Source organism: Streptomyces sp. NPDC002602 (assembly GCF_042889445.1).
Classification (GTDB): Bacteria; Actinomycetota; Actinomycetes; order Streptomycetales; family Streptomycetaceae; genus Streptomyces.
Genome location: NZ_JBIAQX010000007.1, coordinates 287,367 through 344,842, shown reverse-complemented (window position 1 = coordinate 344,842; position 57,476 = coordinate 287,367). Strand labels below are relative to the sequence as shown.

Sequence of the window (57,476 nt, the reverse complement as noted above, 5' to 3'; positions counted from 1 at the left end):
TGGTAGCCCAGGTCCTCGGCGTGCTGGACGGCCTTCCCGCGCTCCTTCTTCAGCCGCTCCATCTCGGCTTCGAAGCGCGAGAGATGGTCGACCTCGGCCTGGTGGCTCTCCTGGCTTTCGTAGCCCCGCACAGCGCGGTCCCATCCGTCCCCTGGTTGCAAGCTCACTCCCAATTGAGCATCGCTCGCCCGCTGAACGACGCCCCCGGGGAATGGTGTCAGATACCGGGGCAGGGGTCACAGGCCCCGACCCCGTCTCCGCACCGAACCCCGGCCGAGCCATGGCCACTCTACCGGCCGGAGAAACGGGACATCAGTGCGCTTGGGTGCGCATCGCCTGGTTGGGAGCCCGAAGAACGCCTGTCAGCAGGGGTGGAGCGGGGTGTACCCGTGGGTACGAACAGATCTTCAGACAAGCCGACCGGCGATGGTCGGAGTCGATCACGGGCGGCGACGGGAGCCGGTCCGCCGCCCGTCAGGACGGGGCCGCGTTCGCGCACGCGCACGGACCCCGGGCCGGTGTCCGAACCCGCCGGCACCCCTCACCGGCCCCTCCGGCAGCGGAAACAGCCGTTCCGGAACCAAGGCGCGCGCCGGCCGGCGTGACGCAACGCAAACTCCCGCGCGGGGCGTCACGACCGGTCGTTCGACGACACGCGCCACGCGCCTCAGTGCCCTTCCGCCGCCTCCGGGGCGGAGGTGACCAGTTCGGTCAGGACGCCGTGGCAGTCCTTGGGGTGCAGGAAGGTGATCCGGGACCCCATGGAGCCGATGCGCGGCTGGTCGTACAGGACGCGGACGCCCTTGCCGCGGATGGCCTCGGCGTCACCGTCGACGTCCTCGGTCCCGAAGGCGATGTGATGGACGCCCTCCCCGTTCTTGGCGAGCCACTTGCCGACCGCGGAATCCTCCCTGGTGGGCTCCAGGAGCTGGAGGTAGGAGGCACCCCCGTCGGAGGTCTCGTTGATCTTGAGCATGGCCTCGCGGACGCCCTGCTCCTCGTTGACCTCGGAGTGGAACACCTCGAATCCGTACGTGGCACGGTAGAACTCGACAGTCTTGTCGAGGTCGAAGCAGGCGATCCCGATGTGGTCGATTCTTGTCAGCATGGGACCAGTGCACAGCTCGGGAGGGGCGTCACGCAACGTGCCAGCGATCACACCGACTGGCCGGTGACGGCGCGGGTACTGCTCAGTACATTCAGGTAAACCCTCGTTCACTCCTCAGCTTCCCCGCTGAAAGGGGATCCGCCATCATGTCCGGAACGAACAACACCACTTCGGTGATCGTCGCTGGGGCCCGCACGCCCATGGGGCGTCTGCTGGGCTCGCTGAAGTCCTTCTCGGGTGCCGACCTCGGCGGCTTCGCGATCAAGTCCGCGCTGGAGCGGGCCGGGATCTCCGCCGACCAGGTCCAGTACGTGATCATGGGCCAGGTGCTCCAGGCCGGCGCGGGTCAGATTCCCGCCCGACAGGCCGCCGTCAAGGGCGGGATCCCCATGAACGTTCCCGCGCTCACCATCAACAAGGTGTGTCTGTCGGGCCTCGACGCCATCGCGCTCGCGGACCAGTTGATCCGCGCCGGGGAGTTCGACATCGTGGTCGCGGGCGGCCAGGAGTCGATGACCAACGCCCCGCACCTGCTGCCGAAGTCCCGCGAGGGCTTCAAGTACGGCGCCATCGAGATGCTCGACGCGATGGCCTACGACGGCCTCACCGACGCCTTCGAGAACATCGCGATGGGCGAGTCCACGGAGAAGCACAACACCCGCCTGGGCATCGAGCGCGCCCCGCAGGACGCGTTCGCCGCCTCCTCGCACCAGCGGGCCGCCGCCGCGCAGAAGAACGGCGTCTTCGAGGCCGAGATCACCCCGGTCGAGATCCCGCAGCGCAAGGGCGACCCGGTGGTCTTCTCGCAGGACGAGGGCATTCGCGCCGAGACCACGGTCGAGTCCCTCGGCAAGCTGCGCCCCGCCTTCACCAAGGACGGCACCATCACCGCCGGCACCTCCTCGCAGATCAGCGACGGCGCCGCCGCCGTGGTCGTGATGAGCAAGGCCAAGGCGGAGGAGCTCGGCCTGGAGTGGATCGCCGAGATCGGCGCGCACGGCAACGTGGCGGGACCCGACAACTCGCTCCAGTCGCAGCCGTCCAACGCCATCCTGCACGCCCTGAAGAAGGAGGGCCTGGAGGTCTCCGACCTGGACCTCATCGAGATCAACGAGGCCTTCGCCGCGGTCGCCGTGCAGTCAATGCAGGACCTCGGCGTGACCCCGGAAAAGGTGAACGTCAACGGCGGCGCCATCGCCCTGGGGCACCCGATCGGCATGTCCGGCGCCCGGGTCGTGCTGCACCTGGCCCTGGAGCTGGCCCGGCGCGGCGGCGGTGTCGGAGCGGCGGCCCTGTGTGGTGGCGGCGGCCAGGGCGACGCCCTGATCGTGCGCGTGCCCGGCGCGAAGGCGTAGGTGTCACGAGGATGACGACGGTGGACGTCCCCACACTGGTGGCCCAGGCCCGAGAAGGCCGACCCCGGGCCGTGGCCCGGCTGATCTCACTGGTCGAGGGGGCGTCCCCGCACCTGCGCGAGGTGATGGCCGCCCTGGCCCCGCTCACCGGTGGGGCGTACGTGGTGGGGCTCACCGGCTCCCCGGGCGTGGGCAAGTCCACGTCCACCTCGGCGCTCGTCTCGGCCTACCGCAAGGCCGGCAAGCGCGTCGGGGTGCTCGCCGTGGACCCGTCCTCGCCCTTCAGCGGGGGCGCGCTCCTCGGCGACCGGGTGCGCATGTCGGACCACGCCTCCGACCCGGGGGTCTACATCCGCTCCATGGCCACCCGCGGCCACCTGGGCGGTCTCGCCTGGGCGGCGCCGCAGGCGATCCGCGTGCTGGACGCGGCCGGGTGCGAGGTGATCCTGGTCGAGACGGTCGGGGTCGGGCAGTCGGAGGTGGAGATCGCCTCGCAGGCCGACACCTCGGTGGTGCTGCTGGCGCCCGGGATGGGCGACGGGATCCAGGCCGCGAAGGCGGGCATCCTGGAGATCGGCGACGTGTACGTGGTCAACAAGGCCGACCGGGACGGCGCGGACGCGACCGCCCGGGAGCTGAACCACATGCTCAGCCTGGGGGAGTCCCGGGGCAAGGGCGACTGGCGGCCGCCGATCGTCAAGACGGTGGCCGCGCGGGGCCAGGGCATCGACGAGCTGGTCGAGGCGCTGGAGAAGCACCGGGCCTGGATGGACGAGCGCGGCGTACTGGCCGAGCGTCGCACGGCCCGTGCCGCCCGCGAGGTGGAGACCATCGCCGTGACGGCCCTGCGTGCCCGAATGGCGGATCTGCGCGGGGACGCGCGGCTGGACGCGCTCGCGGCCCGGGTGGCCGTGGGGGAGCTGGACCCGTACGCGGCCTCCGACGCCCTGCTGGCGACGCTGACCGATGCGGACTCCCGGGGGCGAACCTAAACTGGCAATCGCCCGGAATGGCCCGAAGGATCCCCTGTAAGGGAGTGGTGTCATGGCGAAGCGCGGAAACAAGAAGCGAGCCCGCAAGAAGAAGAAGGCGAACCACGGCAAGCGTCCCAACGCCTGACCGCACACGAGGAGGCCGCGCCCCCGAGCCGGGGCGCGGCCTTCGTCGTGTCCGGGCGAAAGCGACGACTCAGTTGTCGTCGTTGTCGTCGTTGTCGTTCGAGTCCGACGAGGAAGCGGTGGCCTTCCCCGAGGTGGGGTCGACGTGGACGTGCTTGGTCTTGCCGTCGCTCGACTTGACCTCGATGTCCCAGTAGGTGCTGCCGTTGTCGTCGTCGTCATCCCAGTCGACGGACCACACCTTGGCACCCTTGTTGGCGGCGAGGGCCGCCGCCATCGCCTTCTTGGCGTTGACCTTGGCGGCGATCAGGGGCGCGTACTCGGCGGCGTTGTCGTTGTCCGTGTCGCGGGTGGTGGCCTTGCCTGCGGAGTCGACCTCGACCTCGGTGTTCTTGCCGTTCTTGGCGACCACGTTGACGTGCCAGACGGCGCCGTCCTTGTCGAGGGAACCGACGACACCCGGGTGGTGCTTGAGGGCCGCGTCGCTCGCGCTTTCTGCGGTCACGTCGGCGCGGGCGGCGGTGGCCGTGGTCGTGGTCCCGGTCGTGTCGCCGGTGGCGGCGACGGCCGCCGCGGTCGGGCCGCCGACCGTGAGGACGGCGGCCGCGGCCGCGGAGATGATCACGTTGCGCTTCATGGGCAGTACCTCCTCGGGCCGGCCCGGGCGCCTACGGTTGCTCGGCGGGCGGACCGGCGGGCGATATCGACCATTCTCCGATCGATCGCCGGATCCGGCGCGGGGAGTGCCGTCAGCCCTTGCCGCGGTTGTCCCGCAGGTGCTCGGCCACGGGGCGCAGGGACTCGCGCAGGGCCGCCAGGGCGGCCGGCGGCAGCAGGTCGATGAAGTGCTGTCGCACGGACGCCACGTGGTGCGGGGCGACCTTGCGCATGGTCTCCATGCCCTCGTCCGTGAGTACCGCGAACAGGCCGCGGCGGTCGGACTCGCAGTTCACCCGGCGGACCAGCCCGGCCGCCTCCATTCGGGTGATCTGGTGGGAGAGCCGGCTCTTGGACTGCAGGGTCGCCGTCGCGAGGTCGCTCATTCGCATCCGGTGACCCTCCGACTCGGAGAGGTTCACGAGGATCTCGTAGTCGTTGTTGGTGAGGCCGAAGGGCTGGAGATCCTTTTCCAGCTGGTGCATCAGCAGCCTGCTGACGTCCAGGTGGGTGCGCCAGGCGCACTGTTCGGCGTCGGTCAGCCAGCGCGTGGCCGTCTCGGTCTCCATGGTCTCCATGACTGAACTCTACCTAAAAAGTTGAATTGCGTACAAAAATAGGACGATCGCAGTACGAGATCACAGCCCGAAGCGCCGCTGCAGATCACCCAGCTGTCCGGGCATCCGCGGCACGCCGATCTGACCGAGCGGCCCCTGACCGGCCCCGGGAACGCCCTGCGCGTTGCCCGTCGCCGCGCCGGCGCCGACCGCGCCGACCGCCTGCTCCGCCATCAGCATCTCCGACGACTGGAGCAGCACCGTGCCCGCTCCCACGAACTCGAACTGGTGCTCCTCGCCCGAGGAGCCCCCGATGCCCGTCAGCGAGCGCAGGCCGCCGATCACGCCCGACATGTAGCCGTGGTCGTAGTGGTGGCAGGGGGAGGGGCAGTCCGCCCAGCCCACCAGCGCCTGCGGGTCCACCCGCAGCGGAGGCTCCATGAACACCACCGGCCCGTTGGACGCGGCCACGAACTTCCCGGTGCCGATCAGCGTCAGGAACCCCGGCACGATCGACTGCTTCAGCGCCAGCGTCGGCTGGTACGCCAGCAGGTTGCCCGACCGGATCGTCAGGTTGCCCTTGTCCAGGTCGTACGAGTTCACGTCGAAGGCCCGGTCGGCCAGCAGCATCTTGCCCTGGCCCTCTGCCACCACCCAGTCGGCGGCGTGCAGGGGCGAGTGGAAGCTCGTGCGCAGCAGCCGGTCGAAGCGGCCGTTGCCGATGCCGTTGAACTCGATGCTCCCGTAGTACGAGATCATCTTGCCCTTCTGCAGGAACCACTGGCTCCCCTTGAGCTCCACGCAGAAGGTGTACGCGTTGACGTTGTCGTCGGAGGGCAGCGTGTACGGGTCGAAGACCGTCGGACCTCCCGGTCCGCCGGGCACGGGGCCGTTCGTTCCGGAGTAATGCGTCACAGCTTCTCCTCCGAGGCCTGTACGTACACCGCGCCCTGGCCCGACAGCTCCAACTGGAACGCCTCGCCCGAGCCGCGCCCCACCATGTCGCGCCAGCCGAGCGCCGTGGAGAGCTTGTTCCTGACGTCCCCGTGGTGGGCGACGTACGCCTGCGGGTCGACGTGCACCGGCCGGTTCGGGGTGATGGGCAGTTCGATGACCCCACCGTGGGCCATCACGGCGACGGAGCCGTGCCCCTTGAGGGTGGTGGTGAACAGGCCCTGGCCGGACACCTGGCCGCGGACCATGCCCATGACCCCGCCCTGCGAGCCCATGAACATCGTGCCCTGCTGGAGGGTGCCGTCGAAGGCGAGCAGCCGGTCCGCCTCCACGTACAGGGTCTCGCCCGACAGGTTGATCACCTGGATGTGGTGGCCGCCGTGGCCGAACATCACGGTGCCGCTGCCCTCGACCGACATCAGCGGCGTCTGTTCGTTCGCCACCCGGCGGCCGATCATGCCCATGACCCCGCCCTGACCACCGGTCAGGCTCGGGGTGAAGGAGACCTCGCCCCGGTAGGCGAGCATCGCGCCGCGCTGGCTGTACATCTTCTGCCCGGGGACGACCTGCGCCTCGACCATCTTGGAGTTGACCTCGCGGAACGGCATCAGATGTCGCCCCCGATGGTGTTGCGCTCGCTGGGCTGCACGTAGACCAGCCCCTCGCCCTCGAAGCGGATCTGGAACGCCTCGCCCGAGCCCTCGCCGATCAGCGTGCGGAAGTTCACGCCCGACTGGAAGGACTGCCGCAGGTCCCCGGTGTGCGCGACGTACGCGCCCGGGTCGACCGACAGCGGGTACTGGGCGCTGACGCGCAACACCACCGCCGGACCGTCCGACATGATCGCGGCCTGGCCGGAGCCCTCCACGGTCGTGGTGAACAGGCCGTTGCCCGACGTCGCCCCGCGCAGACCCGTGAAGGTGGTGCCGGTGCGCAGGCCGGCGTCGGTGCACAGCAGGTTGCCGGCCTCCACGTGCAGCTTCTCGCCGCGCAGGCTGACCAGATTGATCTCGCTCGCACGGTCGGCGAAGAAGCAGGTGCCCTGCCCCTGGACCTCCATCACCGTCATCTGTTCGCCGGTCAGCCGGCGGGTCACCATCCCGCGGAGGCCTTCGCCACCGCCGGACATCTTCTTGAAGGCCATCTGGCCGTCGTACGCGACCATGGAGCCGTTTTTCGCTTTGACGGCGTCCCCGGTCAGGTCGACGGCGAGCACCTTGCTGCCTTGGAGTCGGAACTGAGCCACGGGAAGACGTTATCCGCAGAGTGCGGGACCGAACAGGGCTTCGTGACCGATATCCGCCACACTCGGTCGTTCCGGGTACCCCGGTCAAGATCCCGCGGGGCGGCTGAGACACTGGGAAGGACCCCCGGCCTCCTCCCGCGAAGGTTCCACGTGGACATCAAGACCGCTTCCGCCCTGCACCGGCTGCGCCTCATCTCCGTACCGGAGGCACTGTCGTTCCCGGCCCTGCTGATCTTCGGCTCGCTGCTCAGCCGGGTCTCCGACATCGACTACCTGATGATGCCGTTGGGCATCCTGCACGGGATCCTCTTCGTCATCTACGCGGTCTTCCTGCTCGACGTCTGGAACAAGGCGAAGTGGCCGCTCAAGAAGGTGGCCCTGTTCTTCCTGCTGGCGCTGCTGCCGTTCGGCGGCCTGTACGGGGACCGGCTGCTCAAGCGCGACGAGGCCGACAGCGTCCTGGCCGCGCGGGCGCGCGAGGCGGCCCGCGCATGATCGTCGCGTTCTCCGTGACCCCGCTCGGGGTGGGCGAGGAGGTCGGCGAGTACGTCGCCGACGCGGTCCGTGTCGTACGGGAGTCCGGGCTGCCGAACCGCACCGACGCGATGTTCACCACGGTCGAGGGCGAGTGGGATCAGGTGATGGACGTGGTGCGGCGCGCCGTCGCCGCCGTGGAGGCGCGGGCGCCCCGGGTCTCCTTCATCCTCAAGGCCGACATCCGTCCCGGAGTCTCGGACGGCATCACCTCGAAGGTGGACACCGTCGAGCGGCATCTCGCCGCCGGCTCCGAGGGCTGACGCCCCGCACCGTTCGTGACGCGAAGCGCCCCCGGCCGACCAGGCCGGGGGCGCTCTCGCGTGCCCCGCCGGGGCCCGCGCGGACACCCGGACGGTCCCCGCGCCGAGGGCGGGGGTCCGGTCCGCGACACCGTGCGCGACCGCGCGACCCCCGTCAGGGCGGGGAGGACCCGCTCCCCGGATCGGTGCCCGCGGCCAACGCGATGGCCAGGGGGGTGCGTTCGTAGAGGATCCGGTGGCCGTGGCGGGACGACAGGAGGAGCCCCGCCGACCGGAGGGTCTTGAGGTGGGCCGAGACGGTGGACGGCGCCAGGCGAAGCCGTTCGGCCAACTCCGAGGTGGACGCGGGCTCCTCCAGGGCGCGCAGGACCTCGGCCCGGGCCCGCCCCAACAGCCGGGTGAGCGCCCGCGGGGTCGGACCGTCCGAGGCCGCCCACAGCGCGCCGATGCCCCGGGCCGGGTAGACGACCGTCGGCTGCCACGGCGGGTCGTAGCCCCCGACCACCTCGGGCCACACGAACGCGCTCGGCATCAACAGCAGCCCCTGGCCGTCGAGCGAGCGGTCGTGGTGCGTGCGCCGGTCGATGACGAGGGTGTCCCCGGACCACCGCAGATCCGGGTGGAGCCCGTCGAAGAGGGCCTCCAACCCGCCCGCCGCGAGCCTGCGGGAGTGGAAGAGGACGTCCGCCTCCAGCAGGGCCCGCAACCTCGGCCAGTGCGGGGCGACCAGACAGGTCCAGGCCCGCTCCAGCAGATCCGCCAACTCCCGCACGGACCGCTCCGGATCCGCGAGCAACCGCTGCCCGATCTCGCTCTCCACGGCCCCCGGCGTACACACCAGGGAGCGCCGCAGGTCCTCCCGGGCAGCGCCCGGATCGGCCGCGCGCACCCGGGCCAGCTCCTCCTCGAAGGTCACCGACGGGCCGGACGGCGGCGGGCTGAGGAAGTCCGGATTGTGCCCCTTGCGGGGCATCAGCAACCACAACGGACGCAGGTCCAGGCCGTCCGCCGCCTCACGGATCCCCCGCAGCCACGGCAGGTGGTAGGCCTGGCGGTTCCGGTACAGCAGGACCCGGACCGCCTCCTGAGTCTCCCAGCGCGGGGAGATCGAGAAGCGACAGCGCAGCAGGTCCACCGGACCGAACCGGTAGTGGAACGGCATCGACCCTCCCGAGGCCCCCGAGGCCATCCCGAGGCCTGCCGATTCTTCCCGAGATCCTCGCGCGGCCCTTCCGCCGGATCACGCGGTCAAGATTCGGCGGGGAACGAATCCCTGCCCCCGGGGCCCGGCCCCGAACAGGCTGCCCGCATGACAACCGTCAACCAACCGGCCGTCGATCACAAGGCGGACCCGACCGACTCCGGATACCGGGCCGTCCTCAGGGTCCGGGAGTTCCGGAGCGTCTTCGCCGCGCACCTGATGTCCGTGCTCGGCGTCGTCGTCGAGATCTCCCTGACCGTCCTCGTGTACCGGCTCACCGACTCGCCGCTGATGAGCGCGCTCACCTTCGCCCTCGGATTCCTGCCCTACGCCCTCGGCGGCACCCTGCTCGCCGGGCTCTCCGACCGGTACCCCGCCCGCCGGGTGCTCGTGGTCTGCGACCTCGTCTGCGCGGCCTGCGCGGCGGCCATGGTCCTGCCCGGGACCCCCGTCGCCGGACTCCTCGCCCTGCGCTGCGCCATGTCCTTCGTCGCACCCCTCTTCCAGGGCGCCCGCAGCGCCTCCCTCGCCGACATCCTCGGCGCCGGCGACGTCTTCGTCCTCGGCCGGTCGCTGCTGCGCATGGTCGCGCAGAGCGCCCAACTCATCGGATTCGGCCTCGGCGGGCTGCTGCTCACCGTCCTCGCACCCCGCGGGGCCCTCGCGCTCACCGCCGCCGGCTTCCTGGGCTCCGCACTCCTGCTGCGCCTCGGCACGGCGGCCCGACCCGCCCGCGCGGGCACCGGCGGCACCCCGCTCGGCGGACTGCGGGCCGTCTTCCGACACCGTCGGACGCGCGTGCTGACCCTGCTGTTCTGGCTGCCGCCGGTCTTCGTCGTGGTCCCCGAGGCGCTGCTCGCCCCGTACGTCGCCGGCCTCGGCGCCGGAACGGTCGCCCTCGGCCTGCTGATGTGCGCGTTGCCCGTCGGCACCATCGCGGGTGAACTCTGGGCGGGCTCCGTACTCACCGCCCGAACGCGTTCGCGGATCGTGGCCCCGCTCGCGGCGGCCGGCCTGTCCCCGCTCCTGCTGTACGCCGCGCGGCCGGGCGTCGTCGTCACCCTCGGGGCACTGCTGCTCGCCGGGCTGGCCCACGCGTACACCCTCGGGCTCGACCGTATGTACGTGGACGCCGTGCCCGAGGAACTGCGCGGTCGGGCGATGACCCTGCTCGGGACCGGGATGATGACCCTCCAGGGAGTCGGCATGGCCGCGGCGGGGCTCGCCGCCGAGTTCCTGCCGGTCCATGTCGTCGTCACCGCGTCGGGGGTGCTCGGCACCCTCGTCGTCCTGGCCCTGCTGACCGAATTGCGCGCCTGCGCCCCGGTCGCGGAGGTGCCGAGGGATGAGACGGGGCTGACCACCAAATGACCGCCCGGTAGGGTCTGGTGGATGCCCAAGCCGCTCAGCCTTCCCTTCGACCCCATCGCCCGCGCCGACGAACTCTGGGAGCGCCGCTGGGGTCCGGTGCCCTCGATGGCAGCCATCACCTCGATCATGCGGGCGCACCAGATCCTGCTCGGTGAGGTCGACGCCGTGGTGAAGCCGTACGGACTGACCTTCGCGCGGTACGAGGCCCTCGTGCTGCTGACGTTCTCGCAGGCCGGCGAGCTGACGATGTCGAAGATCGGCGAGCGGCTGATGGTCCACCCGACCTCGGTGACGAACACCGTGGACCGGCTGGTGCGCTCCGGGCTGGTGGCCAAGCGGCCCAACCCGAACGACGGGCGCGGCACGCTCGCGTCGATCACCGACAAGGGCCGCGAGGTCGTCGAGGCGGCGACCCGGGACCTGATGGAGATCGACTTCGGTCTCGGGGCGTACGACACCGAGGAGTGCGGGGAGATCTTCGCCCTGCTGCGCCCCCTGCGGGTGTCCGCCGGCGACTTCGACGAGAAGTAGTTCCCGTCACGGGGCCCGCGTCGATCACGGGCGTCGGGCACGACGTCGATCGCGATGTCGATCACGGGGGCCCGCGTCAAGATCGCGCAAAACGGACGGTTAGGCTCGTGGCCATGAAACGAAGCGTGCTGACCCGGTACCGGGTGATGGCCTTTGTCACTGCCGTGATGCTGCTGGTGCTGTGCACCTGCATGGTTTTCAAGTACGGCTTCGACAAGGGCGCCGACCTGACCTTCGTGGTCTCGCAGGCACACGGCGTGCTCTTCATGATCTACCTGGTCTTCGCCTTCGACCTGAGCTCCAAGGCCCGGTGGCCCTTCGGCAAGATGCTCTGGGTCATGGTCAGCGGAACGATTCCGCTCGCGGCCTTCTTCGTCGAGCGCAAGGTCCGCGCCGAGGTCGAACCGCTGGTCGAAGACGGTCTGACCACCGCCAAGGCCTAGAGCCGATGCCGGCGCGCGGCTCGCGGCACGGCTGAGCGGGGCACCCCCGGGACGACTCCCCGGGGGTTTGCCATCGACATTTACTAGGACGTCCTAGTAAATTCATGGGTATGGACGCTGACGCCATCGAGGAGGGCCGCCGTCGCTGGCAGGCCCGGTACGACAAAGCCCGCAAGCGCGAGGCCGATTTCACGACGCTCTCCGGCGACGCCGTCGATCCCGTCTACGGGCCCCGGCCCGGCGACTCGTACGAGGGATTCGAGCGCATCGGCTGGCCGGGAGAGTATCCCTACACCCGCGGCCTGCATGCCACCGGATACCGCGGGCGGACCTGGACGATCCGGCAGTTCGCCGGGTTCGGCAACGCCGAGCAGACCAACGAGCGCTACAAGATGATCCTGGCCGCCGGCGGTGGCGGGCTCTCCGTCGCCTTCGACATGCCGACCCTGATGGGACGCGACTCCGACGACCCCCGCGCCCTCGGCGAGGTGGGGCACTGCGGTGTGGCCATCGACTCCGCCGCCGACATGGAGATCCTGTTCAAGGACATCCCGCTCGGCGACGTCACCACCTCGATGACCATCAGCGGCCCCGCCGTCCCCGCCTTCTGCATGTACCTGGTCGCCGCCGAGCGTCAGGGTGTCGACCCGGCCGTGCTCAACGGCACGCTCCAGACCGACATCTTCAAGGAGTACATCGCCCAGAAGGAGTGGCTCTTCGAACCCGAGCCGCACCTGCGCCTCATCGGCGACCTCATGGAGTACTGCGCGAACGGCATCCCGGCCTACAAGCCGCTGTCCGTCTCCGGCTACCACATCCGCGAGGCCGGGGCCACGGCCGCGCAGGAACTCGCCTACACCCTCGCCGACGGCTTCGGCTACGTGGAACTCGGCCTCTCCCGCGGCCTGGACGTGGACCACTTCGCCTCCGGTCTCTCCTTCTTCTTCGACGCGCACCTCGACTTCTTCGAGGAGATCGCCAAGTTCCGCGCCGCCCGCAGGATCTGGGCCCGCTGGATGAAGGAGGTCTACGGCGCACAGTCCGACAAGACGATGTGGCTGCGCTTCCACACCCAGACCGCCGGCGTCTCCCTCACCGCCCAGCAGCCGTACAACAACGTCGTTCGGACCGCCGTGGAAGCCCTCGCGGCCGTCCTCGGCGGCACCAACTCGCTGCACACCAACGCCCTCGACGAGACCCTCGCCCTGCCGAGCGAGCAGGCGGCCGAGATCGCCCTGCGCACGCAGCAGGTGCTGATGGAGGAGACCGGCGTGGCCAACGTGGCCGACCCGCTGGGCGGTTCCTGGTACGTCGAGCAGCTCACCGACCGCATCGAGGCCGACGCCGAGAAGATCTTCGACCAGATCAAGGAGCGCGGACTGCGCGCCCATCCGGACGGACGGCACCCCATCGGGCCGATCACCTCGGGCATCCTGCGCGGCATCGAGGACGGCTGGTTCACCGGGGAGATCGCCGAATCGGCCTTCACCTACCAACGGTCCCTGGAGAAGGGCGACAAGCGGGTCGTCGGCGTCAACGTCCACCACGGATCGGTCACCGGCGACCTGGAGATCCTCCGGGTCAGCCACGAGGTGGAGCGGGTACAGGTCGAGGAACTGGCCGCGCGCAAGGGGCGTCGGGACGACGCCAAGGTCAAGGCCTCGCTCGACACCATGCTGGCCGCCGCCCGGGACGGCTCGAACATGATCCCGGCCATGCTGGACGCGGTGCGGGCCGAGGCCACCATGGGCGAGATCTGCAACGTCCTGCGGGACGAGTGGGGCACGTACACCGAGCCGCCCGGCTTCTGATCCCCGATCCCTGATCCGCGTGTGATCCACTCGTTCACGACAGCCGGTCGCGGTGCCCCCGGAAGGAGGCGCCGCGGCCGGCTTTCGCGTGGGCCGTGGCCCGGGTCCGGCTCAGGGGGTGTGGGGCCCGCGGCTCAGGCCGGTGTCGCGCCCAGGAGGCCGCGCATCAGCAGGGCCGTGAAGGTGGCCACCCAGATCTCGTCCACGGGCTCCGAGCTGACCAGGGCCCGGTGCACCACCGTGCCCGCGATCACGTCGAAGATCAGGTCCGTGGTGTGGTTCGCCAGGGACTCGTCCTCCTCGTAGGGGAGTTCGCCCCGAGCCTGCGCGCGCTCGCGCCCCAGTACGACGAGACGTTTCTGCCGGTCCACGATCGCCGACCGGATCCGGTCTCGCAGCGCCTCGTCGCGGGTGGACTCGGCGACCACCGCCATCAGGGCCGTACGGGCCTCCGGCCGTCGCAGCAACTCCGCGAAGCGCAGCACCACGTACTCGATGTCCGCTTCCAACGAGCCCCGGTCGGGCAGTTCGAGCGCGTCGAAGAGCTCCGCGACCGCGTCGACCACCAACTCGTTCTTGCTCGCCCACCGCCGGTACAGGGTGGTCTTCGCGACGCCGGCGCGGGCAGACACGTCGCCCATCGTCAGCTTCGACCAGCCCAGCTCGACCAGCGCGTCCCGCGTCGCGGCGAGGATCGCCTCGTCCGCCGCCGCACTGCGGGGACGGCCGGTGCGGCCTTGCGGGGAGCTGGTGCCGGGGCTGGGGTTGCGCATGGCGGTGACCATACCCGCCAGTAGGTGAACCGTCGGGGGCCCGTTCACTGTGGTTCAGATCACGGAGCGCCGGAGGTCCGGGGGAGTTACGCTACGGCTCGTAGCGTAAGAGCGACAACCACGCGAAGGCTACGGGCGCCGGGTGGGGACCTGGTGCCGACCTCAGGGAAGCAACGCAGTACCGACGCGACACCGGCGCCGCTCCACCGCGTCAGCGGGGGGAGCGGCGGTGGAGCGACAACACAGGCAACACCGACCACACGGGTAACACCGATCGGGTTCGCGCGGGAATTCCTCACGCGATCTTGTCCGATCTTTTTCGTCGGCGCGCGCACACGGGGGAGGATGTACGCATGCAGCCCAGAAACATGTCCATGAGCGGCGTCGTCGACCTCGCCGCGGTGAAGGCCGCCGGCGAAGCCAAGGCGAAGGCCGAGCAGGCGCGCGCCGAGGCGAACCGCCAGGGCGGCGCCGGAGCGGACGCCGCGCCCACCGGTGCCGTACCGCCGTCCGCGCTCGTCATCGACGTAGACGAGGCCGGTTTCGACCGCGATGTCATCCAGCTCTCCGACCAGGTTCCCGTCGTCCTCGACTTCTGGGCCGAGTGGTGTGAGCCGTGCAAGCAACTCAGCCCCCTCCTGGAGCGGCTGACCGTCGAGGCGAACGGTCGCCTCGTCCTGGCCAAGGTGGACGTCGACGCCAACCAGCTGCTCATGCAGCAGTTCGGCATCCAGGGCATCCCGGCCGTCTTCGCCGTGGTCGCCGGCCAGGTGCTGCCCCTGTTCCAGGGCGCGGCCCCCGAGCAGCAGATCCGCGAGACCCTGGCCCAGTTGGTCCAGGTCGCGGAGGAGCGCTTCGGTCTCATCGGCGTCCAGGTCGACCCGAGTGCCGAAGGAGCCCCGGTCGAGACCGCCGAGCCCGTCGGCCCGTACGACGCCCTTCTGGAGGCGGCCGTCGTCGCGCTCGACGCGGGCGACCTGGCCGGCGCGGTGCAGGCGTACAAGAACGTACTGGCCGACGCCCCGGCCAACACCGAGGCCAAGCTGGGCCTGGCCCAGGCGGAACTCCTCGTCCGGGTCCAGGACATGAACCCGCAGGCGGTGCGCACCGCGGCCGCCGAGAACCCCAAGGACCCGGCGGCGCAGATCGCCGCGGCCGACCTCGACCTGGTCGGCGGTCACGTGGAGGACGCCTTCGGTCGCCTGGTGGACACCGTGCGGGTGACGTTCGGTGACGATCGGGACACGGTACGCCTGAGGCTGCTGGAGCTGTTCGAAGTCATCGGTGCGGACGACCCCCGGGTGTCGGCGGCCCGCACGGCGCTCGCGCGGGTGCTCTTCTAGGCCCGGTCCGGAAGCGGTCCGTGGCCGGTCCGGGGGTGTCCCCGGAGGTCGGCGGGCCGCCGGTGATTTGTTGACACATAGAGAAACAGCGGCCGCACTTTGCCAAAACTTGGTAATTCCGGCCGCTGTTACTCGCAGTAAGTCGAACCCCGCGATCTGTCCGGTTGGTTCACTCGTTCCCCGTTTGTCGTGGCCCTGGGTAACACCCTGTGTTGCCTCTCGACGACAGTGGGCCTCACTCCGGTTATCCAGCCGTTACCCGCCAGTAATGAACCCCCTTGTGCCCCGGCCGTGAATGGACCACGATCGGCCACGCTCGGTCCTTCCCGCAGAGCCGCTCATCCGGAGCCGCGGTGGAGGGTCCCCACCGAGTCGGCCTGTGGCAGTGGCACCGGCCGTGGGACAGGGGGGTACTTGCCGCACCGGCAGGGCCTGTCCCCCCAGGTTGCGCGAACGCGTGGCCCAGTGGTTGTCGCTCGGGGGTGAACGCCTGTGTACGGACGCGGCCTGGTCGCGGCTCGGCCGCTCGCGCTTCTTCCCGAGGACGTAGCACTTCTCCCATCCCAGGACGGGCACTGCCCGGACCGGAGATGTACGTCCGAGAAGGAGGAACGAAAATGAGTTCTCAGGTTCGTGGTGGGACCAGATGGAAGCGCTTCGCTCTCGTCATGGTGCCGAGCATCGCGGCCACGGCCGCGGTCGGTGTGGGTCTGGCGCAGGGTGCCCTCGCGGCGTCCTTCAGCGTCTCGGGCCAGGACTTCAAGGTCTCGGCCGACATGCTCGATGGTGACGACCTCATCCAGTACGGCAGCGTCGCCAAGGGCAAGGGCCTCGACGGCAAGGACGCGGCGCACCCGGTCACCATCTCCGGGTTCCGGCACGCCGAGATCACCAACATGTGCCAGTCGCTGGTCACCCCGATTCCGGGCATCGGCAACATCACGATGAAGCTCCAGACCGGCAACAAGGGCAAGCCGGCGGTCGCGGAGAACATCTACCTGGATGTCGCCGAGCTGGACACCGACGCCACGTTCACCAACCTGGACATCGGTGTCGCGGTCGACGCGGCGGGCGGCACCAAGGAGCACCCCACCGCGCCGCAGGCCGGCACGGTGGCGAACGGTGCCCTGTTCGCGCAGCGCGCCAAGAAGGCCGTGCTGACGGACGTGAAGCAGAAGGCCTGGGCGACGACGGCGGGTACGTTCACGCTGCCGGACCTCAAGCTGCGCCTGCTCAGCGGCGACCAGCCGTGCTACAAGGACTCCGACGTCAAGTAGTCGGACCGGTGAGTGGTCGGGAGGGCCGGTGGATGTCGTCGCCGACCCTCCCGGTCGCCACACAGTTTTCCGTACCACCGTTTCCAGGGAGCTGTTGTCCATGAACCCCGAGGCCCCGGTTCGCGCCGCAGACGCAGATACCCACTGGCTCACCGCGGGACGCCACCACTTCCGCGCCTGGAGGGGGCAACGCCCATTCTGGGCAGGACTGTTCACCATCCTCGGTGGCATTCCGATCATGTACTTCCCCTACGGGGACCTCCGGTTGGGCAACGTCTCCCTCGCCATGGCGACGACCACGGGCTCCAGTTCGCTGATCATCGGCGTACTGCTGGTCACCCTGGGCCTGGCCCTCTGGTTCCAGCAGACCATCCGGGTCTTCGCCGGTGTCGCCGCGATCCTCCTGGCCCTGCTGTCCCTCCCGGTGTCCAACCTCGGTGGCTTCTTCATCGGCTTCCTCTTCTCCCTGCTGGGCGGAGCCCTCGCGCTCTCCTGGGCCCCCGGCAAGTCGGCCGCCGAGGAAGAAGTCGATTCCACGGACAAGGACGAAGCGCTCGCGGACGGCGCGTACCTGGCCGTCCCCGGTCCCCGCGACACGGAAACGGCTTACGCGACCGAGACGACTGCCCACGCCGATGGCGGGAGGAACAGTGCGGGGTGACGAGACGCAGCGGGGTTCGACCCCAGATGCGGAGTCCCGTGAGAGAAAAGGCCCGCGACACGCGGCGCCCAGGAAGTCGCTGCTGACCAAGTTCCAGATACCCGTCGGCAAGACGATGGCACTGGCGGCCATGCCGACCGCCGTGTTCGTCGGGATGGGCATGGCCCCCAAGCTGGCCCTGGCCGACGACAAGGACATCCCCTTCGCGCCCGGTCCCTGCGTGACGCGGTCCGACGAGCCCGCGGAGTCGGCCTCGCCCTCCGCGTCCAAGTCGCCCTCGCCGAGCGCCAGTGCGAGCACCTCGCCGAGCGCGACCCCCTCGCCCGGTGCGAGCGCGGTGGCGCCTAAGCCCGGCACGAAGCCGTCCGCTTCCAAGCCCGCCACGCCCGAGAAGGCCAAGCAGAGCACTCCGGCGGCCACCCCGTCCGCGAGCGCCTCCCCGTCGCCGTCCGCCTCGGCGGCCAAGCCCGCCAACCCCCTCGACCCGCTGGGCGTCGGCGACAAGGTCAAGGACTTCTTCGACGAGCTCGGCAAGCCCCTCAAGGGCACCGAGAAGCCGGCCACCCCGGCGCCCACCACGTCCACCGCGCCCAAGCCCGACCCGTCGGCGGACGCGATCCGCGAGGCGGCGAAGCAGGCGGGCGCCAAGGTCGAGGAACTGCCCCAGGACGTCAAGGACACCGCCAAGTCCCCCAAGGACGAGACGGGCAAGGCCACCGACAAGGACAAGGCCGACAAGGACAAGACCGGCAAGGACGAATCCGACGAGAAGAAGGACGACGACGAGGACAAGACCTCGCCGTCTCCCTCTCCCTCGACCTCGGCGACCAAGGACGCGGACGGGAAGGAACCCTTCCCCTGCCCGACCTACGACGCCCAGGCACTGGCCGACGCCAAGCTGGAGCCGGGCATCCCGCTCCTGCCCGACGAGCCCTGGTACCTCGACAGCTCCCGACTGACCCTCTACGGCCTGGACTACGCGGGCATCGTCGAGGTGAAGACGGCGGGCGGCAAGATCAAGAAGGTCCTGAAGTTCACGGCGGACTCCCTGGACATCAAGGACCTGTACCAGACCGTCGGCAAGGAGGGGAACGTCGCCCACCTGAAGTCGCGTCCGGGCTCCACGTCCACCATCCGCGGCGCCACGGTGACGATGTACACCGAGAGCCTCAAGGGGAAGCTCTTCGGGCTGATCCCGATCGAGTTCACCCCGAACAGCCCGCCGCCCCTGAACGTCCCCTTCGCGTTCTTCACGGACGTCAAGGTCGTCCAGGCCGGCCAGTTCGGCGGCAACCTCACGGTCCCGGGCCTCAAGAACTACGTCGGCCCGCCGGAGTAGAACCCCGCACAGCCCGCACGCACGACTGAGGCCCGCTTCCTTCCCGGAGCGGGCCTCAGTCGCCTGTGTGCTGCTCGATCGCTGCTCCAGCACCGGGACGAGGTGCCATGAGAACCCGTTTCCACGCCAACCACGACGAACCGCTGATGGTCCACTTCGAGATCATCGGCGGCCAGTGCCTCATCCCTCCGGGCGACTGGATCGATGTGGAGTTCGCCGAGTCCGATCCGCCGAGCTCGGTCCACCTCCGGGGCGGCGCCCTGATCCTGACCCAGGAGGGCTTCGGCTCCATGCGGGTCTGGGACTCCACGGGCCGGGAGATCGACCCCGGCGGGGAGTAGTGGCCGTACGCGGCCACCGAAAACACCGAGGCCCGCTCCCCCACGGGGGAGCGGGCCTCGGTGTTTTCGGCGGCAGAGCCGGCCGGGTCGGTCAGGCGCGGGAGTCGTCGCCGCCCAGGTGGTGGACGCGGACCATGTTGGTCGTGCCCGGGACACCGGGAGGGGAGCCGGCCGTGATGATCATCGAGTCGCCCGGGTGGTAGCGGTTGAGCTTCAGCAGTTCCGCGTCCACCAGGTCGACCATCGCGTCGGTGTTGTCCACGTGCGGGACCACGTACGACTCGACGCCCCAGCTCAGCGTGAGCTGGTTGCGGGTGCCGGTGTCGGTGGTGAAGGCCAGGATCGGCTGGCACGCGCGGTAGCGCGACAGGCGGCGGGCCGTGTCACCGGACTGGGTGAAGGCGACGAGCGCCTTCGCGTCGAGGAAGTCGGCGATCTCGCAGGCCGCGCGGGCGACGGCGCCGCCCTGGGTGCGCGGCTTCTTGCCCGGGACCAGCGGCTGGAGACCCTTGGAGAGCAGTTCCTCCTCGGCCGCCGTGACGATCTTCGACATCGTCTTGACGGTCTCGATCGGGTAGGCGCCGACCGAGGACTCGGCGGACAGCATGACCGCGTCCGCACCGTCGAGGATGGCGTTGGCGACGTCGGAGGCCTCGGCGCGCGTCGGGCGCGAGTTGGTGATCATCGACTCCATCATCTGGGTCGCGACGATCACCGGCTTGGCGTTGCGGCGGCACATCTCGATGAGCCGCTTCTGGACCATCGGGACCTTTTCGAGCGGATACTCGACGGCCAGGTCGCCGCGGGCCACCATGACGGCGTCGAAGGCGTCCACCACGGCCGCCATGTTCTCGACGGCCTGCGGCTTCTCCACCTTGGCGATGACGGGGACCCGGCGGCCGACCTCGTCCATGACCTTGTGGACGTCCTTGACGTCGTTGGCGTCGCGGACGAAGGACAGGGCGACCATGTCGCAGCCCATCCGCAGCGCGAAGCGCAGGTCGTCGACGTCCTTCTCCGACAGGGCGGGGACGTTGACGGCGGCACCCGGCAGGTTGATGCCCTTGTGGTCCGAGATGACACCGCCCTCGATGACGATGGTCTTGACCTTGGGGCCCTCGACCGCGGTCACACGGAGCTCGACGTTGCCGTCGTTGATCAGGATCGGGTCGCCCTGGGAGACGTCGCCCGGCAGACCCTTGTAGGTGGTTCCGCAGATGGACTTGTCGCCGGGGACGTCCTCGGTGGTGATGGTGAACTCGTCACCGCGCACCAGCTCGACGGGCCCCTCGGCGAAGGTCTCCAGACGGATCTTCGGACCCTGGAGGTCGGCGAGGACGCCGACGGCACGCCCGGTGTCCTCGGAGACCTTCCGGACGCGGTCGTACCGCTCCTGGTGTTCTGCCTGGGATCCGTGGCTGAAGTTGAATCGGGCCACGTTCATGCCTGCCTCGATGAGTGCTTTCAGCTGCTCATACGAGTCGACGGCGGGGCCCAGGGTGCAGACGATTTTGGAACGGCGCATGAAGCGGATCCTATCCGGTTTGTTTCGCAGCGGAATATTCCGTCTGGTGGAAAGTCCAAGTGACTACTGAGTAACCAGCGCGTACGTCTGGGCGGCGATCTCCAGTTCCTCGTCCGTCGGGACCACGGCCACGGCCACCCGGGCGTACTCCGTCGAGATCAGGCGCGGCTCGGAGGAGCGTGCCGCGTTGGCCTCCAGGTCGAGCGCGAGGCCCAGCTCGGCCAGCCCGTCGACCGCGGCCTCCCGGACCTGGTGGGCGTTCTCGCCCACCCCCGCCGTGAACGTCACCGCGTCCACCCGGCCGAGCACGGCCGAGTAGGCGCCGATGTACTTCTTCAGGCGGTGGACGTAGGCGGCGAAGGCGGTCGTCGCCGCCTCGTCGCCCTCGCCCGCGCGCCGCAGCACCTCGCGCATGTCGTTGTCGCCGCACATGCCCAGCAGACCGCTCTTCTTGTTCAGGAGCGAATCGATCTCATCCACCGAGAGGCCGCCTACCCGCGCCAGGTGGAAGATCACGGCCGGATCCAGGTCGCCCGAGCGGGTTCCCATGACCAGGCCCTCCAGCGGGGTCAGCCCCATGGAGGTCTCCACGCACACCCCGCCGCGCACGGCCGAGGCCGAGGCGCCGTTGCCCAGGTGCAGCACGATCACGTTCACGTCCTCCACCGGCCTGCCGAGGAGCTCGGCCGTGGCCCGCGAGACGTAGGCGTGGGAGGTGCCGTGGAAGCCGTACCGCCGGATGGAGTACTTGTCCGCCGTCTCGGCGTCGATCGCGTACCGGGCCACGTGCTCCGGCATCGTCGAGTGGAAGGCGGTGTCGAAGACGGCCACCTGCGGCAGGTCGGCGCGCAGCGAGCGGGCCACCTCGATGCCCGTCACGTTCGCCGGGTTGTGCAGCGGGGCGAGCGGGATCAGGCTGCGGATCTCCGCCAGCACCTCGTCGTCGATCACCGTCGGCCGGGTGAACCTGGTCCCGCCGTGCACGACCCGGTGCCCCACGGCCGCGAGCTCGGGGGAGTCCAGCCCCAGGCCGTCGGCGTCCAGCTCCTCGGCCACCGCCCGCAGCGCGGCCTCGTGGTCGGCGATCGCGCCGACCCGCTCGCGCTTGCCGCCGGCGGCGCCGGGGCCGGTCAGGGGTTCGTGGACCAGGCGCGAGGTCTCCTCCCCGATCCGCTCCACCAGCCCGACGGCGAGACGGCGGGAGTCCACCATGTCGAGGAGCTGGTACTTCACCGACGAGGAGCCGGAGTTGAGGACGAGTACGCGCGATGCGGTCACGGGTGCGGTGCCTTCTCGTGTGTGGGGGCTCGTGTGTGGGGGTGACTCGTGGGGGCGGGTCGTGGGGGTGACCCGTGGGGGTGGAGGTGGCCTGCGGGTCAGCCGGTCGTCTGCTGCGTCTGCTGCGTCTGGGCCTGGATCGCGGTGATCGCCACGGTGGTGACGATGTCCTGGACCAGGGCGCCGCGCGAGAGGTCGTTGACCGGCTTGCGCAGGCCCTGCAGGACCGGGCCGACCGCGACGGCGCCCGCCGAGCGCTGTACGGCCTTGTACGTGTTGTTGCCCGTGTTGAGGTCGGGGAAGATCAGCACGCTCGCGCGGCCGGCCACCTCCGACTCGGGCAGCTTGGTCGCCGCGACCGAGGGTTCCACGGCGGCGTCGTACTGGATCGGACCCTCGATCAGCAGGTCGGGGTGCAGCTCGCGGACGATCTCGGTGGCCTTGCGCACCTTGTCGACGTCCGCTCCGGAGCCGGACGTGCCGGTGGAGTACGAGAGCATCGCGATCCGCGGCTCGACGCCGAAGGCGGCGGCGGTGGCCGCCGACTGGACGGCGATGTCCGCGAGCTGCTCGGCGCCCGGGTCCGGATTGACCGCGCAGTCCCCGTAGACGAGGACCTTGTCGGCCAGGCACATGAAGAAGACCGAGGAGACGATGGAGGCGTCGGGCTTGGTCTTGATGATCTCGAAGGCCGGGCGGATCGTCGCGGCGGTGGAGTGCACCGAGCCCGAGACCATGCCGTCGGCCAGACCCTCCTGGACCATCAGGGTGCCGAAGTAGTTGACGTCGGTGACCACGTCGTGGGCCAGCTCGACGGTCATGCCCTTGTGGGCGCGGACCTGGGCGTAGTACTCGGCGAATCGTTCCCGCAGGGGAGAGGTCGCCGGGTCGATCAGCTGGGCCCCCGAGATGTCGATGCCCAGGTCGGCGGCCTTCTTCACGATCGCCTGCTCCTCGCCGAGCAGGGTCAGGTCACAGACCCCGCGCCGCAGGACCACGTCCGCGGCGCGCAGCACCCGCTCCTCGGAGCCCTCGGGCAGCACCACGCGGCGGCGCTCGGAACGGGCCCGCTCCAGCAGCTCGTGCTCGAACATCATCGGGGTGACGCGCTCGGAACGCGCCACCGACAGCAGGTCCCGCAGCTCCGCGGTGTCCACATGACGCTCGAACAGGCCGAGCGCGGTCTCCAGCTTGCGCGGGGTCGCCGAGTTCAACCGGCTCTGCAGCGAGAAGAGTTCCGCGGCCGTGGGGAAGCTGTTGCCGGCGACCGAGACCACCGGGGTGCCCGGCGCGAGCTTCGAGGCCAGTGTCAGCACGGCCGGGGTCGGCCGCTCGTTGAGCGTCAACAGCACGCCGGCGATCGGCGGGGTGCCGGAGGTGTGCGCGGCGAGCGCGCCCACGACCAGGTCGGAACGGTCCCCGGGGGTGACCACCAGGCATCCGGGGGTCAGCGCGTTGAGGAAGTTCGGCAGCATCGCCCCGCCGAAGACGAAGTCCACCGCGTCGCGCGCCAGCCCGGCCTCGTCGCCCAGCAGCACCTCGCCGCCCAGGGCGCGGGTGATCTCGGCGACGGTCGGCGCGGAGAGCGACTTGTCGTCCGGCAGCACGTAGCAGGGCACCGGCATCCGGGCGGCCAGCCGCTCGGCGATGTGGTCCCGGTCCTCGGCCGCCACCCGGTTGACGACCATCGCCACGACGTGACAGCCCAGGCTCTCGTACGCCCGGTACGCGTTGCGGGTCTCGTCGCGCACGGCCTCGGCGGGGTGCCTGGTACCGCCCACGACGGGCACGACCACGGCCCCCAGCTCGTTGGCGAGGCGGGCGTTCAGCGCCAGCTCGTCCGGGAGGTTGGTGTCGGCGTAGTCGGTGCCCAGGACGAGCATGACCTCGTAGTCCCGGGCCACCCGGTGGTAGCGGTCGACGAGCCGGGAGACCAGTTCGTCGGTACCCTTCTCGGCCTGGATGGCCCAGGCCTCGTGGTATTCCATGCCGTGGGCCGTCGCCGGGTCCTGGTCGATCCGGTAGCGGGCCTTCAGCAGGTCGAAGAGCCGGTCCGGCGCGTCGTGCAACAACGGACGGTAGACACCTACCCGGGCTGTCTGGCGGGTCAGCAGCTCCATGATTCCCAGCTCGACGACCTGCCGGCCGTCCCCCCGCTCGATACCGGTCACGTACACGCTGCGCGTCACGCGTGCTCTCCGTCCATGTGTCGCCGCGGCGCGGTTCCTGCGATCCGCGCGCGGATCTCCGAGTCGGTTGCCCCGGTTGATCTGGGCCTGACCTCTTGACAATACCTCTGCGGGCAGATAGGTCGCCCGCCGGGAAAAAGGCCTGTCCAGGGGGGCCGAAAGGCCCGCCGGGGGTGGTGGCGCGCAGAGCGACCCGCCCTCGGCCCATGGAACAATCGGACAGGCTTCATCAATACGCCCTTCATATGTACGGCCGTGTGCCCGCACGCGTACGGCCGGGTACGACCAGGAGCAGGAGACACAGCACGATGCGTATCGGAGTTCTCACCGCGGGCGGCGACTGCCCGGGCCTCAACGCTGTCATCCGGTCGGTCGTACACCGGGCCGCCGTCGGTCACGGAGACGAGATCATCGGCTTCGAGGACGGTTTCAAGGGCCTCCTCGACGGCAACTTCCGCCCGCTCGACATCAATGCCGTCAGCGGCATTCTCGCGCGCGGCGGCACGATTCTCGGTTCAGCCCGCATGGAGCGGGCACGCCTGCACGAAGCGGCCGAGAACGCCCGCGAACTGGCGACCCGCTACGGCATCGACGCGCTCATCCCGATCGGCGGCGAGGGCACGCTCACCGCCGCCCGGATGCTGTCGGAGGCGGGCATGCCGGTCGTCGGAGTGCCGAAGACCATCGACAACGACATCTCCTCCACGGACCGCACCTTCGGCTTCGACACCGCCGTCATGGTCGCGACCGAGGCCATCGACCGCCTCAAGACCACGGCCGAGTCCCACCAGCGCGTGATGGTCGTCGAGGTCATGGGGCGGCACGCCGGCTGGATCGCCCTGGAGTCCGGCATGGCGGGCGGCGCCCACGGGATCTGTCTGCCGGAGCGCCCCTTCGAGGTGGACGCGCTGGTGAAGATGGTGGAGGAGCGGTTCGCCCGCGGCAAGAAGTTCGCCGTCATCTGCGTCGCCGAGGGCGCCCACCCGGCCGAGGGCTCCATGCCGTACGAGAAGGGCGCCATCGACGCGTACGGCCACGAGCGCTTCGCCGGCATCGGCAACCGTCTCGCGGTCGAGTTGGAGCGACGCCTGGGCAAGGAGGCCCGCCCGGTCATCCTCGGCCACGTCCAGCGCGGCGGCACCCCGACCGCGTACGACCGCGTGCTCGCCACCCGCTTCGGCTGGCACGCCGTGGAGGCCGTCCACCGGGGCGAGTACGGCAACATGACCGCGCTGCGCGGCACCGACATCGTGATGGCCCCGCTGGCGCACGCCGTCACCGCGCTGAAGACGGTCCCCGAGGACCGCATGTACGAGGCCGAGTCCGTCTTCTGACCGGGAGCGGGACCGGCGCCCCGGTGACCGGTGACTGACCGGGGCCGGGACCGGCGACCGGTGACTGACCGGCGACCGGCGACCGGCGACCGGCGACCGGCGACCGGCGACCGGTCCGCCCGTGCGGGACCTACGTCCCGACTTCCCGCGCCGAACGGCCCCGGTCGAGTCCCTCCGCGGACCGACCGGGGCGGTTCGGCCCGTGCCCGAACCGCCCGGAGCGCGTCCTACTCCGCACCGCCGGCGATGGCCCAGAAGCGGTTCACGATGTCCGCGAGGTACTCCCGGCCGGAGTCCCCCGTCCCGGCGGCGCCCTCCCCGCCGCCCCAGCTCAGGGTCGCGACCATGCGGGACTGGTACTCGCCGTGCAGCCGTTCCAGCACCCGTTCCAGGTGCGCCTTCGGTACCGGCAGCATCTTGGACAGTGGTTTGCCGTAGGCCTGCCAGCGCGTGGTGACCGCGCTGCGCAGCAGGTCGGCCAGTTCCTCGTGTTTGCCGGTCGCCGTCACGAACTGGGCCAGGGTCAGTCCCAGCGTCGAGGCGAGGGCGGCGGACTGCCGCTCGTTGCCCTTCCAGCGGCCGGTGTCCTCCATCTTCTGGTAGGAGTTCGTCTCCAATCCGATGCGCCGGGCCAATTCCTCGGCGGCCATCCCCCTGGCGATTCGATGCTCCCGCAGGGTGATCGGCGCGGCGATGAGTTCCCCGGGGGAACACCACAGCACGCCGGCGAGAGCCGTGAGCTCGGAGGAAGTGGGTGAGACTTCGCCCCGCTCCCAGGCCATCACGGTTTCGGGCGCGACATTCAGACCGTACTGGGCGCGCAGGCCATAAGCGACGTGGCCGGGCGCCATGCCCAGGGCCGCGCGCAGACGACGCGCGGCGGGGGCATTGAAGGGGGGGCTGGAGTGCACATGCACACCGTAGGAGTGGCCAAGGCGTGGCGACTACAGACCATTCAAACAAGCTGATAACTCGTAGGAAAGTCCTATGGAAATCGGGGCTTTATGCCGGTTTCCTGGCGACTGTCCGGTAATCGGGATCGTCGGAAGATCCATTTCCAGCGTACGGATTCGGCCATGCAATTTCGCCGATACCCCCGTACTCGTGGAGTGATCCCCGTCACAGGGCGTGAACCGGCCACGCGGCCGGTCCGTGATCCCTTTCGGGGCCCTCGCGCACGGGGGTGGCGAGGGCCCCGAAAAGTGGGCCTCCCTACGGCCTGAACCACACCGTCGCCATCGGCGGCAGCGTCAGCCGCAGGCTCGCCGGCCGCCCCTGCGCCGGAACCGCATCGGGCCGCAGCGGCTGGAGGTGCCGCACCCCGCTGCCGCCGTACCGCTGCTCGTCGGTGTTCAGGACCTCCCGCCACAGCGGGACCTCCTCCGGCACCCCGAGCCGGTAGCCGTGCCGCACCACCGGCGAGAAGTTCGACACCGCCAACAACTGCGAGCCGTCCTGCGCGAACCGCAGGAACGCGAAGACGTTGTCGTCGGCCGCGTCCGCCTCCACCCAGGCGAAGCCCTCCGGGACCGTGTCCCGCTCCCACAGCGCCGGCGCCGCCGTGTACGCGCGGTTCAGGTCGCGCACCAGGGTGCGCACGCCGCGGTGGTCACCGGCCGCCGGATAGGACTCGTCGAGCACCCACCAGTCCGGCCCGTACGTCTCGGACCACTCCGACCCCTGCGCGAACTCCTGCCCCATGAAGAGCAGTTGCTTGCCCGGGTGGGCCCACATGAAGCCCAGGTACGCGCGGTGCGCCGCCCGCTGCTGCCACCAGTCGCCCGGCATCTTCGACACCAGCGAGCGCTTGCCGTGCACCACCTCGTCGTGCGAGATCGGCAGCACGTAGTTCTCGCTGTACGCGTACACCATCGCGAAGGTCATGTCGTGGTGGTGGTACTTGCGGTGCACCGGCTCCTTCGACACGTACCGCAGCGTGTCGTGCATCCAGCCCATGTTCCACTTCAGGCCGAAGCCCAGCCCGCCCGCGTCCGTCGGCCGGGTCACGCCCTCCCACGCCGTGGACTCCTCCGCGATCGTCATCACGCCCGGGCAGCGCCGGTACACCGTCGCGTTCATCTCCTGGAGCAGGGCCACCGCGTCCAGGTTCTCCCGGCCGCCGTGCTCGTTCGGCGTCCACTCGCCCTCGGAGCGCGAGTAGTCGAGGTAGAGCATCGAGGCGACCGCGTCCACCCGCAGGCCGTCCACGTGGAACTCCTGGCACCAGTACACCGCGTTCGCCACGAGGAAGTTGCGGACCTCCTTGCGCCCGTAGTCGAACTCCAGCGTCCCCCAGTCCGGGTGCGCCGCCCGCTGCGGGTCGTGGTGCTCGTACAGCGGCCGGCCGTCGAACTCGGCGAGGGCCCACTCGTCGCGCGGGAAGTGCGCGGGCACCCAGTCGACGATCACCCCGATCCCGGCCCGGTGCAGCGCGTCCACCAGGAACCGGAAGTCGTCCGGGGTGCCCATCCGCGACGTCGGCGCGAAGAATCCGGTGACCTGGTAGCCCCAGGAACCGCCGAAGGGGTGCTCCGCGACCGGCATCAGCTCCACGTGCGTGAAGCCGAGCTCCTTGACGTACGCCGGGAGCTGCTCGGCCAACTGCCGGTACGACAGCCCCGGCCGCCACGACGCGAGGTGCAGCTCGTACACGGACAGCGGGGCCTGGTGCGGGGGACGGACCCCGCGCGTGGCCATCCACTGCGCGTCCTGCCACGTGTGGTGCGAGGCGGTGACCACCGACGCGTTCGCCGGCGGGACCTCCGCGTACCGCGCCATCGGATCGGCGCGCACGGTGTGGCTGCCGTCCGGGCGCGTGATGTCGTACTTGTACATGGTGCCCTCGCCGACACCGGGCAGGAACAGCTCCCACACCCCGGTCGACCCCAGCGAACGCATGGGGTACGCCACGGAGTCCCAGTACGAGAAGTCGCCGGTGACCCGCACCCCCCGGGCGTTCGGCGCCCACACCGTGAACCGGGTGCCGGCCACGCCCTGGTGCTCCATCGGCTCCGAGCCCAGCGCCGTCCACAGCTCCTCGTGCCGGCCCTCGCCGATCAGGTGCAGGTCCAACTCGCCGAGCGCCGGCAGGAACCGGTACGGGTCGTGGACCTCGATCTCGTCGCTGTCGTACGTCACCAGGAGCCGGTACTCCGGCACGCCGGACAACGGCAACAGCCCGGAGAACAACCCGTCCCCGTCGTCGAACAACTCGGCGCGCAACCCCTTGCCGAGGACCGTCACCGCCTTCGCGTACGGGCGCAGCACCCGGAAGGCCACCCCGCCGCGGTGTGCCCGGGCGCCGAGCACCGCGTGCGGGTCGTGGTGGTGGCCCTCCAGCAGCCGGGCCCGTTCCTCGGCCCCCAGCGCGGGCGCCGGCCGGACCCCGTGGGGTGGCGCGGCCTTGCGGGCCCGGGGCGCGCGGGCCTTCCGAACGGGCTCGGGGGTGACCCCGGATTCGTCGCGGACGGTCGGTGACGGCTGTCGTGCGGCGCTCACGCGAGCGGCCTCCTCGGGGGCTTCGGATGGGGGGTGGTGGAGCCTGGGGTGGTCGGCGGGGTCACGGGGTGTCCCGGCCGGTGGGCGGGCCGCTGGGGTTCGGACAGTCGCCGGATCGCCGCCATCGGGACGTGCAGCCAGTCGGGGCGGTGCCGGGACTCGTAGCGGGCCTCGTACACCGCCTTGTCGGTTTCGTACGCGCGCAGCAGCACGGGGTCCTCGCGCGGGTCGCGGCCGCTGGTGCGGGCGTAGCCCTCGCAGTACGCCGCCCGGCAGGCGTCCGCCCAGGCGGGGGCGAACGGCCGGTGGGAGCGGGCCGCGTAGTCGAAGGAGCGCAGTATCCCGGCGATGTCCCGCACCGCCGGTTCGGGGCGCCGCCGGTCGGCCAGCGGCCGGGCCGGCTCGCCCTCGAAGTCGATCAGCGCCCAACTCCCCTCGATCGTCCGCAGGGTCTGGCCCAGGTGCAGGTCCCCGTGGATGCGCTGGGCGGACACCCCGCCGCCCCGCGAGGCGGCCAGGGCGTCGAAGGCGCCGCGCAGCCCCGCCTCGTACGGTCGCAGCGCGGGCACCTCCCGGGCGGTCGCGGCCAGTCGGGCGGTCATCCCGGCGGCGAGCCGCGCGGTCTGCTCGGGCCCCAGCGCCACGGTGGGCAGGGCGTCGGCGAGGGCGTCGTGCACCTCGGCGGTGGCCCGGCCCAGCGCGTGGGCCTCGGTGGTGAAGTCGGCCCCGGCGCCGAGTCGGCGCAGCGCGAGCTGCCAGCCGTCGTCGGAGCCGCGCAGGTACGGCTGGAGCACGCCCAGGGTCAACGGTTCGGCGCCGGGCAGGTCGGCCTCGTACCAGGCGACCGGCGCGGGCACCCGGGCACAGCCCGCGGCGGCCAGCGCCCTGGGCAGTTCCAGGTCCGGGTTGACTCCCGGGCCGACCCGGCGGAACACCTTGAGGATGTACGAATCCCCGTAGATCAGCGAGGAGTTGGTCTGTTCGCCGGACAGCGGCCGGGGGGTCGGCGCGGCCGGGATCAGGGCCCCCGGGTCCCGCTCGAAGCGCAACGGGCCGAGCGTGCCGGGGGAGCGCAATCGTTCCAGCAGCAGCGCGGCGAGCCGCGGATCGCCGAGTCCCTCGTAGACGGCCTGCCCGGCGTACGGCCCCTGATCCGCGTGCCCGATCAGGGCGGGCGCGAGCGCCGGCGGCAGGTTCGGGCGTACCCCGAGCAGGAGTTGGTAGCAGTCCGAGCTGCCCTCGGCGTCCACGCCGACGAGCAGGTGCAGCAGTCCGGGGGAGGCCCCGGGTGGCAGGAGTTCGACGGCCGAGACCAGGCGGAGGCGCGTGATGGCGCGCCCCTTTCCGGCGAACCAGCGCTGCCTCGGCAGCCAGTTGCGCAGCATGGGTTCGAGCGGTCCGATGGGGACCGCGGCCAGGCTGCCCTGGCGACTCCGGGCGGATGCAGCCTCCGACATGGCGTCGCGTCCTTTCCCCGGGCCGTCACAGAATGCGCAGAGTGTCCCGGATGGCGATGGTTGCTGTCCGGCGGTGAACGAGTGTCGGGCCATGGATGATCCGTACAGGGGCGGGCGATTGACCCATTCGCGCGCCTTTTGCTCTTCGGGTCGCTCTCGGGGCCGTTCCTCGGGCTCGGTTCGTCCCGGGGCGCGGCAGCCCGACTCGCGGGGTCGTACGTGCTCGAAAGCGCGGTTGTGGCGCGTTCCTTCGCGCGTTCGACCCCGTTCCGCGGGCGTGCCCCTTCGGCTCGCTCGCCCGGTGCCGACGTCTTCACGTCGGCTCCGGTGGGAGCGAACCCCGCGTGCTACTCGGTGCGGAGCCGGAACCAGTAGAAGCCGTGTCCCGCCAGGGTCAGCAGGTACGGCCACTCGCCGATCGGCGGGAAGCGCACGTCACCCGTGAGCTCCACCGGAACCCGCCCGTTGAACGACCGCAGGTCCAGCTCGGTGGGCTGCGCGAAGCGCGAGAAGTTGTGCACGCACAGCACCAGGTCGTCCCCGTACTCGCGGAGGAACGCGAGTACCGCCGGGTTCGACGACGGCAGTTCGGTGTACGAGCCGAGACCGAAGGCGGGGTTCGCCTTGCGGATCTCGATCAGCCTGCGGGTCCAGTGCAGCAACGACGAGGGCGATGCCATGGCCGCCTCGACATTGGTGACCTGGTACCCGTGGACCGGGTCCATGATGACCGGCAGGTTCAGCCTGCCCGGATCGCACGAGGAGAAACCGGCGTTGCGGTCCGGGGTCCACTGCATGGGGGTCCGGACGCCGTCCCGGTCGCCCAGCCAGATGTTGTCGCCCATGCCGATCTCGTCGCCGTAGTAGAGCACCGGCGAACCGGGCAGCGACAGCAGCAGGGCGGTGAACAGCTCCATCTGGTTGCGGTCGTTGTCCAGGAGCGGGGCGAGCCGGCGTCGGATGCCGATGTTGGCGCGCATCCGGGGGTCCTTGGCGTACTCGGCGTACATGTAGTCGCGCTCTTCGTCCGTGACCATTTCGAGGGTGAGCTCGTCGTGGTTGCGCAGGAAGATGCCCCACTGGCAGCGGTCCGGGATCGCCGGGGTCTTGGCCAGGATTTCCGAGACGGGGTAGCGGGACTCTCTTCGCACCGCCATGAAGATGCGCGGCATGACGGGGAAGTGGAAGGCCATGTGGCATTCGTCCCCGCCCTTCGTGAAGTCGCCGAAGTAGTCGACGACGTCCTCGGGCCACTGATTGGCCTCCGCGAGGAGGACCGTGTCGGGGTAGTGCGCGTCGATCTCTGCGCGGACCCGCTTGAGGAGGGTGTGGGTGCGCGGCAGGTTCTCGCAGTTCGTGCCCTCCTCGGCGTACAGGTAGGGCACGGCGTCGAGCCGGAAGCCGTCGATGCCGAGGTCCAGCCAGAAGCGGAGCGCCGAGATGATCTCCTCGACCACGGCCGGGTTCTCGTAGTTGAGATCCGGCTGGTGCGAGAAGAAGCGGTGCCAGTAGTACTGCTTGCGTACCGGGTCGTACGTCCAGTTGGAGGTCTCGGTGTCGACGAAGATGATGCGGGCGTCCTGGTACTGCTTGTCGTTGTCGGCCCACATGTAGTAGTCGCCGTACGGACCCTCGGGGTCCTTGCGGGACTGTTGGAACCACTCGTGCTGATCGCTGGTGTGGTTCATGACGAAGTCGATGATCACCCGCATGCCGCGCTGGTGCGCGGCGTCCACGAACTCCACGAAGTCGGCGAGGTCGCCGAACTCGGGGAGTACCGAGGTGTAGTCGGAGACGTCGTAGCCCCCGTCGCGGAGGGGTGAGGCGAAGAACGGCGGCAGCCAGAGGCAGTCGACGCCCAACCACTGGAGGTAGTCGAGCTTGGCGGTGAGCCCCTTGAGGTCACCCACGCCGTCGCCGTTGCTGTCGTGGAAGGAGCGGACGAGCACTTCGTAGAAGACCGCCCGCTTGAACCAGTCGGGATCGCGGTCCTTGGCGGGGGTGTCCTCGAACGTGTCGTGGACGGGATCGTTGATCATCATGTGATGGGTGACCCTCCGGTGGGCGGGGACGGTCGCAGAGCGGCCAGTACGTGCGCGGGCGTGCGGCCCGGCTCTAGGCGCACGTAGTTCGCCCTGCCCCAGTGATAGGTCTCGCCGGTGAGCTCGTCGCGCACCGCGAGGGACCCGTGCCAGTCGAGGCCGAGTACCGGCATGTCCAACGAGACCGTCGCCTCCTGGGTGTGGTGCGGATCGAGGTTGACGACCACCAGTACGGAATTGGCTCCGGCGTGCTTCGAATAGGCGATCACCTGTTCGTTGTCGGTCGAATGGAAGTGGATGTCGCGGAGCTGCTGGAGCGCCGGGTTGCGCCGGCGCAGTCGGTTCAGGGCCGTGATCAGTGGGGCGATGGTCAGCCCGTCCCGATCGGCGGCCGCCCAGTCGCGTGGCCGGAACTCGTACTTCTCGGAATTCAGGTACTCCTCGCTGCCCTCCTTGACCGGGGTGTTCTCGCAGAGCTCGTAGCCGGCGTAGACGCCCCAGGCGGGGGACAGGGTGGCGGCGAGTACGGCCCGCACCTCGAAGGCCGGGCGGCCGCCGTGCTGAAGGTACGCGTGGAGGATGTCGGGGGTGTTGACGAAGAAATTCGGCCGCATGACGGAGGCCGAACGGTCCCCCGACAACTCGGTCAGGTACTCGGTCAGCTCGGCCTTGGTGTTGCGCCACGTGAAGTACGTGTAGGACTGCTGGAAGCCGACGGCGGCGAGCGAGCGCATCATCGCGGGGCGGGTGAAGGCCTCGGCGAGGAAGATCACGTCGGGGTCGGACTTGTTGATGTCCGCGATCACCTTCTGCCAGAAAACGACAGGCTTGGTGTGCGGATTGTCGACCCTGAAGATCCGCACACCGTGATCCATCCAGTGGCGCAGGATCCGGACCGTTTCCTCGACGATGCCGGCCATGTCGGTGTCGAAGTGGATCGGGTGGATGTCCTGGTACTTCTTCGGCGGGTTCTCGGCGTAGGCGATCGTCCCGTCGGCGCGGTGGCGGAACCACTCCGGGTGCTTCTCCACCCACGGGTGGTCGGGGGAGCACTGGAGCGCGAAGTCCAGCGCGATCTCCATCCCGAGTTCGCGGGCCCGAGCGATGAAGGCGTCGAAGTCCTCGATGGTGCCCAGTTCGGGGTGGACGGCGTCGTGACCGCCCTCGGTGGAACCGATCGCCCACGGCACGCCGGGATCCCAACTACCCGCGGACAACGTGTTGTTCGGGCCCTTGCGCCAGGTGCTCCCGATGGGGTGGATCGGCGGCAGGTACACCACGTCGAAGCCCATGGCGGCGATGGCCGGCAGCCGCTCGGCGGCGGTCCGGAAGGTCCCGCTGACCGGGGCCGAGCCGGGCTCCAGCACCGCTCCCTCGGAGCGCGGGAACATCTCGTACCAGGAACCGAACAGGGCCCGCTTGCGCTCGACGAGCAGCGGCAGGGCCTTCGCGGCGGTGACCAGCTCCCGCAGGGGCCGCTTGGCGAGGGCCGCCACCACCTCGGGCGCGAGGGCGGCGGCGTGCCGCTCGGCGGGGTCCCGCTCCTCGTCGCGCATGACCTCGGCGGCGGCCAGCACGTCGGCCCGGCCGTCCCGCTTGGGGATCTTCGCGGCGGCCCGCTCGTGGAGCTCGGCGCCTTCGAGGAGGGTCAGGTCGGCGTCGACCCCGGCGGGGATCTTCACGGCGGCGTGGGCCCGCCAGGTGGCGAGCGGGTCGCTCCACGCCTCGACGGTGTACGTCCACCTCCCCTCGACCTCGGCGGACACCCGGGCCCCCCACCGGTCGGTGCCGGGGGCCAGCTCGCGCAGCGGTACGGGGGGCCGCAGCCGCCCGCTCGGATCTCGGAGTACGACGTGCGCGGAGACGGCGTCGTGGCCCTCGCGGAACACGGTGGCCGAGATCTCGAAGACCTCGTCCACAACCGCCTTCGCGGGTCTGGCGCCGCAGTCGACGGCGGGGCGGACGTCCAGCACGGGAATGCGACCGATCATGATGGGATCACCTGGGGGCAGTTCGCAGGGCTCGGTGACAACGGACCGACTGTCTGGGCAGCCGGCAGTGCACGCTCTGTTCGCTCTGTTTCTAGCCGCTCGGAAGACGGCTGCGCTGCGGGCATGGCCGCTCCTGTCCGCGTTCACTCGGGTGGCGGGAGGTGGGCGGGGTTGCCTCCGGACGGAGTCCGGGGCCTGGTGCGCCGTGCGTGTACCCGGGGAGCCCTTCCCACTCTGGTCCCGCCCAACCCGGGTGCCCGGTTAACTACTCGTACGTAGCGGCACGCGCATCACGAAGGGCCGGATCGACATCGGTCGAGGCTCCGTCAAGTCGGTGAGGACCGACTGATGTACAGCGGCACACCCCCTGTCCCAGTTGCCTCACGGGCCCCGCAGACACCCTTGTCCCGCTCCGTCGGGCCCGCGCATCTCGTGTGCCCCGGCAAGCGCCGGGACACGCGGCCCGGTGGTCCGTCGGGCGGGGATCCGGCCGGAAACGCACCCCCGCGGCGAACGGGGTGGGGCGGCGCGCGGCCGGCGTGCCGGCCGGTCGCCGGCCGTCTGCGGCCTTCCCCGGCCGACCCGTTGGAGACCCGACCCGACGAGGCACCATGGCCGGGTGGCGGGGGCGCCGCTAGCCTTCCGGGGGTCGATGCGCGGATGCACAGCGTGGTGCGACCGCTCCGATCCGTCATCCCCTGCGAAGGTGGAACACGTGAAGGCTATCCGTCGATTCACCGTGCGCCCCGTCCTCCCCGAACCCCTTCTGCCGCTCGCCGACCTCGCGCGCAACCTGCGCTGGTCTTGGCACGCGGAAACCCGCGAACTCTTCCAATCCGTCGACCCCGAAGGCTGGCAGGCCGCCGGCGGCGACCCCGTCCGACTGCTGGGGGCCGTACCCGCCGCCCGGCTGGAGGAACTGGCCGGCGACCGCCGGTTCCTGCGCCGGCTCGCCGTGGCCGCCGCCGACCTCGACGACTACGTCCACGGCGGGAGGTGGTACCAGAGCCACGAGAGCGATGGCGGGCTCCCCGCGGGCATCGCCTACTTCTCCCCCGAGTTCGGCATCACCGCGGCCCTGCCGCAGTACTCCGGCGGCCTCGGGATCCTCGCCGGCGACCACCTCAAGGCCGCCAGCGACCTCGGCGTCCCGCTCATCGGCGTGGGCCTGCTCTACCGTCACGGCTACTTCCGCCAGTCGCTCTCCCGCGACGGCTGGCAGCAGGAGCACTACCCCGTCCTCGACCCCAACGAGCTGCCCGTCTCCCTGGTCCGCGAGGAGGACGGCACACCGGCCCGGGTGGCACTCGCCCTGCCCGGCGGCCGCGCGTTGCACGCGCACATCTGGCAGGCCCGCGTCGGGCGGGTACCGCTGCTGCTCCTCGACTCCGACGTCGAGGACAACGACACCGCCGCCCGCGAGGTGACCGACCGGCTCTACGGCGGCGGCAGCGACCACCGGCTCCTCCAGGAGATGCTGCTCGGCATCGGAGGCGTCCGCGCGGTCCGCACGTACTGCCGGCTCACCGGCCATCCCGACCCCGAGGTCTTCCACACCAACGAGGGGCACGCCGGGTTCCTCGGACTCGAACGCATAAGGGAACTGGGAGGAGAGCCGGGCCTCGGCTTCGACGCCGCCGTCGAGGCGGTCCGCGCCGGAACCGTGTTCACCACGCACACCCCCGTCCCCGCCGGCATCGACCGCTTCGAGCGGTCCCTGGTCGCCCGGCACTTCGGCGAGGGCGGCGAACTGGCCGGCGTGCCCGTGGACCGGATCCTCGAACTGGGCGCCGAGTCCTACCCCGGTGGCGACCCCGGGGTGTTCAACATGGCCGTCATGGGACTGCGCCTGGCCCAGCGCGCCAACGGCGTCTCCACCCTGCACGGGGCCGTCAGCCGGGGCATGTTCGCCGGCCTGTGGCCGGGTTTCGACCCCGCCGACGTCCCCATCACCTCCGTCACCAACGGGGTGCACGCCCCTACCTGGGTGGCCCCCGAGGTCATCCGGCTCGGCGCCCGGCAGATCGGCGCCGGCCGCACCGAGGACGCGCTGTCCGTAGGCGGCTCCCCGCGCTGGGACGCCGTCGCCGGGATCGGCGACCAGGAGGTCTGGGACCTGCGCCGGGTACTGCGCGAGCAACTGGTCCAGGAGGTCCGCGACCGCCTGCGCGCCTCCTGGAAGCAGCGCGGCGCCGCCGACGCCGAACTGGGCTGGGTGGACTCCGTCCTCGACCCGGACGTGCTGACCATCGGCTTCGCCCGACGGGTGCCCTCGTACAAGCGGCTCACGTTGATGCTCCGCGACCCCGAGCGGCTGCGCAGGCTGCTGCTGGACCCGGAGCGACCGGTGCAGATCGTCGTCGCGGGCAAGGCGCACCCGGCCGACGACGGCGGGAAGCGGCTCGTCCAGGAACTGGTGCGGTTCTCCGACGACCCCCGCGTGCGCCACCGCATCGTCTTCCTGCCCGACTACGGCATGGCCATGGCCCAGAAGCTCTACCCGGGCTGCGACGTCTGGCTGAACAACCCGCTGCGCCCCCTGGAGGCCTGCGGCACGAGCGGGATGAAGGCGGCGCTGAACGGCTGCCTCAACCTCTCCGTGCTGGACGGCTGGTGGGACGAGTGGTTCGAGCCCGACTTCGGCTGGGCCATTCCCACCGCCGACGGGATCGGGACGGACGAGGAGCGCCGTGACGACCTGGAGGCCAATGCCCTCTACGAGTTGATCGAGGGCCGGGTCGCGCCCCGCTTCTACGACCGGGCCGGGCACACCGGCCTGCCGGTGCGCTGGATCGAGATGGTCCGCCGCACCCTGGTCTCGCTGGGGCCGAAGGTGCTCGCGGGACGCATGGTCCGCGAGTACGTGGAACGGCTCTACGCGCCGGCCGCGCTCTCCCACCGCGCCCTCACCCCGGAGACCGCCCGCGACCTCGCCGACTGGAAGGGCCGGGTCCGCGGCTCCTGGCCGAGGGTCGTCGTCGAGCACGTGGAGGCCCTGGCCGCCGCGCCCGTCGGCGGCACCGCCGAACTCGGGGCCACGCTCACCCTCCGGGTACGGGTGGCCCTCGACTCCCTCGCGCCCGAGGACGTCGAGGTCCAGGCGGTGGCGGGCCGGGTCGACGCCCAGGACGTCATCCAGGGCGGCCGGTCCTTCCCGCTCAAGGCCGCCGCCGGACCGGACCTGGAGGGCCGCTGGGTGTACGAGGGGCCGCTCGCGCTCGACCGGACGGGTCCCTTCGGCTACACCGTGCGGATCCTGCCCGCGCACCCGCTGCTGGCGACCCCGGCCGAACTGGGCCTGGTCGCCGGGCCGGCGGACACCGACGCGGGGGGCGGCGTGCTGCTGCGCTGACCGCCGCTCAGGGGACGGGCGGCGGATCGACCAGCCGCCCGTCCTCCACCAGCATCCCGGCCCGCTTCACGGTGCGCAGGATCGGGATCAGCTCCACCTGTCGGATGCCGTCGACCGCGCCGATCCGCTCGGTGAGGTACGTGTACAACGCGTCGGTGTCCCGGCACACCACCACCGCGAGCAGGTTCGCCGAGCCGGTGACCGCCGCCGCGAACGGCACCTCGGGGTGCTCGCCTATCGCCGCGCCCACCTGCGCCAGCCGGGCCGGGTCCACCGTCAGCAGCATCGCCGCCTCCGCCTCGTACCCGAGCATGGCGGGCACGATCTCCACGTCGAAGTAGACCGCCCCCATGTCCCGCAGCCGGTCCAGCCGGCGTCGGGCGGTGGACTCCGACAGCCCGGTGGCACGGGCCAGTTCCGGATAGCCGGCGCGGCCGTCCTGTCCCAGCACGGCCAGCATCGCCAGCTCCGCCTCGTCCAGCGCGTACCGGTCCTGAACCGGCTCCGGCGGCCGGCGCTCCAACGCCGCCACCTGGTCCGGGCGCAGCGCGTCGATGCCGAACCAGCGCTCGGGCCCGCCCGTGAACATCCGCAGGATGGTGTGCGCGCTCACCCCGATCACCCGGCGGGTGCGCGGGAGCTTCTCCAGCAGCAGGACGTCGCGGTCCTGGCGGGTCCGTGCCTTGGTCATGCAGTGGATCTCGGTGCCGCCCGAGTTGAGGGTGACCCAGGCGATGTCCGGGCGTCGACTCAGCGCCTCCGCCACGGCGAGCGCGGCGTCGGGCGTGCACTGCACCCGAAGCCAGGACTCGAACAGCCCGACCCGGCTGCCCAGCGGCAGGCCGACCACCCGGACCAGGCCCGTGGTGCGCATCCGGCGGTAGCGGCGCACCACCGTCTGGTCGGAGACCTCCAGCACCTCGGCGAGCCGGCTGAAGGAAGCCCGCCCGTCGATCATGAGGGCCTGTACGAGAGCCAGGTCGAGGTGGTCCATCTCGGCGGGACCGGCCAGGGGCTGCATGGTTTCCATCATCGCAGAGCGTCCGACAAGTGAAATCCGGCGTCGGACGCCCGCTGGATGGTTGCTCCGGACGGGTGACCGCGACTCTTGTGGCACACCTCATCTGCTCTTGATCCGGAGAACCCCCATGCGTAAATGGCTGCCCTTGACGGCCGTGAGCCTCGGAGCCTTCATGCTCCTGGTCGACGTCACCATCGTGACCGTCGCGCTCCCGGACATGGCCACCGACATGGACACCGGATTCGCCGGACTCCAGTGGGTGATGGACGTCTACGCCCTGGCGCTCGCCGCACTGCTGCTCGGCGCGGGTTCCCTCGCCGACCGGATCGGCCGCCGCCGCGTCTACCTCGGCGGGCTCGCCGTCTTCGCCGCCGCCTCCCTGGCGTGCGGCCTGGCCACCGGCCCCGTCCTGCTGATCGCCTTCCGCGCCGTGCAGGGCATAGGCGGCGCGGCGATGTTCGCCACCACCATGGCCCTGCTCAGCAGCGCCTACCAGGGCCGCGACCGGGGGATCGCCTTCGGCGTCTGGGGCGCGGTCAACGGCGCGGCCGCCGCGGCCGGACCGATCATCGGCGGGCTGCTGACCGAGCACTTCGGGTGGCGCTGGATCTTCTTCATCAACCTGCCCGTCTGCGCCCTCGCCGTCTGGGTCACCCTCAAGGCCGTCGCCGAGTCCCGCAACCCGCACGCCAAGGGCCTCGACCTGCCCGGCATGGTCACCTTCACGGCGGGCGCCGGCATCGTCACCTACGCCCTCATCCGGGTCGCGGAGAACGGCTGGACCTCCGCCGCCACCCTCGGCCTGCTCGGTCTCGGCGCGGCCTGCTTCGCCGCCTTCGTCCTCGTCGAACTGCGCACCGCGCACCCGATGCTCGACCTCTCCCTCTTCCGCAGCCCGACCTTCGTCGCGGTGATGGCCGGCGGACTGCTGCTGTCCGGGGCCGCGTTCTCGTACCTCATGTACGTCTCGCTCTGGCTCCAGTCCGCCGAGGGGATGGGCCCGGTCCAGGCCGGACTGGTCCTGGTGCCGCTGAGCCTGGCCGCGTTCCTCGTCTCCGCGGTGGCCGGCCGACTGCTGCACGGCGCCCCCGCCCGACTGTCCATCGGCGGCGGGCTGCTGCTGATCGGGGCGGGCGCACTGCTCCAGGCCTGGATGCTGGACGCCGGCGACGGCTGGACGGCCCTGGTGCCCGGACTCGTGCTGACCGGCGTGGGCGTCGGGATGGCCACCCCGCCGCTGGCCGCCGCCGCGATGGGAACCGTGGCCCCGGCCCGGGCCGGGATGGCCGGCGGCGCCCTGAACACCGCCCGCCAGTTGGGCAACGCCCTCGGCATCGCGGTGCTCGGCGCGCTCTTCCAGGCCGGTCTGACGAGCGGGCTCGCCGACAGCGGGCAGCCGCACGGCACCGCCGAGGTACTGGCCTCGGGCGGGGCGGGGCGCTTCCTCGCGGCCGGCCCGCAGGCCCGGGAGTGGGTGGAGGCCGCCTTCGCGAGCGGGCTCCGGGACACCTTCGTGGCCTCCGGGGTGATGGGTCTGGTGGGCGCGCTGGTGGTGGTCCTGCTGATCCGTCCCGCCCGGGGGACCGGGGCGTCGGTCCCGGCCCAGGCCAAGGGCTCGACGGGCTCGACCCCCGAGCGGGCCTCCGCCTGAGCCGTCGAGGTCGTACGGCGACCCGCGCATCCGAAACTCCCGGGTGCGCGGGTCGCCGTGCGTCCGGGGTCGTTCGTGTGCGCGGGGGCGTCCGTATGTACGGGGGGTGGATGGGCGTACGACCGCCGTCCGGCCCGAATGCCCGGTCCGGGAGGGTGAACCTTCGAACGCGCTGCGCATGCTGAATCGTTTCTGCCGATCGGCGCGCTCCTACGCTGCCCGCTGGATGTCTCCGGATCCGGCATCCAGCGACCAGAGAAACGGACTGCTCATGCGTGCTCGCACCACCGCCGCGGCCTTCCTAGGCGCCCTCGCGCTCGTCCTGCCGGCCTCCGGCCAGGCCATGGCCGACGACGACTACGACGGTCACCACACGCTCGGCCGCCTCTACTACGTCGTCGAGGACGAGGACGGCGACGAGTACACCCGACACATCAGCCCCGCGGACAACGACACCTGCTACGAACTGACCGGAACCTCCCGGCACCAGCCGGCCACCGAGGCGTACAACCGCACCGAGTCGCTGGCGGTGCTCTTCGAGGGCCGCGGTTGCAACGGCCGGGCGGTGCGCACCCTGGCGCCGGGCGGCGGGGCGCACGACGTCGAGGCCCTCTCGGTCTACTTCCGGCCCACCGGCGGGAACGGCCACGGCCACCACGACGGAGGCTGGAACGACGACGAGGACCGCCGCGTCCGCCGCGACGCCCGTCCCGAGCAGGGTCGTCAGATGAACCTGGTCAAGCCCGCCGTGGCCCCCGTCGCCGCCCCCGCCGCGTTCCCGGCCGACGACGAGCCGGCCTTCGACGAGTCCGCCGACGAGCAGTCGCGCGAGGACGAGCAGCGCGGCGAGGACGAGGACCGGCGCGACGAGGCCGGCCGTCCGGGCGGCGACCAGGCCGAGGACGAGAACGGACAGCGCGACGAGGACGAGGCGCGCGACGAGCGCGGCCAGGACGAGGCGCGTGACGAGCGCGGCCAGGACGACGAGAACGAGGCGCGCGACGAGGACGGGCAGCGTGACGAGCGCGGTCAGGACGGCGAGGAGGAAGAGGAGTACGGCGTTCTGGACACCGTCTTCCGCGCCATCGGCTGACCCGCCCCGGCGCTGACACCGGCTCAGGCCGACCGGAAGGGCCCGACACCCCTGGGAACCACCCCGTGGGTGCCGGGCCTTTCGCGCGGGGACGGGCCGCGGGGCCACTCGGGCGCCGAAGGTCCCCTCGCGGGGGCACCGGGTCCCGCCGTCGGCGGGACCCCGGACATGGAACAGGGCCGCCCGGGGTGGTCTTCTCCCGAGCGGCCCCGCGATCGAACGGTGGTGCGGTCAATCCCCGAGGGGGATCAGAAGGTGAGCTTCCAGCTGTTGATGTAGCCGGTGTCCGCGCCGGCCAGGTCGGCGACCCGGAGCTTCCAGACGCCGTTGGCGACCTCGGAGGAGGCGTTCACGGTGAAGGTCTGGACGATGTTGTCCGCGCTGCCGCCGGTGCGGTTGCGCAGGTTGTAGACGCTGCCGTCGGGGGCGACCAGGTCGACCTTCAGGTCACCGACGTAGGTGTGGACGATGTTCACGTCCACCTTGAGGGTGCTCGGGGCGTTGCCCGTGCGGTTCACCGTGATCGGGGACTCGACGGTCGAGTTGTCCGCGATCTGGTAGTCGGCCGTGTTCTCGAAGACGCTCGGCTGCGAGGTGCCGACCGTCCAGGTGAAGGAGGCCGTACCGGTCTTGCTCTGCGAGTCGGTCACCGTGACGGTCACGTTGGACGTGGCGGCGGTGGTGGCCGTGCCCGAGATCAGGCCGGTGGAGGAGTTGATCGACAGGCCGGCCGGCAGGCCGGTCGCCGCGTAGCTCAGCGCGCCCGGGTTGGTGCTGGTGGCCTGGACCTGCAGGCTGACGGCGCCACCCACCTGGGTGTTCTGGTTGGCGATCGGGGTGACCGTGACACCGGTCGTGATGCGGGCGCCGACGGCGATGCCCGCCCAGGCGTTGGCCACGTTGTTGTACGTGGTCGAGCCCTGGCCGTACAGGTCGGCGGCGGCCTGCAGGGTGGCCGTGCGCGCGGCGGCGTAGTTGGTGTTCGACTTGAAGTAGCCGACCGTCAGCGCGCGGAACCAGATCTTCGAGGCGGCGTCCCGGCCGATCGCCGTGACGGGCAGGTTGTCGGCGGTGGGCGAGTTGTAGCTCACGCCGTTGATGACCTTGGCGCCCGAGCCCTCGGAGGCCAGGTAGTACCAGTGGTTGGCCGGACCCGAGGAGTAGTGGACGTCGATGCCGCCCAGCCCCGAGTACCAGGAGTCCTTGGACGAGCCGTCCTTGCTCGGCTTGTCCATGTAGCGCAGCGGGGAGCCGTCGCCGTTGATGTCGATCTTCTCGCCGACCAGGTAGTCACCGACGTCCTGGGGGTTGTTGGCGTAGAACTCGACCGCGGCCGCCATGATGTCGGAGGTGGCCTCGTTCAGACCGCCGGGCTCACCGCTGTAGGTCATGTTGCCGGTGACCGAGGTGAGACCGTGGGTCATCTCGTGCGCCGCGACGTCCGTCGAGGTGAGGGGCTTGACGTTGCCCTCGCCGTCGCCGTACGTCATGCAGAAGCAGCTGTCGTCCCAGAACGCGTTGACGTACGCGTTGCCGTAGTGGACCCGGGTGTACGGGGCCACGCCGTCGTTGCGCAGGCCGTTGCGGCCGTGCACGTTCTTGTAGTAGTCCCACGTCACCTGGGCGCCGTAGTGGGCGTCCGCGCCGGCGGTCTCGGCGTTGGAGGCCTGGCCGTTGCCCCAGACGTCGTCCGGGCCGGAGAACAGGGTGCCGGTGCCGGACGAGCCCTTGTTCAGGTTGTAGGTCTTGTGGTTGCCGCGCCCGGCGTCGGTCAGCGTGTAGTTGCTGCCCGACTGCGAGCTGCCCAGCGTCACCTGACCGCTGTACATCGTGTTGCCGGTGCCGGTCTCGATGGCCTGCCACTCGGTGATCTTGGCGCCGGTCCTGGCGTCGGTGACCACGTGCAGGGCGCTCGGGGTGCCGTCGTGCTGGAGGCCGCCGACGACGGTCTCGAACGCGAGGACCGGGGCGCCTTCGGCGGCCCAGATCACCTTGCGGGCGTTCTTGGAGGCCTTCGCGTCCTTGGCACCCTGGGTCTTGGCCAGACCGAGGGCCTGCTGCTCCGCCGAGGCCGGGGTGACCGAGGCGCTGGTGTCCGCGACCTTGATCTCGTGGTTGGTGGCCTTGGTCACGCTCTTGGTGACACCGCTCTTGGCGTGGACCGTCAGGTCACCGCCGAGCACGGGCAGGCCGGCGTAGGTGCGTTCGTAGGTCGTGTGCGTGGTGCCGTCCGCATCCTGGACGACATCGCGGACGACGAGCTTCTCCTGGCCGCCGAGCCCGAGAGCCTTCGCCGCCTGCACGGTGGTCGAGTTGGCGTCGGCGAGGAGCGTCGCACGCTCCGAAGCGCTGAGTGCGCGGTTGGCCGAGCCCGGGTTGGGCTGGGCCGCCGTGCGGGCCTGGGACGCGGTGGCGTCGGCGGTGGCTGTTCCGGCCTGTATACCTACGGCGAGCAGGGCTGCCGCGGCCACGAGAGCGCCGGCCGCAGTGGCACGCCGCTGGGGGGTGGGACTCAACGCAGACTCCTTCTGCAAGGGGGGTTCCGGATGGCTGGGTGGGCCTCCGGGCAGATCAGGGCTGGTGCGATGAACGGTCGAAGAGTGCCACCTGTGGGCGCTGATGTCAGGGCCGCGTCAAAAGGTTGGCTGGAAACGGTTCGTTGTCCGAAGATACGTATCCGGTATCCGAACCATTCACCTTTGTGTGGGAAGGGGGAGTTCGGTGTGCGGAACAGGAGGTACCGGTTGCTAACGCTTGAGCAACGAGAGGCACCGTTAACGCAAACGGCATTTACCGTACGGGTGTTTGTCGTACTGTTTCCCGGTGCGACTGTTGCCCGTTGCCAGGGGAAGCCACGGGCGCTCGCCGTTGTCATATGACCACGTGCCAGGGGGGCCCATGAGGCATGTCCATTTTCCTGCGCAAAGAGTGGCCAGGACCGTTGCCGATACGGTCGGGGCGGCCACCGCGCCCGCTCGACGGCTCGGGGACAAGGCCGGTTGGTACCTGCCGGTCGCCGTGGCCGCCGACTTCCTCGGTGCCGCCGTGCCCGTGGGACTCGTCTTCGAGGCCGCGCAGCAGGTCCGGCCCGCGTACTGCGCCGTCGGCGCCGCCCTCGCGTGGACCGGGGTGCAGGCCGTGCGCAGGCGCTACGCGGCCCGACAGCTCGGCGAATCGCGGGGAGTGCTGCCGGTCGTACACGACTGGCTGATTCTCATCGGGGTACTGGCCGTCGCCCGCGTGGTGACCGGCGAGAGCACCCCCCGACTGGCCGCGCTCGGGGCACTGTTGCCCGCCCTGCTGATCACCGTCGCCGTCCACAAGCTCACCTACCGCCACCTCTCGGCCGCCCGTCGCGAGGCGCAGGCCGTCAGTCGGGTCCTGGTCGTCGGCGAACCCGAGGCCGCCGAGGGCGTCATCGCGCACCTGGCCGCCCGCACCGACCACCCGTACGTGGTGGTCGGGGTGATCCCGGTGGGCGACGGCCCGCTGTCCAGCGGAGTGCCCGTCGCGGCCCGGCTCGACACCGGGATGCCGGACACCCCGTACGGGGACTCGGCCGCCGTGCTCGGCGCCGTCGCCGGACACCACGCCGACCTGGTCCTGGTCGCCCCCGGCGTACGCATCGCCGGCGAGCGGCTGCGCCGGGTCGCCTGGGCCCTGCACGACGCCGGCCTGGAACTGGCGGTCTTCCCCGGACTGGTGGAGATCTCCGTCAAGCGACTGGAGACCCTGTCCGCGGGCGGGCTCGCCGTGCTGCGGATCGCGCCGCCCGTGCGGCGGGGCGTCCAGACCCTGTTGAAGACGGTGCTGGACCGGGTGGGGGCCGCGATCGGGCTGCTGGTCCTGTCGCCGATGTTCCTCGCGGTCGTCCTGGCGATACGCCTGGGCTCCCGCGGTCCGGCCTTCTACAGCCAGCACCGCATCGGCCGCGACGGCGAGCCCTTCGTCATGTGGAAGTTCCGCACGATGGTGGTCGACGCCGACAAGCTCAAGGCCGACCTGTCGGCGTCCAACGAGAACGACGGCCTGATGTTCAAGATGCGCCGGGACCCCCGGGTCACCCGGGTGGGCCGGCTGCTGCGCCGCACGTCCATGGACGAACTGCCCCAATTGGTGAACGTGCTGACCGGCAGCATGTCGCTGGTCGGCCCGAGGCCGCCGCTGCCGGAGGAGGTGGCGCGCTACGACGAGGTCGAGCTGCGCCGGCTCACCGTGCGGCCCGGCATGACCGGCCTGTGGCAGATCAGCGGGCGCTCGGACCTCTCCTGGGACGAAACGATTCAGCTTGATCTGCAGTACGTCGACAACTGGTCCTTCACCAGCGATGTCGACGTCATGGGCCGTACCCTCCGCGCCGTCGTCGACGGTCGCGGAGCGTACTGAGGGGCCGCGGCCCGTGCGATCAGCCCTGCCCCAACCACCAGGCGTACGTGGAGGCGATGCCGTCCCGCAGCGGGATGCCCGGCTTCCAGCCCAGCGAGGTCAGACGGGTCACGTCCAGCAGCTTGCGGGGCGTCCCGTCCGGCTTGGTGGTGTCCCAGGCGAGCCGGCCCTCGAAGCCGGTCACCTCGGCGACGGTCTCGGCCAGGGCCTTGATGGTCAGGTCCTCGCCGCAGCCGATGTTGACGGGCTCGTCCCCGTCGTAGCCGTTCAACAGCACCGCGCACGCCGCCGCGAGGTCGTCCACGTGCAGGAACTCGCGGCGGGGGGTGCCCGAGCCCCACAGGGTGACCTCGTCGCGCCCCTCGGCCGCGGCCTCGTGGAAGCGGCGGATCAGCGCGGGCAGCACGTGCGAGGACTGCAGGTCGAAGTTGTCGCCCGGACCGTAGAGGTTCGTCGGCATGGCCGAGATGTACGAGGCCCCGTACTGCTTGCGGTAGGACTGGACCTGGACGATGCCGGCGATCTTCGCCAGGGCGTACGCCTCGTTGGTCGGCTCCAGCGGGCCGGTCAGCAGGGCGTCCTCGCTGATCGGCTGCGGGGCCAGCTTGGGGTAGATGCAGGAGGAGCCCAGGAACAGCAGGCGGTTCACCCCGGCGGCGTGCGAGCCGGCGATGACGCTGAGCTGGATCTTGAGGTTGTCCTCCAGGAACTGCACCGGGTAGGTGCTGTTGGCCATGATGCCGCCGACCTTGGCGGCGGCCAGCACCACCGCGTCCGGACGGACGTCCTTCAGGTACGCCTCGGTGGCGGCGGCATCGCGCAGGTCGAGCTCCGCGCGACCGCGGGTGAGCACCTCGTGGCCGTCGGCGGTCAGGCGCCGGACGACCGCGGACCCCACGAGGCCGCGGTGGCCGGCGACGAAGACGCGGGCGTGCGGGGGCAGGAGCGGCAGCGAACTTGTCATACCGCCGATGATGCCGGCCCCCGGACGCGGGTCGACGCCGAGGTGGCCGGCCCGCGACGGGTCGGAACGGCCGGAATCCGGAGGGCGCAGCTCCGGTTCGGCCGTGTACGGTACCCATCCAGCCCCCGCGCCCGCGCCCGCGCGGACGGAGCGCCCCCCGACCGGGACCCGCGCCCCCGCACGGCGCGGCACCGCCACGGGCCCACAGGCCCGTCACGAACCCCGAGGCACGGCCTCGAAACGCCGGGACGCCGTCCCGGCACGGTGGGGCACGCCCCGCACTTCACGACAGACCGCAACGATTCACAGGGGGACCCCACATGGGCAAGACCGCACTGATCACCGGAGTCACCGGACAGGACGGCTCGTACCTCGCAGAGCTGCTGCTCTCCAAGGGCTACACGGTGCACGGGCTCGTGCGGCGGTCCTCCAGCTTCAACACGGAGCGGATCGACCACATCTACCAGGACCCCCACACGGAGAACCGCTCCCTCGTCCTGCACCACGCGGACCTGTCCGACGGCGTCGCCCTGGTGAACCTGCTCCGCGACATACGCCCCGACGAGGTCTACAACCTGGGCGCGCAGTCGCATGTGCGGGTGTCCTTCGACGCCCCGCTGTACACCGGTGACGTGACCGGCCTCGGCGCCCTGCGCCTGCTGGAGGCGATCCGGGCGAGCGGCATCGACACCCGCATCTACCAGGCCTCGTCCTCCGAGATGTTCGGCGCCACCCCGCCGCCGCAGAACGAGAGCACCCCGTTCCACCCGCGCAGCCCCTACGGCGCCGCGAAGGTCTTCGCGTACTGGACCACGGTGAACTACCGCGAGGCGTACGACATGTTCGCCGTCAACGGGATCCTGTTCAACCACGAGTCCCCGCGCCGCGGCGAGACCTTCGTGACCCGCAAGATCACCCGCGCGGTCGCCCGGATCAAGGCCGGCCTCCAGGACCACCTCTACCTGGGCAACCTCGACGCCGTCCGCGACTGGGGATACGCCCCGGAGTACGTCGACGCCATGTGGCGGATGCTCCAGCAGGACGAGGCGACCGACTACGTGGTCGCCACCGGTGTGGCCGCCACCGTCCGCGAGTTCGTCGAGTCCTCCTTCACCCACGCCGGGCTCGACTGGAACGACCACGTGCGCTACGACGCCAAGTACGAGCGCCCCAGCGAGGTCGACGCCCTCATCGGTGACGCCTCCAAGGCCAACGAACTGCTTGGCTGGAAGCCGTCGGTCCTGGTCGCGGAGTTGGCCCGCATCATGGTCGACGCCGACATCCGCCAGGTCGAGGACCAACTGGCGGGCGTGACGGTACGGATTGATCGCTGAGGGCTTATATTTCCCCTACGCTTTGCTGTGTCCCGGCCATGCTCCGCAGGTCTCTGTGGGTGTGGTCGGGGTAAACCTGCCGTATGTCCGTAGTGCACCCTCCATGCTGAACCCTGTTGATTCCAAGTTGGTATGCAATGGGTCAAGTGAGGTGACCGGGCCCTCACGCGAGCCCTAGTCTGCGCCTGTACATATGGCTGTTCGTCTAGTTCCAGCCATCAAACCGGGCAATTGCCCTGGGGGGCTCATGCGTAGATCCAGAGGGCTGACTGCTGCCCTCGTCCTGTCACTGGCCGGTGCCGGCACCGGTATAGGCCTGGTGCTGATGCCCGAGGCGTCGGCCATCACGCAGCCGGTGGCATTCACGGCCGACGACCTGCCGACCTGGCAGCCGAACGGCATCGTCTTTGCCATGGCCCAGGCCAACGGCACCGTGTTCGCCGGCGGTACCTTCTCGGCGGTCCGTCCGCCGGACAACGCCGGCAGCGGCACCGAGCAGGAAGCCGTGAACTTCGTCGCGCTCGACGCGGCGACGGGCAACCCGACGTCCTGCAAGCTGGCCTTCACCACGGGCGACGGCAGCGCGACCGTCCGTTCGCTGGTCGTCTCGAAGGACAACAAGACGCTGTACGCGGCCGGATACTTCGGGGCCGTCAACGGCACCCCGGTCTCCAGCGTCGCCGCGATCGACATCGAGACCTGCACCCCCAAGGCGTCGTTCCACCCGAGCTTCCCCGCCACCGTGCGCGCGCTCGCCGTCACGGACGACACCCTGTACGCGGCCGGAGACTTCGGCACCGTCGAGGGCCAGACCCGCGCGCGGTTCGCCGCGGTCGACGCCGGCTCCGGTGCGATCAAGCCGTTCGTCGCCAACGCCGACGAGCCCGGCCGCGCCATCGCGCTCAGCAACGACGGCAAGAACGTCCTCCTGGGTGGCGACTTCTTCTCGGTCAACGGCTCCAACACGCACGCGCTGGCCGTCGTCAACGCCACCACGGGCGCCGTCGCCAAGACCTACAACAACATCCCGTCGAACTCGGTCGTCAAGCACATCTCGGCCGACGCGACCGGCTACTACACGGGCAACGAGGGATCCGGCGGCGGCGTCTTCGACGGCCGCATCGGTCTCGGCACCAACTTCACCGAGAAGTGGCGCGACCGCTGCCTCGGCGCCACGCAGTTCGTCCTGCCGTACGACGGAGTCCTCTACAGCTCCTCGCACGCGCACGACTGCTCGCTGGAGAACCAGTTCCCCGACGGCAAGCGCAACTTCCTGCTGGCGCAGCTCACCGACCACGAAGGCGCCGCCCCCGCGCCCGTGGACGGCTTCGTCCGCAGCCCGCGCAAGCTCGGCTGGCACCCCACCGCGAACGACGGCCTCGGCGAGGGCATCGGCCCGCGCGTCATGGCCATCGCGGAGAAGAACGAGACCAAGTACATGTGGGTCGGCGGTGAGTTCACCCTGATCAACGGTCAGCCGCAGCAGGCGCTCACCCGCTTCTCGTCCAAGGGCGACGTCGGCGCGCCGACCACCCCGGTGGCCAGCGCGGGCAGCGTCAAGCCCGGCGAGGCCCAGGTCCGCTGGCGCACCAGCTACGACCAGGACGACAGCAAGCTGACGTACCGCATCTACCGCAACGGCTCGGGCACCCCGATCGCCACCGTCGCGGCGGAGTCCCTGGAGTGGGAGCGCCCGCAGGCCTCCTGGATCGACACCACGGTCAAGGCCGGGCAGTCGTACACCTACCGCGTGACCGCGACCGACGCCGCCGGCAACACCAGCGCGCTGTCGGCCACCACCTCGGTCACCATCCCGAGCTCGGTCCAGTCGTACCCGGACAAGGTCCGCTCGGACGGCGCCAACCTGTACTGGCGCTACGACGACGCGGTCAGCCCGTACGTCGCCGACTCGTCCGCCTCCGGCAACACCAGCGGCATCCAGGTCAACGCCCCGGCGCTGCGCCAGACGCCCGGCGCCGTCACCGGTTCCGGCACGGCCATGGGCTTCAACGGCACCAGCCAGCAGGTGTACAGCGACCACCGCCAGGGCGTCGGGTCCAGCTACACCATCGAGACCTGGTTCAAGACGAACAGCTCGCGCGGTGGCAAGCTGATCGGCTTCGGCAACAACACCACCAACAACAGCGGCACGTACGACAAGCAGCTGTACATGACCAACACCGGCCGCCTGGTCTTCGGCGTGTACAACGGCTCGAACCGGACCATCTCCACCGGTCTGTTCGACCCCTCGTACAACGACAACAAGTGGCACCACGTGGTCGGCACGCAGGGCCCCGGTGGCATGACCCTGTACGTGGACGGTCAGAACAAGGGCACGAACAACGCCTCGACCTCCACCGCGTACCAGGGCTTCTGGCACGTCGGCGGCGACAACCTCGCCGGCTGGCCGACCCGACCGACCAGCAACTTCTTCGCCGGTCAGATCGACGAGACGGCCGTCTACCCGACGGCGCTCACCCAGGCCCAGGTCAAGTCGCACTACGACCTGGCGAAGGCCCCCACCGACACGGTCTCCAAGGTCGTCACGACCGAGGACACCTACGTCAACCAGGGCGCCCCCAACGCCGCCAACGGCGCGGCCACCTCGCTCGCGGTCCGCGGTACCTCGGCCTACCAGACGTACCTGCGCTTCACCCTCCCGGCCGCCCCGGCCGGGCAGGTCCTGAAGGCGGCCTCGCTCCAGGTCAAGACCACGACCCAGGCGGGCGCCGGCACGACCGACACCGTGTCCGTGGTCCCGGTCACCGGTTCCTGGACCGCCGCGGCCACCACGTTCAACACGAAGCCGGCGCTCGGCGGCCCCGCGCTCGGCACCCTCGCGGGCGCCGCGGACGGCTCCGCCGTCCACGGCATCGACCTGGACACCGCGGCGGTCACCGCCCTGCTGGGCGACAACACCAGCCTCGCGCTGACCAGCACGGGTACCGACCCGCTGTGGCTCTGGTCCTCGGAGTCGACGGCCGCGGACGCCGCTCCGCAGCTGATCCTCACCTTCGGCCCGAAGTAACAACCGCCTGACGGAGTACGGGGCCCGCCTCAGCAGGCGGGCCCCGTACTCCTGTCTCACCACCGGCAAGTACGGGAGCCCCTGATGTACCGACGCCCCGCGGCGGCCGCTGTTCTGCTGGCCGCCGCCCTGACGCTGACCGCCTGCAGTTCGGGCGACGGCAAGGCCGATTCCGAGGCCGCGAAGCCGAAGCCGCCCGCCTCGTCGTCGGTTCCCGACCCGGCGGACGCCCCGCCGGCCTCGGCGACCCCGTCGACCGACACGAAGCCGACGGGCCCGGTCCTCCCCGACGCGAAGCTGACCCCGAAGACGGGCAACTTCACGGACAAGCAGAAGAAGTACCTGAGCGGCCGGGTGCCGGAGAAGATGGACCCGGCGGCCGTCCTCCAGACCGGCCAGGAGTCCTGCCAGCGCGTGGAGCGCACCGCCAAGCGCGACAAGGACGCGGCGACCGGGGCCGTCATCACCGGGGAGATCCCGGGGGCGAAGGACGCGATCACCATGCTGTGCCCGGAGCAGAAGCCGATCCTCGCGGCCGCGGAGAAGGGCTTCCCCGAAGGCCCCCGGAAGTCGCCCGCCGCGGGCAACTACCGGGCGCTGACCCAGAGCACCACCTGCACCTGGGAGGCGAAGGGCAAGGACGGCGCCGTCCTCGCGTCGGGTCCGGCGGCCCCCCTCAAGGCGGGCGACAAGGTGACGGCCACCATCCCGGCCGGCGCCGCGGAGTTCAACTCCGCGGGCTGCTACGCCTGGATCCGCGCCTGACGCACCCCGGCCCGCCCCGTACCGCAACGCCGCCGCCGCCCGAACTGCCGGGCGGCGGCGGCGTTTTCGCGTCCCGTTGCCGGGTACCCGCGTGTGACACGACCAAGACTGTGAAGGCGGTAGGTATGCGCGGCATCGGCGGTTGCATCGCCCTGATCGTGGTGGGAGCCATCCTCACCTTCGCGAGCGACTGGAAGATGGAGAGCGTCAACCTCGATCTGGTCGGCCTCATCATGATGGCGGCCGGTGGCATCGGCCTCGCCGTCTACGCCAGCGTCCTCAAGCGCCGGCGCGCCGCCGGGGTCCTCCCGGTGGTCGAGGGCCGTCGCGACGGCGTCTGACCGCCCCCGGGGCCCGGCCACGCGGCCGGGCGACCCGGGGGAGCCCGGGGAGGTGTCAGCGGGTGCGCGCCGCGGCGGCCTCGTAGACCGGCAACAGGGTGTCCAGGACCGCGTCCATCGAGAAGGACTCCGTCGCCAGCTTGCGGGCGGCGACCGAGGCCGCCGCGTTGGCGGCCGGCTCCAGCAGCGCGAGGATCGCCTCGGCGACCCCCGCCGGACCCGGCTCCACGGCCCGGCCGGCCCCCGCGGCGGCGATGTCGCGGGCCAGCCCGTTGGAGTGGGTGACCACCGTCGGGACGCCCACCGAGAGGGCCTCCAGGACCGACATGGGGAACGGTTCCTCCACCGACGGCAGCACGTACACGTGAGCCCGGCGCAGCTCCGTCAGCACCTCGGCGCTGGACAGCGCCCCCGGCACGGTGAACCGGTCGCCGAGCCCCAGGGCCGCGATCCGCGCCCGGACCGCGTCCAGCTCCCCCTCGTCCGGCCCCGCCACCACGAACTCCGCGTCCGGGTGGACGGCCAGCACCGCCGGGGCCGCGTCCACGAAGTCCACCGGACGCTTGCGGGCCTGCAGACGCGCCGAGTACAGCACGCGCGGCGCCCCGCTCGGCTCGGGCCGCTCCTCCTGCGCCGGAGTGCCGTTGACGAGCCGGACCGCCGACGCGAGCGCGGGCGGCCCCACCACCGCGTCCAGGCCCTCCCGTTCGTGCGGGGTCAGGTACAGCACCGCGTCCGCGCCGCGCAGCAGTCGGCGTACCGCCACCGCGTCCAGCACCTTCGCCAGCAGCTTCCCGCTCGGGTCCACCATCCCGTGGGTCTGGAGCACCAGCGGCCTGCGGGCCCGCAGCGCCGCCAGCGCCACCGGCAGCGTGACCAGGTCACGGGCCAGGTGGACGTGGACCACGTCGGCGTCGCGGACCAGCCGACCCGCCGAGGCCAGCAGGGCCGGCGAGGTCATCCCGCTGAAGCCCAGGGGGAGCAGCCGTCGGGCGGGGAACAGCTTCGCCGGGACGCCCTCCACCGAGGTCGGCCACGGGTCGGGGAAACCCTCGCCCAGGGCCAGCAGTCGGGCTTCGTGACCGCGCGCCCGCAGCCCCTTGGCGAGGTTCAGCGCGACCCGCACCGGCCCGCCGAAGGCGTGCGAGGGGGAGTGCAGCGTAACGGCGTGCAGGACTCTCACTTGGGCTCCTCCACCGGGCGGCGACGCCCGTCCTGGGTCTGCAGGGTCAACGCCGGCAGGTCCTTGTGGACCACGGCGCCGGCGCCCGCGACCGCGCACCGGCCGATCGTCACGCCGGCCAGCACCGTCGCGCGTACGGCCACCCACGCGCCGTCCTCGACGACGATCGGGGCGTTGCGGTAGCGGAAGTCGGCGGCCCGGTGGTCGTGCGAGCCGGTGCAGAGCAGGGCCTCCTGCGAGACGCACACGTTCGCCCCGATGGTCACCGGCTCCAGGTTGAGCAGCCAGGCGCCCTCGCCGATCCAGGCGTGGTCCCCGACGGTCAGTTTCCACGGCCACAGCACGCGCACCCGGTGGCGGATCAGCACACCCTCGCCGATCTTCGCCCCGAAGGCCCGCAGCAGCGCGACGCGCAGCCGGGCCGGGCAGAACCAGGCCATGAACACCGTGTTCATCACGGCGAACCAGAGCGCCTGCGTCAGCAGTCCGCGCCCCTTCTCGTATCCGGCCAGCGTGAACGCAGGAAGATCCCGCAACTGTCGCCCCTCGTCCTCCACCCCCGAGCACCGTCGGCGGGCGTCTCCCCCAACCGCGCCTCCCCGGGCGCCGCCCGCTCAGACTAGACTGCGCGCGGACCAGGCACACCGGGTGGGGGCAGCAGTGGCAACAGACGTACACAAGCCCGCCGTCACGCGCCCGATACCCGGCGTGCCCGACCCGGACGACGAGAAGAAGTGGGGTCGGGTCACCACCCCGCGCACCCTGCTCTCTCGCGCGTTGTCCATCCCACTCATCCTCGGCTTCAGCGTCTTCCTGCCGCTCGTGGTCGCCATCCAGTCCGGCGACGGCCAGCACGACGCCGCCTTCTGGCTCCAACTCCTGCTCACCATGTACGCGGGCGCCCGACTGTCCGCGATGGTGCTGACCAGCCGCCGCAAGCTCCTGCAGGGCTCGTTCTGGCTCTTCGTCTACATGGCGATGGGGGTGGCCCCGCTCGCCCAGGCCGTCCTCGGCCGGGTCCCCACGCCCGTGGTCGGGCCCCGCTCCGACCTGACGCTCGCCATCGGGCTCGTCCTGCTCGGCTGCCTCGCGTTCGACGTCGGCGTCCTCCTCGCCCGGCACCGGCCGACGGGCCTCGCCGGTGGTTCCCGCAAGGAGGAGAAGCCGGTCATGGCGCACAAGCGGCGCCTGCAACTGCTGACCGTCCTCGCCTTCCTGGGCAGCGCGGCCTTCATCATCAAGCTGGGCGGCCCGAGCGTCTTCTTCTCCAGCCGCCAGGAGATCATCGCCGGCATCGAGGAGGCGGGCGTCTCCAACGGCGACGGACAGGCCGGCCAGGCCCTGCTGCGCGGCTTCGGCACCGTGCCGGCCCTGCTCGCCCTGCTCCTGTACACGCGCTGGCTGATCACCTCGAAGTTCGCCCGCCGCAAGGTGTCGATCATCGTCACCTGGTCGGGGCTGGCCGCGCTGAACCTCGTGGTCAACAACCCGATCTCGAACCCGCGCTACTGGTTCCTCACCGTCATGTTCGCGCTGCTGTTCACCGTCTTCCCGGTGAGCGCCGCGATGTACCGGGTGGCGCTGTCGATGGCCGTGGTGATCGCCCTGCTCGTCTTCCCGTTCGCGGACCGCTTCCGCTACGACGAGAAGAACTACAAGCCGGTCGAGACGACCTCGTTCCTGGAGCCGATGGCGCTCAAGGACTACGACCAGATCGGCATGTTCGCCAACACCATCACCTACGCGGACTCCGGCCCGGGCCACTCCTACGGGCGCCAGCTCGCCGGTTCCGTCTTCTTCGCCGTGCCCCGCTCGGTCTGGCCGAGCAAGGCACGCGACACCGGCGTGATGGTCGGCCAGTGGATGGGCACGATCAACACCAACCTCTCCTCCCCGATCTGGGCGGAGCTGTGGCTGGACTTCGGCACGCTGGGCATGGGCGCGGGGCTGCTGGGGTTGGGCTACGCGGCTGCCCGCGTCGACCGGCGGTACGCGAAGCGCGCCACCCGCCGGTCCCCACCCGGCAGCCTGATCTCGGTGGTCGTCCCGCTGGTCGCGGGCTACTCCTTCATCCTGCTGCGCGGACCGCTGCTCCAGGCCTCGGGCCGCGTCGCGATAGCGGCCCTGTGCCTGGCTCTCGTGGCGACGTACCGCACGGACAAGGACGTCACCCTGCGCTGATCCGCCGCCGGGGCGTGCGGCGCGCCCCGCGCGGGGTCAGGCGGCGCGGCTCTCGGTCACCGGGTCGGGCGTCGGGCCCGCGGTCGCCGTCGGCACGGGCAGCCGTACGACGCGCACCCAGCCGGCGGCGGCCTTGGCGGCCGAGCCGACGGCCAGCCCCCACGCGGCGCCGGCGACGCCCCAGGCCGCGTACCCGCCCAGCAGCAGCCCCACCGACAGCAGCGAGAACACCACCTGGAGCGAGAGCGTCGCCTTCGGGTTCAGCACCCGAAGGGTCAGCAGGGCGCAGGTGCCCAGTCCCATGACCGCGTACTGCGCGCCCGTCGCCGGCAGCAGCGCGGCGGCCGCCGTCCAGGTGTCGCCCAGCAGTTGGCGGCCCACGGAATCGGGCAGCGCGTACAACACCGCCCCCCAGCCGGCGCCGAGGACGGCCAGGGCGCCGCCCATCAGCAGCGTCAGCCGGACCACGCCCCGCTTGCCGGAGGCCCGGCCCACCACGGGCGGCCCGAAGGCGTTCGCGGAGTTGAACAGCACGTTCAGCGGCCCGAACAGGGTCGTCGCACCACGCAGCGCTCCCACGGCCAGGGGCGTCGCGAAGACGCCGAGGCCCAGGACGGCGAGCTGACTGGACCCGTTGCCCACCGCGAACTCGACGACGAACCGCTGCCCCAGGTGCCCGCGGCGCAGGTACGGACGCAGGTCCGTCGCCGCGCCTCGCACGGCCGGCCGCAGCAGGAGCAGCCCCAGGGCCAGGGCGGGCAGCGCGGAGATCCCCCACACCAGGACGAGGCGCCCCGCCGACGCCCCTTCGGGCTGGAGCAGCAGGGCGGGCACCACGCACACCAGACGCAGCGCGTCGGCGGCCAGGGCCCGCTCGGGCGCGCGCAGAGCGGAGAAGCAGTACCGCAGTCCGTCCTGGACGAGCACCGGCGGCAGGACCAGACCCAGCGCGAGGACCGCCCACCCGGTGGCCCCGGGCAGCAGCAGGCCCACGAGGACGAGCACCACGCCGACGGCGGTCGCGGCCGCCGCGGTGAAGGCGACGGCCGAGCGGCACACGCCCGCGAGCCGCTCGCCCTTCTCCAGCACCACGGTCTGTCCGACGTAGGCCATGTTCAGCCCGAGGAGCACGGTGAACGTCACGTACACCATCGAGAAGTCGGCGAACCCGGCTGCCGAGGACAGCCGGGCGGCCAACACCAGCACCAGGATGTTGGTGGCGCTGGAGGCCGCCTGGTCCAGGACCGAGGCGACCGCGGCGAGTCCCCGCCGACTCACCGCCGGCCCATGCGGACCGTGCGCAGCGCCACGGTGTCGGTGCCGTCACCGGGGATGTGCTGCTCCGGCTCGGCCACCTCGTAGGGGATCGGCTGCGGGGCGGACGGGCCGGCCGGCCGGGGCGGCGTGTCCTGCGAGGTGGTCTCCCCCTTGCCCTTGCCGCGTCCGCGCTTCTCGGTGGGCAGCGGGGTGTGCAGCACGGCGCCGAGCACCGTGCCGCCCGCGCCGCTGATCAGTTCGCGGATGCGGGAGAGGTCGGTGCGCCGCACGGCGCGCGGGTCGCAGACGACCAGCACCCCGTCGACGCGGTCGACGAGCGCGAGGGCGTCGGCGTACGAGAGCACGGGCGGCGCGAGCACCACGACCGTGGAGTTGGGGGAGTCGGCCTCGGAGATCAGCCGGGTCGAGCGCGGGGACGTCAGGGCGCGGGCGACGTTGCGGACCCGCTCGCCCGGGATCAGGTCGAAGGCACCGGACTCACCGGCGTCCACGACGAGCTGACGTCCGTCGGGCCAGTCGGAGTCGCCGCTCTGCCCGGCGGCGGGACCGCCCGGCATCTGGCTCCAGCGCGGCCGGCCTCCCGCGTCGGTCGGCAACTGGCTGGCCAGCACCGGGGTGCGCAGGTCCGCCTCGATGAGCAGGACGTCCTTGCCGGTCTCGGCGAAGGAGGCGGCCAGGTTCACGGCCACCGCCGCGGCGGTC

48 protein-coding genes (2 of these 48 cut by a window edge) are annotated in these 57,476 nt (G+C 71.0%); 24 read left to right on the top strand and 24 right to left on the bottom strand.

Annotated features, from left to right (window positions below; genetic code table 11):
- A protein-coding gene (gene scy, locus ACFYW3_RS21665; RefSeq protein WP_389387000.1) for a polarized growth protein Scy crosses the window boundary here: on the bottom strand, positions 1-131 show its beginning. Its footprint begins 4,405 nt before the window's first position; 131 of the gene's 4,536 nt are visible here — the first part of the coding sequence; its start codon is at positions 129-131; the stop codon falls past the left edge of the window.
- Between the two features lie 536 nt (positions 132-667).
- The gene (gene mce, locus ACFYW3_RS21660) at positions 668-1,108 is read right to left on the bottom strand and encodes a methylmalonyl-CoA epimerase (protein WP_267797992.1); all 441 of its coding nucleotides are present in this window, start codon (positions 1,106-1,108) and stop codon (positions 668-670) included.
- A gap of 146 nt (positions 1,109-1,254) precedes the next feature.
- On the opposite strand from mce, the gene ACFYW3_RS21655 reads away from it, so the two are divergent.
- The 3 genes from ACFYW3_RS21655 to ACFYW3_RS21645 are packed head-to-tail and all read left to right on the top strand — an operon-like array spanning position 1,255 to position 3,582.
- On the top strand, positions 1,255-2,463 hold the full coding sequence (locus tag ACFYW3_RS21655; protein ID WP_389386999.1) for an acetyl-CoA C-acetyltransferase: 1,209 nt from the start codon (positions 1,255-1,257) through the stop codon (positions 2,461-2,463).
- Positions 2,464-2,474: 11 nt separating this feature from the next.
- The gene (gene meaB, locus ACFYW3_RS21650; RefSeq protein ID WP_351757148.1) at positions 2,475-3,455 is read left to right on the top strand and encodes a methylmalonyl Co-A mutase-associated GTPase MeaB; all 981 of its coding nucleotides are present in this window, start codon (positions 2,475-2,477) and stop codon (positions 3,453-3,455) included.
- 52 nt (positions 3,456-3,507) lie between these two features.
- Positions 3,508-3,582, top strand: coding sequence for a 50S ribosomal protein bL37 (locus ACFYW3_RS21645; protein ID WP_099895366.1), 75 nt, complete (start codon positions 3,508-3,510; stop codon positions 3,580-3,582).
- Positions 3,583-3,651: 69 nt separating this feature from the next.
- On the opposite strand, the gene ACFYW3_RS21640 is transcribed toward ACFYW3_RS21645, so the two are convergent.
- The 5 genes from ACFYW3_RS21640 to ACFYW3_RS21620 form a co-directional block, all read right to left on the bottom strand.
- Positions 3,652-4,218 (bottom strand): PepSY domain-containing protein, encoded by a 567-nt coding sequence (locus ACFYW3_RS21640; protein ID WP_389386998.1) that lies wholly within the window; start codon positions 4,216-4,218, stop codon positions 3,652-3,654.
- Positions 4,219-4,330: 112 nt separating this feature from the next.
- Positions 4,331-4,807: a MarR family winged helix-turn-helix transcriptional regulator gene (locus ACFYW3_RS21635; protein ID WP_053677716.1), complete on the bottom strand. Its 477-nt coding sequence runs from the start codon at positions 4,805-4,807 to the stop codon at positions 4,331-4,333.
- 69 nt (positions 4,808-4,876) lie between these two features.
- Positions 4,877-5,680, bottom strand: a complete 804-nt coding sequence (locus ACFYW3_RS21630; RefSeq protein ID WP_053677718.1) for an AIM24 family protein — start codon at positions 5,678-5,680, stop codon at positions 4,877-4,879.
- Between the two features lie 26 nt (positions 5,681-5,706).
- Positions 5,707-6,357, bottom strand: coding sequence for an AIM24 family protein (locus ACFYW3_RS21625; RefSeq protein WP_351757143.1), 651 nt, complete (start codon positions 6,355-6,357; stop codon positions 5,707-5,709).
- Positions 6,357-6,995, bottom strand: a complete 639-nt coding sequence (locus ACFYW3_RS21620) for an AIM24 family protein (RefSeq protein WP_351757140.1) — start codon at positions 6,993-6,995, stop codon at positions 6,357-6,359. Before ACFYW3_RS21620 ends, ACFYW3_RS21625 begins: the two co-directional genes overlap by 1 nt.
- A 150-nt stretch (positions 6,996-7,145) precedes the next feature.
- Here ACFYW3_RS21620 and ACFYW3_RS21615 point away from each other — a divergent pair, with 150 nt between their 5' ends.
- Both ACFYW3_RS21615 and ACFYW3_RS21610 read left to right on the top strand, forming a co-directional pair.
- Positions 7,146-7,490 carry a DUF3817 domain-containing protein gene (locus ACFYW3_RS21615; RefSeq protein ID WP_053677493.1) on the top strand — a complete coding sequence of 115 codons (345 nt, stop codon included), beginning with the start codon at positions 7,146-7,148 and terminating at the stop codon, positions 7,488-7,490.
- Entirely contained in the window at positions 7,487-7,792 is a 306-nt protein-coding gene (locus ACFYW3_RS21610; protein ID WP_351757137.1) for an MTH1187 family thiamine-binding protein, read from the top strand. Before ACFYW3_RS21615 ends, ACFYW3_RS21610 begins: the two co-directional genes overlap by 4 nt.
- A gap of 154 nt (positions 7,793-7,946) precedes the next feature.
- Here the strand turns inward: ACFYW3_RS21610 and ACFYW3_RS21605 are convergent, their stop codons facing one another.
- Positions 7,947-8,954, bottom strand: a complete 1,008-nt coding sequence (locus ACFYW3_RS21605) for a DUF5937 family protein (protein ID WP_389386997.1) — start codon at positions 8,952-8,954, stop codon at positions 7,947-7,949.
- A gap of 147 nt (positions 8,955-9,101) precedes the next feature.
- On the opposite strand from ACFYW3_RS21605, the gene ACFYW3_RS21600 reads away from it, so the two are divergent.
- The 4 genes from ACFYW3_RS21600 to ACFYW3_RS21585 all read left to right on the top strand — a co-directional run bounded on the left by ACFYW3_RS21600 (position 9,102) and on the right by ACFYW3_RS21585 (position 13,149).
- Positions 9,102-10,364 carry an MFS transporter gene (locus ACFYW3_RS21600; protein ID WP_389386996.1) on the top strand — a complete coding sequence of 421 codons (1,263 nt, stop codon included), beginning with the start codon at positions 9,102-9,104 and terminating at the stop codon, positions 10,362-10,364.
- Between the two features lie 21 nt (positions 10,365-10,385).
- Positions 10,386-10,895: a MarR family winged helix-turn-helix transcriptional regulator gene (locus ACFYW3_RS21595; RefSeq protein ID WP_053677500.1), complete on the top strand. Its 510-nt coding sequence runs from the start codon at positions 10,386-10,388 to the stop codon at positions 10,893-10,895.
- A 113-nt stretch (positions 10,896-11,008) separates the two neighbouring features.
- Positions 11,009-11,338 (top strand): DUF3817 domain-containing protein, encoded by a 330-nt coding sequence (locus tag ACFYW3_RS21590; RefSeq protein ID WP_053677720.1) that lies wholly within the window; start codon positions 11,009-11,011, stop codon positions 11,336-11,338.
- A 110-nt stretch (positions 11,339-11,448) separates the two neighbouring features.
- Entirely contained in the window at positions 11,449-13,149 is a 1,701-nt protein-coding gene (locus tag ACFYW3_RS21585; RefSeq protein WP_053677502.1) for a methylmalonyl-CoA mutase, read from the top strand.
- 134 nt (positions 13,150-13,283) lie between these two features.
- Here ACFYW3_RS21585 and ACFYW3_RS21580 read toward each other — a convergent pair whose 3' ends face one another.
- Positions 13,284-13,922 (bottom strand): TetR/AcrR family transcriptional regulator, encoded by a 639-nt coding sequence (locus tag ACFYW3_RS21580; RefSeq protein WP_351757127.1) that lies wholly within the window; start codon positions 13,920-13,922, stop codon positions 13,284-13,286.
- 353 nt (positions 13,923-14,275) lie between these two features.
- Here ACFYW3_RS21580 and ACFYW3_RS21575 point away from each other — a divergent pair, with 353 nt between their 5' ends.
- From ACFYW3_RS21575 to ACFYW3_RS21555, 5 genes are all read left to right on the top strand, one after another.
- Complete coding sequence (locus tag ACFYW3_RS21575) at positions 14,276-15,265, top strand: tetratricopeptide repeat protein (protein ID WP_351757124.1); 990 nt, start codon at positions 14,276-14,278, stop codon at positions 15,263-15,265.
- 617 nt (positions 15,266-15,882) lie between these two features.
- Positions 15,883-16,542, top strand: a complete 660-nt coding sequence (locus tag ACFYW3_RS21570; RefSeq protein WP_389386995.1) for a DUF6230 family protein — start codon at positions 15,883-15,885, stop codon at positions 16,540-16,542.
- 100 nt (positions 16,543-16,642) lie between these two features.
- Positions 16,643-17,203 carry a DUF6114 domain-containing protein gene (locus ACFYW3_RS21565; protein WP_351757119.1) on the top strand — a complete coding sequence of 187 codons (561 nt, stop codon included), beginning with the start codon at positions 16,643-16,645 and terminating at the stop codon, positions 17,201-17,203.
- Positions 17,193-18,542, top strand: a complete 1,350-nt coding sequence (locus tag ACFYW3_RS21560) for a hypothetical protein (RefSeq protein ID WP_351757116.1) — start codon at positions 17,193-17,195, stop codon at positions 18,540-18,542. Before ACFYW3_RS21565 ends, ACFYW3_RS21560 begins: the two co-directional genes overlap by 11 nt.
- 107 nt (positions 18,543-18,649) lie before the next feature.
- Positions 18,650-18,883: a hypothetical protein gene (locus ACFYW3_RS21555; RefSeq protein WP_351757114.1), complete on the top strand. Its 234-nt coding sequence runs from the start codon at positions 18,650-18,652 to the stop codon at positions 18,881-18,883.
- A 91-nt stretch (positions 18,884-18,974) separates the two neighbouring features.
- Here ACFYW3_RS21555 and pyk read toward each other — a convergent pair whose 3' ends face one another.
- From pyk to pta, 3 genes are all read right to left on the bottom strand, one after another.
- A complete protein-coding gene (gene pyk, locus ACFYW3_RS21550; protein ID WP_053677515.1) occupies positions 18,975-20,408 on the bottom strand; it encodes a pyruvate kinase in 1,434 nt (477 codons plus the stop codon).
- A 63-nt stretch (positions 20,409-20,471) separates the two neighbouring features.
- Positions 20,472-21,686: an acetate kinase gene (locus tag ACFYW3_RS21545; protein ID WP_389386994.1), complete on the bottom strand. Its 1,215-nt coding sequence runs from the start codon at positions 21,684-21,686 to the stop codon at positions 20,472-20,474.
- A gap of 98 nt (positions 21,687-21,784) precedes the next feature.
- Complete coding sequence (pta, locus tag ACFYW3_RS21540) at positions 21,785-23,875, bottom strand: phosphate acetyltransferase (protein WP_351757108.1); 2,091 nt, start codon at positions 23,873-23,875, stop codon at positions 21,785-21,787.
- Positions 23,876-24,183: 308 nt separating this feature from the next.
- On the opposite strand from pta, the gene ACFYW3_RS21535 reads away from it, so the two are divergent.
- Positions 24,184-25,209 (top strand): ATP-dependent 6-phosphofructokinase, encoded by a 1,026-nt coding sequence (locus tag ACFYW3_RS21535; RefSeq protein ID WP_351757105.1) that lies wholly within the window; start codon positions 24,184-24,186, stop codon positions 25,207-25,209.
- A 227-nt stretch (positions 25,210-25,436) separates the two neighbouring features.
- Here ACFYW3_RS21535 and ACFYW3_RS21530 read toward each other — a convergent pair whose 3' ends face one another.
- The 5 genes from ACFYW3_RS21530 to ACFYW3_RS21510 all read right to left on the bottom strand — a co-directional run bounded on the left by ACFYW3_RS21530 (position 25,437) and on the right by ACFYW3_RS21510 (position 34,197).
- Positions 25,437-26,126, bottom strand: coding sequence for an XRE family transcriptional regulator (locus ACFYW3_RS21530; RefSeq protein WP_351757103.1), 690 nt, complete (start codon positions 26,124-26,126; stop codon positions 25,437-25,439).
- Between the two features lie 295 nt (positions 26,127-26,421).
- The gene (glgB, locus tag ACFYW3_RS21525; protein ID WP_389386993.1) at positions 26,422-28,707 is read right to left on the bottom strand and encodes a 1,4-alpha-glucan branching enzyme; all 2,286 of its coding nucleotides are present in this window, start codon (positions 28,705-28,707) and stop codon (positions 26,422-26,424) included.
- On the bottom strand, positions 28,704-30,164 hold the full coding sequence (locus ACFYW3_RS21520) for a maltokinase (RefSeq protein WP_351757097.1): 1,461 nt from the start codon (positions 30,162-30,164) through the stop codon (positions 28,704-28,706). Before ACFYW3_RS21520 ends, glgB begins: the two co-directional genes overlap by 4 nt.
- Before the next feature lie 347 nt (positions 30,165-30,511).
- Complete coding sequence (treS, locus tag ACFYW3_RS21515; protein WP_351757094.1) at positions 30,512-32,206, bottom strand: maltose alpha-D-glucosyltransferase; 1,695 nt, start codon at positions 32,204-32,206, stop codon at positions 30,512-30,514.
- Positions 32,203-34,197, bottom strand: a complete 1,995-nt coding sequence (locus ACFYW3_RS21510; protein WP_389386992.1) for a maltotransferase domain-containing protein — start codon at positions 34,195-34,197, stop codon at positions 32,203-32,205. The genes treS and ACFYW3_RS21510 overlap by 4 nt, the downstream gene beginning before the upstream one ends.
- Before the next feature lie 715 nt (positions 34,198-34,912).
- On the opposite strand from ACFYW3_RS21510, the gene glgP reads away from it, so the two are divergent.
- Entirely contained in the window at positions 34,913-37,549 is a 2,637-nt protein-coding gene (glgP, locus tag ACFYW3_RS21505) for an alpha-glucan family phosphorylase (RefSeq protein WP_351757088.1), read from the top strand.
- 7 nt (positions 37,550-37,556) lie between these two features.
- Here glgP and ACFYW3_RS21500 read toward each other — a convergent pair whose 3' ends face one another.
- Positions 37,557-38,570, bottom strand: a complete 1,014-nt coding sequence (locus ACFYW3_RS21500) for an Lrp/AsnC family transcriptional regulator (protein WP_389386991.1) — start codon at positions 38,568-38,570, stop codon at positions 37,557-37,559.
- A 127-nt stretch (positions 38,571-38,697) separates the two neighbouring features.
- On the opposite strand from ACFYW3_RS21500, the gene ACFYW3_RS21495 reads away from it, so the two are divergent.
- Both ACFYW3_RS21495 and ACFYW3_RS21490 read left to right on the top strand, forming a co-directional pair.
- Positions 38,698-40,221 carry a DHA2 family efflux MFS transporter permease subunit gene (locus ACFYW3_RS21495; RefSeq protein ID WP_389386990.1) on the top strand — a complete coding sequence of 508 codons (1,524 nt, stop codon included), beginning with the start codon at positions 38,698-38,700 and terminating at the stop codon, positions 40,219-40,221.
- 271 nt (positions 40,222-40,492) lie between these two features.
- A complete protein-coding gene (locus ACFYW3_RS21490) occupies positions 40,493-41,314 on the top strand; it encodes a hypothetical protein (protein WP_389386989.1) in 822 nt (273 codons plus the stop codon).
- A 248-nt stretch (positions 41,315-41,562) separates the two neighbouring features.
- On the opposite strand, the gene ACFYW3_RS21485 is transcribed toward ACFYW3_RS21490, so the two are convergent.
- Entirely contained in the window at positions 41,563-43,830 is a 2,268-nt protein-coding gene (locus ACFYW3_RS21485) for a M4 family metallopeptidase (protein WP_351757077.1), read from the bottom strand.
- A 382-nt stretch (positions 43,831-44,212) separates the two neighbouring features.
- Here ACFYW3_RS21485 and ACFYW3_RS21480 point away from each other — a divergent pair, with 382 nt between their 5' ends.
- Positions 44,213-45,700 (top strand): sugar transferase, encoded by a 1,488-nt coding sequence (locus tag ACFYW3_RS21480; protein WP_351757075.1) that lies wholly within the window; start codon positions 44,213-44,215, stop codon positions 45,698-45,700.
- Positions 45,701-45,719: 19 nt separating this feature from the next.
- Here the strand turns inward: ACFYW3_RS21480 and ACFYW3_RS21475 are convergent, their stop codons facing one another.
- Positions 45,720-46,664, bottom strand: coding sequence for a GDP-L-fucose synthase (locus tag ACFYW3_RS21475; RefSeq protein WP_053677734.1), 945 nt, complete (start codon positions 46,662-46,664; stop codon positions 45,720-45,722).
- A 320-nt stretch (positions 46,665-46,984) separates the two neighbouring features.
- On the opposite strand from ACFYW3_RS21475, the gene gmd reads away from it, so the two are divergent.
- The 4 genes from gmd to ACFYW3_RS21455 all read left to right on the top strand — a co-directional run bounded on the left by gmd (position 46,985) and on the right by ACFYW3_RS21455 (position 52,132).
- A complete protein-coding gene (gene gmd, locus ACFYW3_RS21470) occupies positions 46,985-47,998 on the top strand; it encodes a GDP-mannose 4,6-dehydratase (RefSeq protein ID WP_351757072.1) in 1,014 nt (337 codons plus the stop codon).
- A 247-nt stretch (positions 47,999-48,245) separates the two neighbouring features.
- On the top strand, positions 48,246-51,026 hold the full coding sequence (locus ACFYW3_RS21465) for a LamG-like jellyroll fold domain-containing protein (RefSeq protein WP_389386988.1): 2,781 nt from the start codon (positions 48,246-48,248) through the stop codon (positions 51,024-51,026).
- Positions 51,027-51,110: 84 nt separating this feature from the next.
- Positions 51,111-51,791 carry a hypothetical protein gene (locus ACFYW3_RS21460; protein WP_389386987.1) on the top strand — a complete coding sequence of 227 codons (681 nt, stop codon included), beginning with the start codon at positions 51,111-51,113 and terminating at the stop codon, positions 51,789-51,791.
- A gap of 125 nt (positions 51,792-51,916) precedes the next feature.
- Positions 51,917-52,132 carry a hypothetical protein gene (locus ACFYW3_RS21455; protein WP_351750629.1) on the top strand — a complete coding sequence of 72 codons (216 nt, stop codon included), beginning with the start codon at positions 51,917-51,919 and terminating at the stop codon, positions 52,130-52,132.
- Positions 52,133-52,187: 55 nt separating this feature from the next.
- Here the strand turns inward: ACFYW3_RS21455 and ACFYW3_RS21450 are convergent, their stop codons facing one another.
- Both ACFYW3_RS21450 and ACFYW3_RS21445 read right to left on the bottom strand, forming a co-directional pair.
- Positions 52,188-53,315, bottom strand: coding sequence for a glycosyltransferase (locus ACFYW3_RS21450; RefSeq protein ID WP_389386986.1), 1,128 nt, complete (start codon positions 53,313-53,315; stop codon positions 52,188-52,190).
- Positions 53,312-53,851, bottom strand: coding sequence for a WcaF family extracellular polysaccharide biosynthesis acetyltransferase (locus ACFYW3_RS21445; RefSeq protein ID WP_351750610.1), 540 nt, complete (start codon positions 53,849-53,851; stop codon positions 53,312-53,314). Before ACFYW3_RS21445 ends, ACFYW3_RS21450 begins: the two co-directional genes overlap by 4 nt.
- Before the next feature lie 124 nt (positions 53,852-53,975).
- On the opposite strand from ACFYW3_RS21445, the gene ACFYW3_RS21440 reads away from it, so the two are divergent.
- Positions 53,976-55,496, top strand: a complete 1,521-nt coding sequence (locus tag ACFYW3_RS21440) for a hypothetical protein (protein WP_389386985.1) — start codon at positions 53,976-53,978, stop codon at positions 55,494-55,496.
- 36 nt (positions 55,497-55,532) lie between these two features.
- Here ACFYW3_RS21440 and ACFYW3_RS21435 read toward each other — a convergent pair whose 3' ends face one another.
- On the bottom strand, positions 55,533-56,774 hold the full coding sequence (locus ACFYW3_RS21435; RefSeq protein WP_351750609.1) for a hypothetical protein: 1,242 nt from the start codon (positions 56,772-56,774) through the stop codon (positions 55,533-55,535).
- Positions 56,771-57,476, bottom strand: the 3' end of a protein-coding gene (locus tag ACFYW3_RS21430; RefSeq protein WP_351750608.1) for a lipopolysaccharide biosynthesis protein. It continues 1,037 nt past the right edge of the window; the window shows 706 of its 1,743 coding nt (coding positions 1,038-1,743); its start codon lies beyond the right edge, outside the window — the gene reads right to left on this strand; its stop codon occupies positions 56,771-56,773. The genes ACFYW3_RS21435 and ACFYW3_RS21430 overlap by 4 nt, the downstream gene beginning before the upstream one ends.

Coding starts and splice junctions, on each gene's coding strand:
- ACFYW3_RS21605 (WP_389386997.1), bottom strand. CDS start 8,954: ATGCCGTTCCACTACCGGTTCGGTCCGGTGGACCTGCTGCGCTGTCGC.
- ACFYW3_RS21465 (WP_389386988.1), top strand. CDS start 48,246: ATGCGTAGATCCAGAGGGCTGACTGCTGCCCTCGTCCTGTCACTGGCC.
- ACFYW3_RS21520 (WP_351757097.1), bottom strand. CDS start 30,164: ATGTCGGAGGCTGCATCCGCCCGGAGTCGCCAGGGCAGCCTGGCCGCG.
- ACFYW3_RS21535 (WP_351757105.1), top strand. CDS start 24,184: ATGCGTATCGGAGTTCTCACCGCGGGCGGCGACTGCCCGGGCCTCAAC.
- ACFYW3_RS21455 (WP_351750629.1), top strand. CDS start 51,917: ATGCGCGGCATCGGCGGTTGCATCGCCCTGATCGTGGTGGGAGCCATC.
- ACFYW3_RS21555 (WP_351757114.1), top strand. CDS start 18,650: ATGAGAACCCGTTTCCACGCCAACCACGACGAACCGCTGATGGTCCAC.
- mce (WP_267797992.1), bottom strand. CDS start 1,108: ATGCTGACAAGAATCGACCACATCGGGATCGCCTGCTTCGACCTCGAC.
- ACFYW3_RS21585 (WP_053677502.1), top strand. CDS start 11,449: ATGGACGCTGACGCCATCGAGGAGGGCCGCCGTCGCTGGCAGGCCCGG.
- ACFYW3_RS21640 (WP_389386998.1), bottom strand. CDS start 4,218: ATGAAGCGCAACGTGATCATCTCCGCGGCCGCGGCCGCCGTCCTCACG.
- ACFYW3_RS21495 (WP_389386990.1), top strand. CDS start 38,698: ATGCGTAAATGGCTGCCCTTGACGGCCGTGAGCCTCGGAGCCTTCATG.
- ACFYW3_RS21570 (WP_389386995.1), top strand. CDS start 15,883: ATGAGTTCTCAGGTTCGTGGTGGGACCAGATGGAAGCGCTTCGCTCTC.
- ACFYW3_RS21595 (WP_053677500.1), top strand. CDS start 10,386: ATGCCCAAGCCGCTCAGCCTTCCCTTCGACCCCATCGCCCGCGCCGAC.
- ACFYW3_RS21565 (WP_351757119.1), top strand. CDS start 16,643: ATGAACCCCGAGGCCCCGGTTCGCGCCGCAGACGCAGATACCCACTGG.
- ACFYW3_RS21600 (WP_389386996.1), top strand. CDS start 9,102: ATGACAACCGTCAACCAACCGGCCGTCGATCACAAGGCGGACCCGACC.
- meaB (WP_351757148.1), top strand. CDS start 2,475: ATGACGACGGTGGACGTCCCCACACTGGTGGCCCAGGCCCGAGAAGGC.
- ACFYW3_RS21475 (WP_053677734.1), bottom strand. CDS start 46,664: ATGACAAGTTCGCTGCCGCTCCTGCCCCCGCACGCCCGCGTCTTCGTC.
- ACFYW3_RS21635 (WP_053677716.1), bottom strand. CDS start 4,807: ATGGAGACCGAGACGGCCACGCGCTGGCTGACCGACGCCGAACAGTGC.
- ACFYW3_RS21490 (WP_389386989.1), top strand. CDS start 40,493: ATGCGTGCTCGCACCACCGCCGCGGCCTTCCTAGGCGCCCTCGCGCTC.
- ACFYW3_RS21590 (WP_053677720.1), top strand. CDS start 11,009: ATGAAACGAAGCGTGCTGACCCGGTACCGGGTGATGGCCTTTGTCACT.
- treS (WP_351757094.1), bottom strand. CDS start 32,206: ATGATGATCAACGATCCCGTCCACGACACGTTCGAGGACACCCCCGCC.
- ACFYW3_RS21610 (WP_351757137.1), top strand. CDS start 7,487: ATGATCGTCGCGTTCTCCGTGACCCCGCTCGGGGTGGGCGAGGAGGTC.
- ACFYW3_RS21500 (WP_389386991.1), bottom strand. CDS start 38,570: ATGCAGCCCCTGGCCGGTCCCGCCGAGATGGACCACCTCGACCTGGCT.
- ACFYW3_RS21510 (WP_389386992.1), bottom strand. CDS start 34,197: ATGATCGGTCGCATTCCCGTGCTGGACGTCCGCCCCGCCGTCGACTGC.
- ACFYW3_RS21460 (WP_389386987.1), top strand. CDS start 51,111: ATGTACCGACGCCCCGCGGCGGCCGCTGTTCTGCTGGCCGCCGCCCTG.
- gmd (WP_351757072.1), top strand. CDS start 46,985: ATGGGCAAGACCGCACTGATCACCGGAGTCACCGGACAGGACGGCTCG.
- ACFYW3_RS21655 (WP_389386999.1), top strand. CDS start 1,255: ATGTCCGGAACGAACAACACCACTTCGGTGATCGTCGCTGGGGCCCGC.
- ACFYW3_RS21625 (WP_351757143.1), bottom strand. CDS start 6,357: ATGCCGTTCCGCGAGGTCAACTCCAAGATGGTCGAGGCGCAGGTCGTC.
- ACFYW3_RS21580 (WP_351757127.1), bottom strand. CDS start 13,922: ATGCGCAACCCCAGCCCCGGCACCAGCTCCCCGCAAGGCCGCACCGGC.
- pyk (WP_053677515.1), bottom strand. CDS start 20,408: ATGCGCCGTTCCAAAATCGTCTGCACCCTGGGCCCCGCCGTCGACTCG.
- ACFYW3_RS21480 (WP_351757075.1), top strand. CDS start 44,213: ATGAGGCATGTCCATTTTCCTGCGCAAAGAGTGGCCAGGACCGTTGCC.
- ACFYW3_RS21575 (WP_351757124.1), top strand. CDS start 14,276: ATGCAGCCCAGAAACATGTCCATGAGCGGCGTCGTCGACCTCGCCGCG.